The sequence below is a fragment of the Enterococcus sp. LJL51 genome, assembly GCF_054871795.1.
Map to the genome: position 1 here is coordinate 1 of NZ_JBTXLW010000013.1, position 57,671 is coordinate 57,671.

Sequence of the window (57,671 nt, forward strand, 5' to 3'; positions counted from 1 at the left end):
AATTACATTAAGAATTATAATACCCATAGAATTCAACGGAAGTTGGGTTATCTATCACCGATAGCCTATCGAAAACAGACCGTTTAATCGCCTCTCTTTTGCCCTCTCACTTTTGGGGGTCAGTGCCCTTCTGTCACAACCTCATTTCCTACGATTAGTCAAGAGGAAAATAGAAAAATAATTTTTGTAGATCATCGTTAAACGAGAACTAGTCCAATGAAGAGTAAACTAAATAACCTAGGTGAATCGCTAAAATTTTTACCTAGGCTGTGATATAATTATGGTATAAGGATTCGTCCTTATTGGTCGTTGGAGACCGTATACGCATACGCGTATCTTGTATGGTTCCTAACCATGGAATGCATACACTTCAGGAGCTTGTTTATACAGGCAACTGTGGCAACCTTTTCCTTTTTTAGGAGGGGTTGTTTTTTAGTTTGTAATAATAATCAACGATGTGATTGGAGGCTGCGTGCTGCTGACGAATCATGTTTCGAATGGTGAAGTAGAGAATCTTGCGTCCCTTTGGGTTTCCTCTTTTATTAATGTGATCCTTCCCCCTATACTTTCCAGACTGAAAACGCCGAATATCAATCCCGACAAATGCATTCAGTTTGTTGGAAGTAGAGAACCGTCGAATATCTCCTAGCTCTCCAAGTAGAAGAGCCGCCGTTGGCGCGCCGATACCCGGAATACTCTGAAATAATTCAAACGCTTCAAGAGACTGAGCGACTTCAATCATCTGCGCCATTATTTGTTCCTTTTGTTCTAATAGGTCTTGAAGAAGTTTGGCATAGTAAGCAACTTTCTGACAATGGATACTGTCCGCTTCTACGGCAGGATAAGAGTTGGTCGCATAGTCTAAAATCTGGTCGGCTTTCTGCCAAGCCCTGTTTTCGGAGATTCGTTTTCTGGTCGTTTTCATTAAACGGTTCTTGATTTTCGTTCGACTGGAAGCGAGAACGAACACCGGATGAGGAAACAGTTCAATCAACGATAGAGCGTAAGGTGTGATACGACTAGAAAAAAACAGCTCCAGTTCAGGGAATGTCGATTGAAGTCCGTTGTGAAGATCCATACGAACTTGGCTGATTTTTCCTTCTATCTCTTGATAAAAGCGTGAAAGATCACGTAGTTTAAGATAAGGCACCTGCTGGTGCTGTTTTACTTCTCGTTGATTTTTTTGGTGTGTTTGAGCGAGTTTGTGTGCATCGATTTTATCGGTTTTCCAGCTACGTAGGGAACCTTCCTCCATCTGTTTTTTTGCTTCCAAAGGATTCAAGAGGCAGTAGGACAACTGATTGTCCTGACAGAATTTTTCTAAAGGACGAGAGTAGACACCCGTCGCTTCAAAAACAATTTCGGGTGTTTCGGACAGCGCATTGATTTCTTGAAGCAACTGTTGGAAACCAACTTGATTATGTTGGATTTTCCCTTCCGATAAACAACGAGTCCCATGATAGAGCACTTTGTAGCTTTCTCCTTTTGATACATCAAGAGCTAGAATAACTGTCATTGTTTTCTTCTCCTTTTCTTTTTTATTGAAAGACCTTCACTGATTCCTTCCGATTCTACTTTCCTTTACACGGACTCGAAGTCCCAACATACTTAAACCTGATTCTAAAAGGATAGTGAAGGAGCTCGGTTTATATTTCGGACTCGTGGTCCTTGAGGTTTTGTTCGAGCTTCCTTTCACCCTCACTATACGCTATAAATAGAAAATAGTGGGTAAGATATTCCGTCGAATACCTTACCCACTAATCTTAGTATGTTTTTCAGTTTAATAATTCAGAAAGTCCAGGTCGTATGAGATTCCAAACATTTTCAAATCGTTCGTGTAGATTTATGTCCCATGTATTTGCAAAGGAAGGTGCGGAGAAGACCGCAAAAACTTCTAAAACACTTTTGAGGACTTCTATATTGGAATAACCCAGTAACTCTGAGACCGTAGCTACTAATTCAGAAGTATGTTCACTTAAAGTAGCCGGATTGTTGTCAATATAGGTCGTATAAAGAGTAAACATTTTTTTATTGGAATCATATGCTCGTTTTTTACTAATTGTTAGTATCCAGAGCCAATCATGTAATAAATCTAATTTTGATTCGTAGCCATTAGAATCAAATTGGAGTACGTCTGCCAAAATATCACGTAACCATCCAAAAGCTAAGGAAGTCCATAAATCTTCTTTGTTTTCAAAATATTTATATAGTGCTGCGTGGCTAACTCCTAACTGTTTAGCTACTTGAGAGAGAGATGTTTTCTTCATCCCATGTTTTTCAATCAACTGCTCAGCAGTCTTTAGTATGAGTGCTTGATTAATTGTTTTCATAAGAACAGTATAACATATGAGTTACATAATTTGATTTATATAACTTTTTTGTTTATTCTTAAATAGTTACAAAAAATAAAAAGTGTAACTGGAAGGATCTGTGTTTCATGAATATGACCCAAAATAGTATCTTGATTACCGGTGGGACATCTGGTATAGGATTAGCATTAGCAAAAAAATTAACAGAAAAGGGAAACAATGTAGCAGTCCTAGGTCGAAGCGAAGAAAAATTAACAATGGTACAAGAAAAATATCCTGATATTTTGACGTTTAAAGGAGATGTAACAAACCTCTCATCATTGATTAAGCTAAAAGAATGGTTAATGAACTATTTACCAAACTTAAACATTATAATCAATTCTGCTGGAGTTATGAACAGTCATAACTTATTAAATCCTGATTTGCCATTAGAGAATTTGCTAAGCGATATTGAAATCAATCTTATTGGAACAATCGCTGTTAACCAACTTTTTTTATCTCAATTAATGAAGCAAGAAGAGGCAATGATTGTAAACATATCATCTGGGTTAGCATATTTAAGTTCAGCGGCGCACCCCACTTATTCTGCTTCCAAGTCAGGGGTTCAAATGTATACGAGTGCTTTACGTAATCAGTTGAATTACGCAAAAAAAGAGTTTATACATGTAATGGAACTTGTTCCACCATTGGTTGCGGAAATAGGTTTACAGGACGGAAATCTTTCAGGGACATTTGGGAATATGAGCTTAGATGCATTAGTCAAAGCTGCCCTTAAAGGGATGGAAAAAAATAAGAAACGAGTCAATGCCGGTGCAGCAAAACAACTACATCTAATGGGACAGGTTAGTCAAAATAAAATGGAGACAATAATGGCGAAAGAATCACTTAAGCAAGCATTTCCAAAAGGCTTGTGAAAAGAACTCATAGAAAAATCCAAGAAATAGCCATTATACAGATATGCTCTGTTCACTGAACGTGATACTGTTAAAATGGGTATACTGACAACAAAAGACTTAAAATCTTATGTAATCGAATATAAAGAATACACCAATTTAAAAGATATTAATTATTTTGCAAAAGGATACTTTGATGGAAAGTTAATAATAAAAGGTGGAGCAAGAGAATGAGGAAATTAGGGAGGTATTTGTAAGTCAAATACTAATTCGTGGCATAACACAGATGGAAAAATAACTATTCATGACATTCGTCTAGTTGAAGAACAAGTTAAAGTGATATTTCCAAAAGACTATGTTGAAGTAGTTCTAGACAATAATGGAGGTTATCCCGACTTACATATATTCACATGAAATGCTGGAAAAAATGTTTAACAAACTTTTTTGTTTTAATCCAGATCCCTAGAATAACATTGTAGATAACTTAGTGGATGTTTCGGATAGACTTGTTCCAGGTATTTTACCATTTGGAAGAGATCCAGGCGGAAATATGATTTGTTTTGATTATCGTTCTGGAGATAATCAAATCGTCGTTTTTGGGGATTATGAAGTGGCAGGTGGAGGAGAGCTTGAAAGAGCTATTTCCCCTATCTGTAATACTTTTACTAATTTATTTGAGTAGATATCATATTATAAAAGAATGCCGATGATTCCAGAAAAGAAAGGTGTCGATTCTTGAATGAAGATAAAGGATTTGCTGAAGAATGCTCCAAAAAATAACTTTATCAATGTACTGTAAACATATCTTTATGTGATGTGATGGCTAGGTAGAAAAGTTTGTGGCGGTGGCTGCTTCTGAAGGAGGTGGTGCTTATGAATGTAAGTACTAAATCTATGAAAGGAGAAAGCCGTTTTGTCAGCGCTTGAGACAATTCAGCTACTAATTAGCTTTAGTATGTTTACTATTGCATTAGTACGTTTGGTTGTTGATTTGCTTAAAAAGACAAAAAGAAAAACCGCAGACAGACTTTAGCGAGTTCTGCGGTTTCTTTAACCCAAATATCTTGCTGCCGCCTTAAGCGGTTCTACTAAAGAGAGAGATGTTAGCGCATATCTCTCTTTTCATTTGTATTATAGCATAGATAATCATTGGTTGTACAAATTTTTATACAGCTGTTAAAGAGATTCTTTCTTTAAAACCTGCTCTTTGTCCTATTATTGCCGATGAAGACTGTGGTTAAAAAGTGATGCATCAAAAAAGCTAACTACTAAAAAGGTTAACGATGGTTTAGAACAATTAGCTCTTATAAAAGTTTGTTGATAGATAGTCTGCTCGTTATCCCTTGCAGGTATCAGCTAACATTGTTAATGATTTGTGGTTAATCAAACGCAATTATCACAGATTATTCTTTTTCCCGCTTAACCTGTAGCGAAACCGTAGTCTCTGATATGTTTTTTCAGTGTATCAAGATAGTGTTCGCCTAAGGTTGACAGTTGACTGCGCTGGCTTTTAATCCAGCCGATTTCAATGCGGTCGGGAATATCCAGTGGGATAGCAACGATACTATCATCGTTGAGCTCCCAACTGATGATTCCAGAGCTGAAGGTATAGCCGTTTAGCCCGACCATTAGATTGAAAATCGTAGCCCGGTCGCTGACTTTAATGTGCTTTTTATAGGAGCGGGTGCTCAGGATTTCTTCCGCAAAATAAAAGGAATTGCTGTTGCCCTGTTCAAAGGAGAGGTAGGGCAGATCATCCAGTTCTTCCAAAGCAACCGAGGTTTTCGAGGCCAATGGATTGTCTTTGCTGATAAAGATATGAGGTTTAGCATAAAACAGTGAAGAAAAAACCAGATTTTTTTCTTCAAATAGATTTTCCAGCACGCGCCGGTTAAAATCAGTCAAAAATAATATGCCAATCTCGCTGCGAAAACCGGCGACATCCTCAAGAATATTTTGTGTTTCTGTTTCCCGTAATGTAAATTGATAGCTGTTGTCTTCGTAAGCTTGAATGAATTCAACAAAAGCATGAACTGAAAAGGCGTAATGCTGAGAGGAAATCGACAGGCGAGAAACCCGTTTAGCTGTCTGCTTGTATCGTTTTTCCAATAAGTCCACCTGATCAATAATCTGCTTGGCATAAGAAAGGAATTCTCGTCCTTCTTCAGTTAAAGAGACACCCAGTTTGCTACGATGAAGGAGACAAATACCCATCTCGCTTTCCAACTCCTTGATTGCATTTGACAGCGTTGGCTGTGATAAAAATAAGCTTTTCGCTGCTTCGTTGATTGATCCTGTTTCAGCAATTTTTTCCAGATATTCTAGTTGTTGTATGCGCATGGTCTGCTCCTTTCTTGGGGAATTGACTGAATACTTTGGTAAAATCTGATGCATTCAGCCCTCTCTTTAAGTAAATAAAAAACACCCTTTTTCTATAGAGAAAAAGGACGAATAATTTCGTGTTACCACCTTTGATTATCATTACCTCACAATAATGACCTTAGCCAGTACAAGCATGAATGCAGATACTGCGTTGCGATAACGGGCACCACCGTCAGCTGCTTGCACTTAGGCTCACTACTGAATGCTCAAAGACCATCTTCCAATCGAATCCCGCACCCCTTTTCACCTGCCGGAGCTCTCTGCCGCTGTTCTTCTGATTGTACTTTTCTTTTCTGCGCATTGTATATTGTTCTATACTATAACCAAGATTTTTCCTTCTGTCAAACGATTTCCTAATAATTTTCTCATTATTTTGTTATAGTTTAATTTTATAAGCTCTTATAGAAATTAACAGTTAGTCAATTCCTTTTATTCTGTGGTAAAGTTTCTCTCATAACTACTTAGGAGGCGATTCCATGAAAACAACGGTCGTTGGATTTCCAAGAATTGGAGAGAACCGTGAATTAAAAGCTGCAACAGAAAGCTATTTCCGAGGAGACAGCACACAGGAAGCATTAGTGGGAAAAGGAAAGCAGCTGAAGCGAATGCATTGGAATCTGCTGAAAGAAACAGGAATACACTTGATTCCGAGTAATGATTTTTCTTTTTATGATACAACGCTGGACACTGCTGTTCTGTTGAATATTATTCCCAAGAGATATCAGGAGTTAAAGCTTTCTCCATTAGATACGTATTTCGCATTGGCTAGAGGTTATCAGGGAGACGCAGGAGATGTGACTGCTCTGCCAATGAAAAAATGGTTTAACACCAACTATCATTATTTGACGCCGGAATTTGAAAAAGATACCGAAGTTAAGCTTGCCGGAACAAAGATTTTTGATGAATATACAGAAGCCAAGGAGCTTGGTATTGAAACAAGACCTGTTATTTTAGGGCCATTCACCTTAATTAAACTGGCAGAATTTAAAGATACAACAGAACAGGAGCATCTGGCAGCGCTGATTGCCGCATACAAAGAGATAATTAGGACACTGAATGAGCATACTGCACAATGGCTGCAGCTGGATGAACCTTATCTAGTAAAAGATTTATCTGAAGCAGACCGTGAGCTATTCTTGCATATCTACCATGAGTTAACCTTAGAGCCAAGGACTATCAAGCTTTTACTGCAAACTTATTTTGGTGATGTCCGTGATATTTATGGAGATATATTAGCTTTGAATGTTGAAGGGATTGGACTGGATTTTGTGGAAGGAAAACAGACAGCTGATTTAATTGCAGCTTTAGGGTTTCCGCAGAATAAGCAGTTGTTTGCCGGGGTTGTGAACGGAAAAAATATTTGGCGAAATGACTATCAGCAAACAGCTGATTTACTGAACGTTTTGCCGAAGGAGCAAGTTGTTCTTTCGACTTCCTGTTCCTTGCTTCATGTGCCTTTTTCAGTGGAGCAGGAAGAATTTCCGCTTGAAGTAGCCCAGCATTTTTCATTTGCCAAGGAAAAACTGACCGAGCTAACTGATTTGGCAGTGATTTCTAGTCTATCAGCGGATGCTTCTGCGAATGAACGTTATAAAAATAATCAAGTGCTTTTCCAAAAGAAGAGAGTGATAGAAAACCAGCTGCTGACACATAAAATAGCTGGCTTGGCAGCGGAGGATTTTCAGCGACAGCCGTTATTTGAGGAGCGGGCAGTTGTTCAGAAACAGGCGTTGAGCTTACCTGTTTTACCAACAACAACAATCGGCTCTTTTCCCCAGACTAGAGAGGTTAAAGCAACACGGGCACGATTTAAGAAAAATCAAATTAGTCAGTCGGATTATCGTGAGTTCTTGAAGGAAAAAATTGCCGACTGTGTGGCTTTTCAAGAAGAGATTGGACTGGACGTTTTGGTTCATGGAGAATTTGAACGAAATGACATGGTAGAATACTTTGGTGAAAATTTGGAAGGCTTTCTCTTTTCTAAAAATGCCTGGGTACAATCCTATGGTACTCGTTGTGTGAAACCGCCGATTATCTGGGGAGATGTTTCCCGTAAACGTCCGATTACTGTTGACTGGTCTGTGTTCGCTCAGGGTTTGACAACTAAGCCTGTGAAGGGAATGCTGACAGGACCTGTGACGATTCTGAATTGGTCGTTTCCAAGAGAAGATATTTCCATCAAAGAATCCACGCTGCAGATTGCTTTGGCGATTCAAGAGGAAGTGCTGGATTTAGAGGCTAATGGCATTAAGATTATTCAGATTGATGAAGCTGCTTTGAGAGAAAAGCTGCCCCTTAGAAAAAGCGACTGGTATCAGGAATATTTGGATTGGGCCATACCAGCATTTCGACTGGTTCATAGCAAGGTTGCCCCGCAGACGCAGATTCATACGCATATGTGCTATAGCGAATTTGCAGATATTTTACCTGCCATCGATCAGATGGATGCCGATGTAATTTCCTTTGAAGCTTCTCGTTCAAATTTATCATTATTAGATGCCTTGAATGCTCATCATTTTCAGACAGCTGTCGGACCAGGGGTTTATGATATTCATTCACCAAGAGTTCCGTCTGTAGCTGAGTTGGAAAAGACAATTAAAATCCTGTTGGAAAAGATTTCTGTAGAGAAGCTATGGATTAATCCCGACTGCGGACTAAAGACAAGAGGAGAAAAAGAAACTTTTGCAAGCTTGGAAAATCTGACTCGTGCAGCAGTTCAAGTGAGGGAGGCTCTTGTCTATGAAACGGTTAGAGAATAAAAAAGCCAGCCTATCCTTTGAAGTGTTTCCGCCGTCGTCTAAAGCAACGATGGCGGGATTATATACTTCCCTGAGCCAGATGGAGGATTTGCGTCCCGATTTTATTAGTGTAACCTGTAGCAATAAACAGCTTTCTTTAAAGGAAAGCACCGTGAAAATAGCTACTCATATTCAAAAAAAGCATCAAGTACCTAGTATTGTACATTTAAGTGCAGCCTATTCGAGTAAAGCAGAAGTCAATCAGATTTTAGGGGATCTTCATCAAAAAGGGATTCAGAGTATCTTAGCCTTGCGTGGGGATCTTTATCCGGAAATTCCCAGAAGTACTGATTTTCGTTATGCTGGGGATTTGATTGCTTATATCAAAGAGTGGGATCAGAGCTTCTCTATATCGGCTGCTTGTTACCCGGAAAGGCATCCGGAATCGTCAAATACCCTTGAAGACATCCAGCATTTGAGAGAAAAAGTAAATGCGGGTGCAGACCAACTGATTACGCAACTGTTTTTTGACAATGAGCTGTTTTATCAGTTTCAGGAGAAGTGTTGGCTGGCGGGGATTGAGGTACCAATCTTGGCAGGGATTATGCCTGTGGTCAATAAGCGTCAGGCAGAACGTATCGTACGGACTGCAAGCGTTCAGCTGCCCCAAAAATTTCTGGCGATTTTAGAAAAATATGCAGATAATCCAGTGGCTTTGAGAGATGCTGGTCTAGCCTATGCGATTGATCAGATTGTTGACTTGGTCACTCAGGGAGTGTCGGGCATTCATCTTTATACAATGAATCAGGCTGGAATTGCCCGCAGTATTTATACGGCTACCCATTCCTTATTTGAGTCAACAACAAATCAGGAAAAGGTGTCTATCTTATAACTAGCAATTTGATTGCTGGACATTACTAAAGCTGGCTTCTTTCAGCTTTAGTAATGTTTTTTATGCTGGCGTTGTATAATTGAATTAGTTATTCCGTAAAATGAATAAATCATTGATAAAGAGCCATCTAAAAAGACAGGGGTGTTGATTGTGGTCAAGGAGCTTTCAGAAATGAGCTTAGAGGAATTGTGGCAGTTGTTCCCAATTTCGCTGGTCGAACAAAATACAGCATGGTCAAAGTGGTATACCGAGATTGAAGAAGAGCTGTTACAGCTGATTCCCAGTCAAAATCTTTATGCGATTACCCACATAGGGAGCACTGCAATAAAAAATATTCAGGCGAAGAACATTATAGATGTGGTAGTAGAATTAACGCCGGAAAGCGATATTAAAGAAATTGCAGAAGGGTTGGCGGAGAATAATTTTATTATTATGTCAGAAGCTGAACGTAGGATTTCCTTAAATAGAGGCTATACAAATAAGGGGGTTGAGGAAAAGGCTTATCATGTCCATTTGCGCTATCAGGGAGATAACGATGAAGTTTTCTTCAGGGATTATCTAAACAACCATCAAAAGATTGCTCTAGAGTATGAAAGGTTAAAAACGGAATTAAGTAAAAAATATAAATACGACCGGAATACCTATTCCGATAAAAAGGGCGAGTTTGTCAAAAAATGGACTGAGATTGCTAAAGCTGAAAAAAACGATGAGGTTTCTGATTAAATAGAGGATAACATCGGGAAATACCCATGTTTAATCAGGATTGTCTGAAAACGTGTCTCTTCGATAGTTTTCAAATAGTTTCTAGTGAAAGAAGCCGTTTTTTTATAAAATGAGATTTTTTTCATTTTTCGACGGCTACTTATAGTATAATTTTAAGAAATGATGGTTAGGAGTGAATAGGAATGATTAGAGTGGCGATTATTGGTTATGGGAATTTGGGACGGGGAGTTGAACGTTCGTTAAAACAAAATCCGGATATGAAACTAGTCGGGATTTTTACTAGAAGAGCACCTGAAGCTGTTCCGGCGGAAGGGGCAGCAGTTTATCCGATGGATGAGCTGCAGAAGAAAAAAGATGAAATAGATGTTTGTATTCTATGCGGCGGTTCAGCTACTGATTTGCCTGAGCAAACGCCGGAAATTACTAAGCGCTTCAATACAGTGGACAGCTTTGACACACATGCTAAAATTCCTGAGCACTTTGAAAAAGTGAATCAGGCAGCAAAAGAGAATCAGACTGTTTCAGTTATTTCCACCGGTTGGGACCCAGGATTATTTAGTCTGAATCGGCTTTACGCCCAAAGTATCCTACCTGTTGGTCAGACCTATACATTTTGGGGAAAAGGTGTTAGTCAGGGGCATTCTGATGCATTAAGAAGAATCTCAGGTGTTGTAGATGCGACACAGTATACGATTCCCAATAGTGAAGTTATTGAAAAATTAAAGGCTGGAGAAACGCTGGAGCTGACGACCAGAGACAAGCATTTTAGAGAATGCTTTGTTGTGCTGGAGGAAGGGGCGGATAGTGAAGGGATTCGAGCTGAAATTGTAGCAATGCCAAACTATTTTGCTGATTATAATACAGAGGTTCATTTCGTTTCTCAGGAAGAGCTAAACCAAAACCATAAAGCAATGCCTCACGGTGGTACGGTGCTTCATACAGGAAGCACTCACGAGGGAACCAAGCAAGTCGTTGAGTATAATCTGCATTTAGATAGTAATCCTGAATTTACAGCCAGTGTTCTTGTTGCGTATGCCAGAGCCTGCGTTCGTTTAGCCAAAGAGCAGCAGTTTGGTGCCTTTACGGTACTGGATATTGCACCGAAATATCTTTCGCCGATTGCCGCTGATATTTTGCGGAAAGAGCTGTTGTAGACTAGGGGTAAAAAAGTTTAATTATGAATTAGAACAAATACTTGAAGTGTTCATTTCTTCGAGTATTTGTTTTTTTTATCCAAAGCAAGTCATTGAACGCTTATCAATGATACTTATTGAGGTAAGGCTTTAAAAAATTTTGAAAAAGATTTTTTTCAAAACCAGTTACTCGCTTAAGCAACAAAAATATGATAAATTGCAGATGAATTTTAAGAGATAGTACAGACCCTTTCCAAGAGGAACCCTGTCTTTTCTTTTAAATGATTAGTGTATCAAAACTAGCTTGGAGGAGGGATTGAGATGGAAGCTTCTCAAGAAGAGCTAATCAGTGATATCTACAATCTCATAGTGAACCCGGGGACACGGGAGTGGGAACGTTCGCTGCTGGTTGCTGCTAAAAATTCGATAGAAGATACAGCTAATTTAAAAAATCAATTAGACAAGCTGGAGGGAGAGCTGCGCCCTCTTGCGCTCAGAAATAATCTGACGCCGGATGTCGCGGATTTCTATTTGAAAATTACTGGTGAATCAGTAATCCACGAGAATGGGATACCTTTAAAACATTTGGAAGTAGATCAAGCGTATCAGGAACGGGCAATTTTTGCAGGAGGCTGTTTCTGGTGTATGGTAGAGCCATTTGAAAAGAAACCTGGCGTTATATCTATTTTGTCTGGCTATACAGGCGGAACGGTTTCCCACCCTACTTACGATCAAGTTCACGGCGGCTACACTGGACATGTTGAAGCCGTGGAAATTATTTTTGATACACGGCTAATCAGCTATCAAAGTTTAATTGATTTATATTGGCAAATTACAGACCCAACCGATGCGCTGGGACAGTTTCAGGATCGGGGAAGTCAGTATCGGCCAGTTATTTTTGTGCAAGATGAAGCGCAAAGAAAAATTGCAGAGCAATCAAAGCAATCATTGAGCGATTCTGGCAGGTACCAAAAACCAATTATTACTGAAATTAAGCCAGCCGCTACCTTTTGGCCAGCGGAAAATTATCATCAGGAATTCTATAAGAAACAACCGAAGAGGTATAAACGAATCAAGCGTGCCCGGAATCAGTTTTTACGCTATCAGCAGTTGAAGAGTAGGCTTCGAATAAGGAGAGAAGCAAAAAATAAAACAGGTCATGACTGAGGAAAATCTATTTGCAAAGCTGATTTGATGGCAAGGTAGACGATCAGTAATGACTTAATAATAGATTGGACTTAAAGAATATTGCGGACAGAAAGAAACTGTTAATAGTGAGGTTGGAAAGTTGAATACGCCAAACTTGCTTATTTTTCATTCATTTATGAACAGCAGGATAATTGTTTAAGCATTAAAATGATGAGATAAAAATATAAGTCGTTAAAGTTATTTTAGGGGGAACAAGGATTGAGGCATTTTCTTTTAAACAGATTAGAATTGAATATTGTGTAAGACGTATGAATTGATGAAACAGCCTCGCAATGCTTATAATGAAGCTAAGAATAGCTTTTAGTATGGGGGAGATTACAATGAAAAAAATACTTCATGGTTTGATGGTACTGAGTCTGATGGTGCCTTTTTTCGTGCCGGTTGCAAGCTTAGCCGTAGAATCTAGTGAAGAGGTTGCCGTGGAATCGTCACAGACAGCTGTTTCCACAAGCTCTGATGAGGAACCGCCAGTTTCAACCTCAGCTACAACAGCTATTAGTTCGGAAAGTGAAAGCTCTACATCAAGCAGCAGTTCAGAGCCTGCTAAAGCAAATGAATTACGTGTTATTGCAAAAACATCTATCAACAAGAGCTTAGAACAGTCTGAGAATAAAACGCAGCAGCTTCTAACATTGAAAATAGCTGGTGAGTTATTGATTAACGACCTTGACGGCAGGATTCCAACTATAACTGTAGCTGCGGATTTTATCCCGCAGCCTTTTGAAAATGGACTGCTGCGAGGTGCTGTACACAATGCTGCTGGCGAAGTAATCGGCACGTATCAGCTGCAGAAAGACGAACAAAATCAGGAGTCTGTTATCCAGCTGATAATAACGAATCCCACTCTAGGAGAAACAGGATTTTACTTGGAGTTCACGGGAGTATACACTGAAAATGAGAATCAGGTATTATCGATTATTAGTGAAGGACAAGAACCGTTTCAGTTGAACATTCCTGAAAATTTATTGGAACAGCCTGAAGCGTCCACGACAACCAGTTCTTCAGAGGCAAATTCTTCTGTGGCAGAAGAGACAAAGACAGAAACAACAGAAGATACCAGTGTTAATCAGTTACCCAATGAGATGAAAGCCAAGGATACTCGTCGTGCAGCGGTCAATGTCGCAGAGCTGTTCAGTCAGCTGGCACCGGGTGAAAACTTTGTTCGTTCCATCGATACAGCCTTTGAGCCGGATCCGGCAACGATTGACTCGGATATTCATTTTCAGCTAAACTTTCAGCTGCCGCCGATTATTCAGGATGAGCTTCAGGCCGGTGATTATTATGAACTGCCGTTGCCGGCAGGCATTGATGTAACTAGTTTGCAGTCAGGAGATTTAACGGATCCGGATAATGGAAATGAAAAGTATGGCGAGTATCAAATTGATCCAGTAACCAATACACTAAAGATTACTTTTACACAAAATACGAATGGTGATTTTTTACCAGCATCAGCTGGTCAAGTGAATTATACAGCTCATTTTGATTCCCAGGTTATCACTACACCGGGGACAAAGACATTCCATTATCCAATTGAAAGTCAAATCCCACCTTTTACAGTGGTCATCCATCCAAAGAATACTGATTCTATCAGTAAAAGCGGAAATAGTGACCGGGCGAAAAACCCTTCAAAAATCACTTGGAATGTAGACATTAACAAAGACCTTTCAGCTTTAAAAAATGCCTCAGTTACGGAAGCATTTCCTAGTCAGGTTACTTATCAATCTGTAGCAATCTATCCAATTCAGCTGAACTTTGACGGCACAGTGGCTTCTGTAGGAACAATGCCTTTAAGCAGCTCTGATTATTCTGTAGATTCGGCTGGAAATGTAACTTTTCTATCAGATATCAGCAGTGCTTACCGACTGGTATACGAAACGACTATTAACGATGCTGCCAAGCCTGTGAATGGCGGTAGTCTGACAGTGACCAACAAAGCGACATTGAAGGCAGAAGGATTGGCTGATACACCAGCATCGGCTTCTGTGAGCTTGAATTATGGAAAATTTCTTGAGAAAAAAATGACTGCTTATCATAATGTCGGACAGACTTATGATTGGACAGTTCAATACAATTATGGTCAAAAGGATATTCCTATAGGGGTACCGATAACAGATACCTATTCTGGAAATATGGTGCTAACATCCGGAAACCCTAACAATTTAACGAGTGGTTCCAGTGATCCTGTCCTTTATTATGTGAACTTTGATAAAAACGGCAATCCTCAGAAAGGCAATCCAGTGCCGGAAAATGCGTATACGATTGCTAGAGATGAAGCAAACCATACGTTTTCCATTACTTTTAATGATAATGTTCAAAAAAATCAGGCAGTCAATATTTACTATACAACAAAGGTAACAGATGTTGTGTCAGATAATGGAAGCACCAAGATAACGAATAATATTTCATCAAATGGCATCACTCCCCCAGCACCCATTACTGAGACTCCTAAACAACAGACAATTATCAAGAATAAACCGGTTGTTGATAGAGGACCAAAGGTTGCCCATTGGACAATAGATATTAACAAAAATAGGTATCAAATTGAGAACGCGGTAATCCGGGATACCGTTAACGGGGCAACCGAAGGCTATATTTCGTTGCCGTATACAACTGTAGGCGTGCCGACAAGCTATGGCGTAAGACTGGTAAATCAAAATGGGGAAGTTCTGGTGAGCGGCGTTGATTATGATTTCACGACACACTCATCTGGGGCGAACTATGATTACTTTACAGTGACACTGAAAGGAAAGTATGCCTCCACCACAGATTCCTTTAAAATGAGCTACTATACTTGGTATGACGTTTCAAAAGGGGTTGAAACCCCTACCTATACGTTCTCCAATAGAGTAGGCATTGACTGGACAACTGACGGTAAAAACTATCACAGCGACAGCACGAATGGTTTTACAGCTAGTACGGAAGAGGCCAATCAGGGCACGAAGTCCGGCAGCTATAATCCGCTGACTAAAGAGATTACTTGGACGGTTGTAGCTAATTACAACAATGTGGGTGTTGCCGCGTTTGGCTTTTTGGATTCAATCACGGGGAATCAGCAGTTTGTTGATGGTTCATTGTCGATTGTTCGAGGAAATATTAATCCTCAAGGCAGATTTTCAGCTACAACAAATCCTCTTTATTCTGGAGAGCAGGTTGAAAAGCCATATATTTCGTATACATCGCCGAGTGCGAATGTCCCATTAACAGTTGATTTTGGCAAAAGCATCCCAATTCCAGGCTGGGATCAAAGCCAGCTGCCGGGAGATACACCTATGGTTTTTCAGCTGACGTTTAAAACTAGTCTAAAAGGGCAAATTGTTAATAATGCGGCAACTTACCATAATATTGGGAAAGTATTTATTGGTGATAAAGAAGAGAATCTGCCAGCGGATGTCTCTATTGCATACGCAGGAGAAGAAGTAAATAAATCCGCTGCGTATGATGCAGCGTCCGGGCTGATAACCTGGGATATCTGGGTCAATAGAAGCCAGTCAGCCTTGCTGCGTCCAACATTAGTTGATAACCCCTCTTCTAATCAGACTGTTAATGAACAATCTGTTCGGGTCTACAGAGGAAACGTTGCAGCGAATGGTTCGATAACTAAAGGGGCTTTGGTGCCAAGCAGTCAATATACAATCAGGCTTGAAACAGATAATACGACTGGGAGTGAAGAACTGGCAGTTGTTTTTGATAATATCGAGGAAGGAAATGGAGCCGCTGCGGGTGTCATCGAGCAGCCCTATCTTGTAGAATACACCACTACGCCTAATTTTTCTGCTCAAACTGAAACAGTATCTAATACAGCGAAATTAGTTAGTGAAGGGGGAGAAACGGTCGGACCTCCTTCAACCTCGAATAAACAGGTCAAGATTGAAACCAGTACCGGTGTTGCCTGGGGAGTGAAAGGCAGCTTGACCATTCAGAAAACAGACACTTTCGGTAGTGTTTTACCAGGAGCCAAATTACAATTAATTCGACACTATTTAACAAGTAATGGGCCGGCAGATAAAGTTCTTTATGAGGTAACAACCGATGAGAGCGGAAAAGCAGTATTTTCCAATCTGGTTTATACACAGAAAACCGGAAATAATCCATTTGTTTATTTATTAAAAGAAGTGGAAGCACCAGACGGCTATACTATTAGTGAGGAGCTTCTCAATGGACAAGAAATTACAGTAGATGCTGCTACATCTGCTTTGGGTGCTGTTACACCAGTTCTTAATGAGCGGGTAACGCTTCATGTAAATAAGAAGAATGAACTTGGGTTACCAGTTGTCGGCGCTCTTTTCCGCTTGAATCATGAAGTTAATGGACAAATGGTTCCTTTTAATGAATATCCCCCAGTACGTTCAACAGATGCCGGATTTTTCCTGTCCGGATTGAAAGACGGGAATTATGAGTTGGCTGAAGTAGTACCAGGAGATAACTATTTACTAAATAATAAACCCCTGCCATTTACAGTGGCTAAAAAAGCCAATGGACAGCGGGGCGTATTTATTAATAACGGTATGACTGAGGTTAACTCACTTGATTTTGTTAACTACCAAGCCTCAGCTCAGCTGCTGAAAACAAATGAAGATGGTCAAGGATTAAATGGTGCTGAATTTAAGCTGCAGCGTGCTGATTACGGCAGCTCCGAATATAGCGATGTTCGTTCAGCTATCGTGAGTACGACTCGTAACGGGCAAGATGGCGTTGTTTTTGTAGACTATTTAGGTCCAGGCTTATATCGGTTGATTGAGACAGCTCCTGCTGAAGGTTATTATCTAAATACAACCCCTGTTGATTTTACTGTAGGGCTTTTTGCTAGTGAGCGGCCTGAAACGATTCAGACATCAGTAAATGGAGCTTCAGGATTAGTAAACTATAAGGGAACTGCTTCCTTTATGAAAACTGATAATAAAGATACGCCGCTGCCAAATGCCGAATTTGAATTACTGGATGGGCAAAATCAGCCTGTTTTGGATGATTCAGATTCTCCAATCACTATTATTTCTGGAGCCGACGGGAAGCTTATTGTTGAAAATCTTTCCCCTGGAACACAATATGGACTAAAAGAAATTGAGGCGCCTCAGGGATATGTTTTGAACGATACAATTCTAAAATTCACCATGCCGGTGAGTACCGCTGGATCTTCTAACGACAACGCAGTAATTAACCAGCCGGAAGATAAGCTGGTTTATGAAGAGGCAGTTCCGTTTAAAAACTATAAAGGGATTGTGCGCTTCACTAAACTTGGTCAGGATAAACTTTCGGACAGTAGCGATCAGGTGCCTTTAGCTAATGCACGTTATCATTTGTTCGAGGTTGAAAACGGAGTTGAGCAGCAGATTACTTCTCCTGATTACGGTGCAGATGAAGAAGGCTATTTCAGCTCGAATGAAGAGGGCTATATTCAGGCAGGAGATTTAGAGCCAGGCAGTTATTATTTTAAGGAGGCTGTTGCACCCGCTGGCTACATTTTGGACACAAAGACAATCCCATTCACGATTCCAGCTGAAGGGATTGGCGATCCGGGAATCATGGAGCTTAATCAGAATGGCATTAATTACAAAGGAGCTGCTTTTTTCGTCAAGCATAATGAAAAAGGAGCAGCAGTAGCAGATGCCGAATTTGATGTTCTGCTGAAAAAGCAAAATGGTACAGAAGTTGTTAATCATGTGGTTAGCGATGAACAGGGTAGGGTCTATGTCGAAGGACTGGCTCCCGGAGATTATGAGTTTTTAGAAACTGGAACGAAGAACAGCGAATATATTACCAACACGGAAGCAATATCCTTTAGTATCTCTCAAGAATCAGACGGCCAGCCTCAAGTAGTATCGGCTCGTGAAAATGATGAACCATTTATCAACTATCTGGGCAGTGCGCAATTAATAAAAACCAATAATACTGGCCAACCGTTAGCAGGTGCGCAATTTAAGGTGATTAAATCCGGTGACAATCCTGACACTGGAAGTCCTGTGGGAGGGAATGAGGCTCTGGAATCTGATGAGCAGGGCCGGGTAACCGCAATAAATCTAGCGCCGGGAAGCTACGAATTTGTCGAAACTAAAGCGCCGTCAGGCTATCTTTTAAACAGCACATCGGTACCTTTTGTTATCAGCAGTTCAGCAGCTGGTCATCCGGAAACAGTAACTGAAAATCAATCTGGTCTGTTAACGCAAATTAATTACAAAGGGACAGCTAAACTGCTTAAAACCGACAGCAACGAGCAACCGCTTGGCGGAGCTCATTTCAAACTAATAGATGGACTGAGCGGAGAAACGGTGCAAACTGACTTAGTTAGTCAGCCAGACGGCTTCGTCACAGCAGAGAACTTAGCACCAGGAACCTATCGCTTTGTTGAAACCCAAGCGCCAGACGGCTACTTGTTGAATACGCAGGAATTAAAAAACTTCGTTATTCCTGAGACTGCTCAAGGTCAGCCGGAAGCTATAACATTGGATGTGAATGAAGATACTTTGACAGCTGTCAATTATCAGGGCAGTGCCAGGATTACCAAGATGGATGAAGCGGGTAAACCGATAGCAGGAGCCTTCTTCAAGGTAGTGAATCAAGAAGGAAAGACTATTTCTGGTCAGGAAGCTATCAAATCGGATAGCTTGGGACAAGCAACTGCAAAAAATCTGGCGCCGGGTATGTACCGATTTGTTGAAACTAAAGCACCTTCCGGTTATGTCCTAAATACAAACCCGTCGGATACATTTGAAATACCTGATGAAGCAGAAGGACAGCCGTTGATAATAGTTGTTGGCAGCAATGGCAAACAATTAGAGCTGACTAATTTTAAAGGAACGGTTCAGTTTAAAAAAGTAGACGAACAAGGGCAGCCGTTGAAAGATGCGGTTTTCGAAATTCGAAACGAACAGACAAACAGTGTTGTGCCTGGCTATGATTTTCTAGTTTCGGATCAAGATGGAATGGTCAAAGCGACTGGCTTGAGTCCTGGTGAATATCGATTGGTTGAAACAAAGGCACCAAACGGTTTTGCAATTAATACAGAGGCTTTGTCCTTTACAATTGAATCAGAGGCTGATAAACAGCCAGTGAAAAATTTAGGTAGTTTTATCAATTATGAGGGATCAGTTGTACTGACAAAACGCGAACGTGAAAATGAAAAAAATGTTTTGTCAGGAGCAGTTTTTGAACTGAGAGACGGAACTGGCAAGGTTCTTCAAGAAGGATTAGTGTCTAATGCTGCTGGTCAGATTATGGTGGCAAACTTGGCACCAGGAAGCTACACATTTGTAGAAACCCATGCACCAAACGGCTATCTTAAAGATAGTTCACCGGTTGGCTTTACAATTGCGGCTGCTTCTCAAGGAAAACCTAAAGCAGTTCAAGTAAGTAAGAAGAACAGCGTGTCGCCATTGCCTCATGCTGGTGACAGTCAGAGCTTTACGCTTATCTTTATGGGATTAAGTGTGATTGTTGGAGCGCTGTACTTGTTCTTTCGCAGAAAAAGAGCATAAATAGGAAATGCAGGTCATCGTTCTATAAGGGAATCCATGACCTGCATTTTCTATTTTTCATGGTATAAAAACAGCAGGTATGGCTTGAATGTGAATTAGTACTCCCATAGGATTGTTAGAACAACTTCTGCATTACTTCTGGAGTGATGAATGAAAACATTCTTAACGGAGATAGAAGATTCACTGGTATAATAGGCAGGTGTAAGAGTATAGTGTTTGGGTTTATTGAGGAAAGCCGCTATACGGGAATTATATTGCTAAATGAAGAGGAGAGATATAAAAATGAATGCTTTTATCCTAATGCTTCCGTTGTTAATCATCCGCTTCGCTATTTTAGGTGTTCTAAATCCTAAAGCAGTCAAAGAAGCAGCTTATTTTGCGCCTCTATCAGGTAATGAAAGAATAGCCTACTATATTTATCAGGTAGCCAATCTGGTATTATTAATTTTCCCATTGTTCTTGAAACTGACATTCAAGTTTCCTAACAGCTTGCTAGGGCTAGTCGTTTATCTGCTGGGGATTCTACTTTTGCTGATTACTACAATTAATTTTGCCCGACCTAAAAATTCGGGACTTAGAACACACGGACTGTATCATTATTCGAGAAATCCTATGTATGTTGGCTACTTTTTTTCTATTTAGGCTGTGCCACCCTAACCGAGTCACTGGTGCTGCTTATTAGCCTAGTTTGCTTTCAGATATCCGCCCATTGGATTATTTTGTCTGAGGAACGATGGTGCAAAAAAGAGTTTGGTGAGGCGTATTTGAATTATTGTCAGCAGGTTCGACGTTATTTATAGATTGTCTATATCGAAATAATTTATACATATTTCTCAATTCTATGAGTAATAGAGGTGGAAAGAAAAATAACGGAGTGCGCTTTTTTTTGTAAATAAAACCATTGCTTTAGTTTTATGTAATAGCTACCTTTATTCTTTTTAGTTAAATTATTAATTTTTGTGGTATTATTTTTATATCTATAAGAAATATAAAAGCCTGCTTATTTTATCTATTCTTTTACGAAAATGCTGCTAACTTGAAGAATATAATAATTTAAAAGGATGGGATTTTAATGAAAACGATATTTATTGGAAACTACAAAGGTGGCGTAGGAAAAACTACGAGCGTACTTCTATTAGGAAAACATTTGGAATCGAAAGGAAAGAAAGTACTACTCATGGATTTAGATCCACAAAGCTCATTAAGTGAAATTTGTGTTAGGAAATGCGGGCGTTCCTTAACTGATTTAAACCCAAATCAAACATTAAATTATGTATTTGATTTATCAATAGAAAATATTCGTAAAGGATATAATCTAGATATTGAGTTTAATTTAACACATCTGATTAATGAATATGAGCCAAATTTAGATTATATTGCATCCAGTCTATATTATGAACATGATTTGGGCTTAGATGAGATTAATATGAACATGGAAAAGGATATAAGGTTTTTTTCTATATTGGCAAAATTGATAGATAAAATAAAAAGAGTTAAGGATTATGATTATATTTTAATTGACTGTCCTCCAAATAGTAGTATTATTACTCAAAGTGCTTTTATGCTGTCTGATTATTATTTAATACCTACAATCGTTGACTCGATTAGTTCTCAAGGTATCATGCACTACATTGGAACTATTTCAAAAGTTTATAGCAGGTACTGTGAAAAACATGAAGATCGTTTATTATTTCAACATTGCTTTGGAAACGAACCACAATTACTGGGTATTTTTTATACTCTTATTAGAGGGCAGGTTGATTATGGGGATATTGTTCAAAAAATGCAGACTGAACTTCAAGCTATGGATAGAGTGCAGGATATTTACATATTCGAAAACTTTACAAATAACTATGTAGATATTACGAGAGGAATTGCGGCAGATGACCCAGATAGTATTCCAGCATCGAAAGATACGTATGATGAAATAGCTGGAGAGTTGTTAGCTAGAATTGCCGAGTTGTAAAATTGTTGTTTTTTGTGTAAAATGGATAATCAAATAGAAATAGGAGGAAGGATCTCATGATTGAAAAAAATCAAAGGATGGTTGAAGAGTTGATTTCTGAAATAGCTACTCTAAAAACAGATGAATCGATAACTGAACAGATTATTGAAATTCAAAAGAAGTTTGATTTAGATGATATCATCCAGATACTAACTCTGTTAAATAAAGTGAATAAAACTACATTGAAAAAAATTGTATCAATACAGGAACCAAAAGAAAGCTCAAAAACAAAGTCAAAAAAAAGTCTACCACAAAAGTTATATACAGTGGATGAAGTTCGCTATTTATTTAAAAATAAGTCTATTAATGAGATACTTCAAAGCTATACAAAAAAAGAATTAGAAAATATGTACGTAACAGTAGCTGAAAGAAACCCTCTGAGCAGTGATTCGAAAGCAAGAATCGCTAAAAGCGTGGAGCAGCATTTTAGAGCTGAAGCCAGAGGTCAGGCAATTTATAAAAATTATATTGCCCATTAGTCCTGACAATTAGCGAGAAAATATTCAGTATTAAAATGATGAAACAGCCGTCAAGCCTATACCAGGCTTGACGGCTGTTTTGTCTAAAATATAGTCACAAGACAGTCTCTGCTCTTTGATCCAGCAGCTTTCTAAACTTTAGCGGAGAGCAGCCCACACGCTGCTTAAAAACATGATGAAAGGTTTTAGGGCTGGTGAAGCCTGCTTTATCCGCGACCTCATTCATCGACAAGCTTTCTGTTGCCAGTATGTATTTTGCTTGGTTTAAGCGGTAATCGGTTAGATAGCTGGAAAATGATTGGCCAACGCTTTTCTTAAAAAAGCGGGAAAAGTAGCTGGGACTAAAGCCAATCTCTCCAGCAATCGATTCCAATGTTAATTCGCGGCTGTAATTTTTCTCAATATATTCAAACGCCAAATTTAATTGCTCCAAGGTCTCTTTACTGCGAAGTGATTTTTTTGATGTTGTCTTTTGTGCATGAACGATAGGCAAACTAAAAAAGAGACGATTGATTTGATAAAGTGCACCAACGATACCGTGCTGCCAGCCTTCTTCTGTTTTATTGAATTCCTCGAAAACCTGTAAAAACAGCTGAATAATTTCTTTGCGGGTTGCTGTCGGCCACTCATTGCTATGATTAGCAACTTGTTCATAGAGCTGAAAAAGAGAGCGTTCATTTGTTTGGCGGCTGGTATTTTCCTGAAAGATTTTCAAATCATACTGAAAAACAATACGCTCACTGTCAGGAGAAGCTAGAAAAAAATGAGGCTGGGCACTGGGGAAAAAGTAAAGCTCTCCTTCTTGTAATGTGATGATTTTTTCATCGGCGCCAAGGTTAACTGTTCCCTTGAGGCAATAGATAAATTCTATTTCTTTATGCCAATGGGGGTAGGTAATTTCCCAGCCGTAATTAATAAAGGTACGGAATAAAAGAGTGGAATCAAATTCCGGGATTTCTAAATATAGGCTCATAAGCACCTCCTGTTCTTAGTATAAACTAAATAAATTTAAATAGAACAAAATTCGGGAATTTTTTGACGGTTAAGAGGGAAGAATCTTTAAAATAGTTTGTTTATACTAGGTATATAAAAACAATAAAAGCGGTTACAGGAGGACTGGTTATGACTTTAAAAGTTGGAATTATTGGCTGTGGCGGAATTGCCAATGGCAAGCATATGCCTGCATTAGCGGAGATTGAGAGCGTAGAGATGACAGCATTTTGTGATCTTCAATTTGAGCGTGCTGAACAAGCAAAAACTGGATTTGGCTCCCCTTCAGCAGGTGTCTATACTGATTATAAAGAAATGCTGGAGAAAGAAGAACTGGATGTAGTTCATGTGTGTACTCCAAACAGCTCTCATGAAGAAATCACAATTGCTGCTCTGAAAGCGGACAATCATGTGATGTGTGAAAAACCGATGGCAAAGACTTCCGAGCAAGCACGTAATATGCTGGAAGCAGCTAAAAAAACAGGAAAAAAATTAACGATTGGTTATCAAAACCGCTTCCGTACGGATTCACGCTATCTTCAGGAAGTTTGTCGGGAAGGAGCTTTGGGAGATATTTATTTTGGGAAGGCTCACGCTATTCGCCGCAGGGCTGTTCCCACATGGGGCGTATTTCTTGATGAAGAAGCACAGGGGGGTGGACCATTGATTGATATCGGTACCCATGCGTTGGATTTGACCCTCTGGATGATGAATAACTACCAACCCAAATATGTAGTTGGTAAAGCCTACCATAAATTGGCTGAGACTAGAGATGCCGCTAATGCTTGGGGCGCATGGGATCCAGAGCAATTTTCAGTAGAAGATTCTGCTTTTGGCTTCATAACGATGGAAAACGGTGCAACAATCTTTTTAGAAGCCAGCTGGGCATTGAACTCTTTAGATGTAAAAGAAGCAAAAACGACACTTTGTGGTACTAAAGCTGGCGCAGATATGAATGACGGATTGACCATTAACGGAGAAGATCACAGCCTTTTGTATGAGAAGAAAATTGAGCTGCAGACCGGTGGCGTCGACTTTTATGACGGGACAGAGGATCGGCCGGAGGTCGCCGAGGCACGCTCGTGGATTGAAGCAATTCTGAATGATACGGAACCTGTGGTGAAACCAGAGGAAGCACTTGTGGTAACTGAAATTTTGGAAGCTATCTACGAATCATCGAAAACGGGTCAGCCTGTTTATTTATAGACATGCGGTTCAGCTGATTCTCGTACTATATTTGTTGGATTAAGGAAAACATTTACCCGTAAGGCGATGAAATAACCAACTAAGTTAACAAAGAAAGGAATGTACAACTATGAAATTAGGTGTTTTTACTCCGTTGTTTAATCAATTAAGCTTTGAGGAAATGATTAAAAAGGTGGCTGACTATGGGTTAGAAACGGTAGAAATAGGAACAGGCGGCTCACCGGGAGCTGCTCATCTGGACATAGATAAACTGTTGGCCAGCAGTCAGGAGCGGAAAGAATATTTAACTAAACTAAAGGACAAAGGCTTAGAAATTTCTGCGTTGAGCTGTCATCATAACCCTATATCACCAGTAAAAGCAGTGGCAGTAGAAGCTGATGAGCTGTTGAGAAAAACCATCAAATTGGCTAGTCTAATGAACGTTCCAGTAGTAAACGGATTTTCCGGTGTCTCTGGGGGGAATCCGACAGATACGCAGGTAAACTGGCCTGTTTTGCCTTGGCCAACGGAATATGACGATAATTATAATTATCAATGGGAAAAAAAACTGATCCCTTACTGGAAAGACATTAATCAGGAAGCGGAAACAGCTGGTATTAAAATCGGAATTGAGCTTCATGGAGGCTTTCTAGCTCATACTCCGTATACAATGCTGAAACTGCGTGATGCTGCTGGAAAAGCCATTGGCTGTAATTTAGATCCTAGTCATTTGTGGTGGCAGGGGATTGATCCAGTAGCAGCCATCAAGATTTTGGGTAAAGAAAAGGCAATTCATCATTTCCATGCAAAAGATACCTATTTGGATCAAGACAATATTAACATGTATGGCTTAACAGATATGCAGCCGTATAGTAGTGTGGCAACCCGTGCGTGGACGTTTCGTTCCGTAGGCTGTGGACACGATTTAAAAGTTTGGTCCGATATTATTTCAGCATTGCGGATTTATGGCTATGACTATGTATTGAGTATTGAACATGAAGATCCAATCATGTCTATCGATGAAGGATTGAGCCGGGCCGTAACAAATTTGAAATCGATTATGATTAAAGAACAGCCAACCGATTTGTGGTGGGCGTAAGGAGGGAGAAAATGACTGGGATAAAATTAGCAGTAATCGGTTATGGCGGTATGGGTTCCTATCATGTTGAAACAATTCTTAAAAATGAAACAGCAATTGAGGTTGTCGGCATATACGACATTTTAACGGATCGGAAAGAAGCTGCAGCAGAAAAAGGCTGGTACTGCTTTTCAGATCTCGAAGAATTGCTGGCTGATGAAGCTGTTGAAGCTGTCTTGATTGCTACACCGAATGACAGTCATAAAGATTTAGCGGTTACGGCTTTGAGGGCAGGAAAACATGTGGTTTGTGAAAAGCCGGTAACATTAAATGTTGCAGAGCTTGACGAGATATTATCTGTTGCTGAAGAAACTGGGAATATCTTTATGGTTCATCAAAATCGACGGTGGGACCCGGATTTTTTGATTATTCGTGAATTGTACAAAAAACAGCAGATTGGCGAGCTATTTCAAATTGAATCACGGGTTCATGGCGGAAACGGGATTCCAGGTGATTGGCGCCATTTAAAGAAACATGGAGGAGGCATGGTTTTAGATTGGGGTGTCCATTTGTTTGACCAGCTTCTTTGGCTGATTGATAGTCCGATTAAAGCCTGCTACAGCGATTTGAGTTATATTCTTGGGGATGAGGTAGATGACGGGTTTATGGTGCATCTAATCTTTGAGAACGGTGTGCGGGCTCTTATAGAGGTAGGTACAACAAATTACGTGAATTTACCTCGCTGGTACGTTAAAGGAACCGCAGGAACAGCGAAAATCGAGGACTGGGATTTGTCTGGTGAGGTGATTCGGGCAACCGGTAAGGAGCAGCAGACGCCGAAGCCGATACAAGCTGGCGTGGGGCTGACTAAAACGATGGCCCCGCCTTCAAAAGAGGCAACTGAAGCTTTAACGATGCCGGAAGTTTTGGAGACATTCCCATCTTTTTATCAAAATTTTTATGAAGTAGTTCGCCAGGGGGCAGAGCCAATTGTAAAAAATGAAGAGGTACGCTATGTACTGGAATTAATTGAAAGTATTTTGTCCAAGGGTGAGCAGAGTAGCGTTGACAATTGTCAGGAAAAGCTGCTTAGAGACATAGACGCAGCGGAAATGAAACGAGAGACTTCGAAAGCGCTAGTATAAGTAAAAAGGAATGCTAGAGCGTGTCAAAAGTAAATTGAAAAGCACGATGCAGTCGTGGAACAAGTAGTTCTTTAAAAAGAGGAACAACTGAAGGGGAAAAATAAAGAAGCTGCACGAAACTATTGTTTTTTCGGATACAATGGTTTCGTGCAGCTTTATTTTATAGAGGAGTCATTATTTATACAAAGGGCTATAAAGAATCGATGTAGCTGTTAATGCGTTCACCGAATAGTGCCCAAATTATAATACTAAACATCGCCTTCATTCCTTTCTATAAAAATTTTTGGAAGTGTTTATTCCTCGCCGTCAACAGGGGCATCTGGGAAGCCCTCAAAAGGCCGGCGATGATCGCCGTGCTGATGGAATGAGCCGTGAGCAGGTCCAAACCCTGGAAAGCCTTTACCGCCAGGTCTGAAATCTTCCATCCCGTTTGGACCAAAACCACCGCGGTGGCCTCTAAAGCCACCGAAACCGCGCATATCTGGACGACGTCCTGCGTCTTCCGGCATCTCTGCTTCAACAGCAGCTGTCAGCTTGTCAATAATCGCTGTGAACTGCTCCTGTTCTTCTTCTGTTAGCACATCAAAAATAGTTTCTTCCTCAGCAGCATTCATTTTTTCTGCTTCCTCAGCACCGGCATCGGTGAGTTTCACTACCATTACCCGGCGATCCTCCGCAGCAGGTTCCCGAGTAACGAAGCCGGCTTTTTCCAGCTTATTCAGTAATTCTCCCAAGGATTGTGGGCGCATATCCAATAAAAAAGTCATTTCTTTTTGGGTAATTTCCGGTTGAAGCTTTAGAATGCTCAAAATCCGTCCCTGTCCTTTATGCGGATTGGCATGAGGTCCTTGTTCTCTACGTTTCCATCCAAAGTAGCGGTGCAGTAATCCTTCTAAGTATAGATATTTTTCTAAAAAATTCGATTCGTATTCAGTCATCGAGAATTCCTCCTAGTAGTATAAGTTATGTGTTTTAAGATACCTGTCAGGTACCTTATGAATTATATTATAAAGGTACCTTCGATAAAAGTCAAGTACCTTACTAATTTTAACTATGTGTTTCCAAGTGTATTAAGCAGCTCCTTGATACTGACTGTTGTAGATATCGCCATAAACACCATCTAATGCCAGGAGCTCTGCATGCGTGCCGGTTTCTACTACGTCTCCGTGATCCATGACAATAATTTCATCTGCATCATAAATCGTAGATAGTCGATGAGCGATAACAAAGCTGGTTCTTCCTTTCAACAGCTTGCGCATGGCTTTTTGAATCAACAGCTCTGTACGTGTATCGACATTTGATGTTGCCTCGTCGAGAATCAGAATCTCAGGATTAGAAAGGAAGGCACGGGCGATGGTAATCAGCTGCCGCTGGCCCTGAGAAATATTGCTGATTTCTTCATTCAAAACGGTTTGGTAGCCTTCCGGCAGCTTGCGGACAAAATCATCAACAAAAGCCGCTTGGGCTGCTTCATAAATTTGTTCGTCAGTTGCTCCCGGATTGCCGTAACGGATATTGTCATAAATCGTACCAGAAAACAGCCAGGTTTCCTGCAGCACCATACCGATTTTTTTATGCAGCTCTTCATGGCTCAGATTGCGGATATCTTTACCCTTGATGCGGATACTACCGTTGGATATTTCATAAAAGCGCTGCAGCAGATGAACGAGTGTTGTTTTTCCTGCACCCGTATGTCCGACAATGGCAACCATTTCACCCTTATCGACGGCTAGAGAGAAGTCCTTCATAACTAAGTGATCCGGAGTATAGCCGAACTGTACATGTTCAAAATGAACTTCTGCAGTATCCATTGGCTGATCTGGAAAAGCTTGCTGGTCATAAATAGCCCGTTCTTCTGCATCCATCACGGCGAAAACCCGTTCAGCGGAGGCAACGGTAGACAATAGTCCATTCCAAATTTGCGAAAACTGACTGATTGGCTGTGAGAATTGTGAAGAATATTGTAAGAATGCCTGCAAATTCCCGATTAAAATAGCACCAGCAGCGACCTGCCAGGCACCGGCCGAAGCGATGATAACATAAACAAAATTTTTCAAGAAAATCATCGCCGGCATCATGGAACCGCCGAAAAATTTAGATTTCCAGCCGGTTTCGTACATAGAATCATTTAATTTTTTGAAGTCTGCAATTGATTCCTGCTGATTACTGAAGCTTTTGATGACTTCGTGACCGTTAAAGGCTTCTTCAATCTGACCATTGAGTGAACCTTGTGTTTTGAGATAGGCCCGGAAATTTTTCTGTGTTCGAGGGGTTAGCACCTTAGCAACTAGGATGCTCGCCGGTAAAGTCAGACAAGCAACCAACGTTAGCTGCCAACTGATTGTTAACATCATCCAAATGGTCCCCGCGACTAAAATTACGCTGGCAATCAACTGTGTGATGCTTTGTTGAAGCATTGTAGCAATATTATCCATATCATTAGTCGCAATTGACATTAGATTGCCGTTGGAATGCTTGTCAAAGTAGCCGCTGGATAGTGTATTGATTTTCCTTTTTAAATCGTTCCGCAAGCGCTGTGTTGTTTTTTGGGAAACAACGGTCATAGCTGTTGACTGCAGAAAATCTATGATGAATTTCCCAATATATAATGCAGTGACAGTTAATAAAATCTGGCTTAATCGTATAAATTGAATCTGGTTTCCAGCACTGACATTTGCAAAAATCAAAGTTGTCGCTTGTCCCAAAATTTGAGGACTAAGCACCTGCATAATGGTTCCGCTGACTGCAAGAACGACAACTAGCAGTAAGAGCCAGGTACTGCCTTTAACATAGCTCATGAGGCGTTTAATTGTCTGCCAGGGTTTCTTTGGCTTCTCAATTAACCCTCCGTGTCTCATTCCGCCTCTACCCATTTCTTTTTTTGTCATTAGGCTGCCGCCCCTTTCTCTTCTGTTTGTGACTGCATAATTTCCTGATAAACAGGATTTCCAGCAGCTAGCTCCTCATGACTGCCATAGCCGACAACCTGACCTTCATTTAAAACCAAAATTCGAGTAGCGTGTTTAGCTGTTGCAATCCGCTGAGCAACAATTATTTTGACTGACTGCTGGAAGTTTTCTTTAAGCTTCTGCTGAATCAAAGCATCCGTCTTGAAATCCAGAGCAGAAAAAGAATCATCGAAGATATAAATGGCTGCTTCCTTTAGAAAAGCGCGTGCTAGACAAAGCCGCTGCTTTTGTCCGCCGGAGAAGTTGTCGCCGTTTTTTTCTACAGGGGTATCTAATCCGCTTCCGGCACGAACAAAATCCGCTGCCTGTGCCTGTTCCAAAGCCTGCCACATCTGTTCATCTGTTGCATCATTTTTGGCAATCCGCAGATTTTCACGAATCGATCCAAAAAATAAGGTATTTCGTTGAGGGACCAAGCTGATTTTCTCTCGAAGCTGTTCTTCTTTTAAGTCTTTCAAGTCTTGTCCGGATAAACGAATTTGACCATTGTCTATTGGATAAAAACGGGAAAGTAAATTTACTAGGGTTGTTTTTCCAGAGCCAGTGCTGCCGATAATTGCCAAACTTTCTCCTTGATCTACTGTTAAAGAAAGATGGTGGAAAACTTCTTTTTCGGCACCGCTATATTTGAATGAAACCTGGTCAAATACAAGGGTAGGTTCTTTAACTGCTGCTTGGATATTTTCTGTTCCATCTTTGATTGTTAACGGCAAATCCAAAATTTCATTAATGCGCCTAGCTGAAACCTGTCCTCGTGGAATAGAAGAAACGATATTTGTCAGTAAAGCAACACCCATCAAAATTTGAGTTGTATAAGCAGTTACACCAATCAATGTCCCGATTTCCATTGAGCCGCCATCAATAAGACCTGCACCCAGCCAGGTAATTGCAAGAGTCACAAGACTCATGATTAGTGACATGAACGGCATTAAGAAATTCAACACACTATTTGATTGAATCGAGACTTTTGTATAGCTGTTGTTCTCTGCTTCATAACGCTCATACTCTGCTTCCTCTTTATTGAAGGCATGGATAACCTTAATTCCGGTGACTCCTTCTTTAAAAATCCGGTTCAGATTATCAATACTTTTCTGCATTTTTTCAAAGAGTGGATTTGTAAAATGAAAAATTAGAAAAGCAATTCCCAAAAGAATTGGCACGACTAGCAGATAGGGAGCAGTTAGCGCTGCACTCAACCGAAAAGAAAGGTAAAGCCCGCCAACTAGATAAATGGGTGTTAAAATCAAAAACTTTAAGCCCATTTCCACCAAGTTTTGTACCTGAGTTACATCGTTGGTATTTCTGGTAATTAGGGAGGAGGCGCTAAAACGATCAAATTCTACATTGGAGAAAGCGATGATCTTTTTATAAATTGCCTCCCTTAAATCATTCCCTAATCGATAAGATACTTGTGCAGAAAGATAGGTATTTAAAAGTGCTGCAGCAAAGCTGGCTAGAGAAAAGCTCAGCATAATTCCGCCGATACGCAAGATGGCGTTCATATCTGAAGCAACCACGCCTTGGTTGATCATATTGGCAGTCAGTGTAGGGATGTACAAGTCGCAGCCAGCCTGGATTAATAAAAAGACAATAGCTACAACGGCCTTACTGATTGACATTTTTTTAATTATTTTAAGCATTGTTCTTCCTCCGTCATTTTCTATAAAACTTGAATTACTACAAATTTTCTTCTTTATTCGAATTTGATAAGGTACCTTACTCAAAATAATATACAGGTACCTTCGGAAAAAGTCAAGTACCTTACTAAAAATATTTAGGTACCTTTCTAAAATTAGAGAAAGATTTAAAAATTAGAGCATTTTTTTTAAAATCATTTATGTATCTCTTCTGGCAGAGGATGTGATATTCTAATGGAGAAATAAAAAGGAAATTATCTAATTGAAAAAGGAATGAAGTCATGAAAGAAGTAGATGCGTACTTATTGAATGTAGATGATAAACGGCGTGAGGATTTTCTGCACTTGTTTAACGTTGTTAAAGAAAATATCCCTGAAGGATTTGAACTGGGATTCAGCTATGGAATGATTGGCTATGATGTTCCCTTGTCTGTGTATCCTGATGGTTATCTGAACAGAAAAGATGAACCAGTTCCTTTTATTGGTCTTGCCGCTCAGAAACGGCATATTGCCCTTTATCACATGGGAATCATGGGGAATAAACCACTGCTGGAATGGTTTCAAAAACGGTACGCAGAGGAAATGCCGACAAAACTGAATATGGGGAAAAGCTGTATTCGATTTACTAATTCAAAAAAAATCCCCTATGATTTAATCGGTGAACTAGTCACTAAAATGTCAATGGAGGAATGGATTGCTTCCTACGAAAAGTTTGTGACTAATAGAAATGGCTAAGGGAATAAATGCGTTTTTTCGATTGGCGGATTAATCCGCCAATCCAATATAGTAAAAGGAGATTCAGTGCAGATAAAACTGTATTAGCTAATTGACTCTATCAATTTTCCTTGCCTGAAATTATATGCGAGTAGAATCCACAGACATAATAGTATAATTATTGCCTCCAACTTGGACTGAATGATAGAAAGTCTGATATGGAGGTATTTGTGGTTCCTAGACCTGAAAAGCTGCTTTTATTTTGTCAGTAAAGACTTGCTTTCCTTTTTATTTGGGCTATGATAGTAGTGAACTATTTATTTTTTAGAAATCGTAATTTCTTATTAGGAAATAATGCAAATGGAGCTATTATCTGAAAAGTAAGTTATTCGAAAAAATATCATAGGATTAGGCAGGGTTTGTTAGTATGTTAAAAAATTCATTTTATCAGGAGTTAAGCGAAACAAACAAGTATATAATTAAATGTTGTTTTTTTATCTTTTTTATTAATGGTCTATATGCGATGATTTTCGGTTCAATTTTACCGCTGCTAAGTGATGCGTATGATTTAAGCGATACGGTCAGCGGGATGCTGATTTCCAGCCATCAGGCGGGAAATTTGTTGGCAGGGCTTGTAGCTGGAATATTGCCTGTTTATCTAGGGCGTAAAAATGCGATTCTCTTTTTAAGCAGCTTTGTGGTTGTCGGTTTTTTACTGATTATTTTGACAGATCAATCATGGCTGTTGTTGCTGGCGTTCTTTTTTACAGGGATTAGCCGCGGCAGTATCTCTAATTTTAATAATAAGACAGTGAATGATGTTTCCAATAGTAGTCCGGCCGCCTTGAATTTTCTACACAGCTTGTTTGCGATAGGCGCATTACTGGCACCGTTTCTGGTGATTCTAACGACATCTTTGTTTGGGACCAAGGGCTGGCAGATTAGCTGTCTGATTATTATTCTACTGATTTTAGTTTCTCAGTGGATGTTTTCAAGGATGCCGCTTGAAAATGATAAGCCGCAGGCTAAGACGGCTTCAAAAGCAAAAGGGTATGGTTTTTTCAAAGATAAATTATTTTGGAATACCGTTCTGATTCTTTTCTTTTATTTATGTGCAGAAGCCGCAATTACCGGCTGGCTGGTTAAATATTTTGTAGATGCTAATATCATGAATGTTCAACAGGGACAAATGCTGGCCTCTTTACTCTGGTTGGCTATTTTAGTTGGACGCTTGTTCTGTACCTTTTACGGAGACCGTTTGAAGCGCAGTCGTCTACTGTTGATGATTAGTATTGGCGCCAGCGTGTTTTATTTTCTATTGCTGTCCACACAAAATTATTATGTAATCATCTTGGCAATATTTGGTTTAGGGGCTTCTATGGGCGGAATCTATCCAACCGCAATGACCATTGCTGGTCCAGCGATACGCAAGTATCCAATGGCGATGGGCTGGCTGTTGATTATTGGCGGAGTCGGCGGCATTACAATGCCAATCGTTACGGGAATTTTATCAACAAACTATGGAATATTCGCTGGCATGGCGGCGATTATTGTAGCAATTGTCATTATGCTGGCAGGAGTTATTTTATATATTTTTCTCGGCGGTAAAGAAAAAATCTAGTTGAATATGATCTGAAGAAGAGTTATATATGTTATAAAAAGAGGTGAAATGATGTCTGAACGCTTTGATTTTAGTAAAAGAAAAATAAGAGGGTGGAAAAGAAAGGTTAAAGAGATTGAGACTTGGAAAAACTATTATATCCAGTTGGATTTAGCTGTTTTAGAGAAGAATCATAGGGAGTATGTAAAAACTTGGATTCATCCGTTCTACTCTTTAAGGCGTTACTCAATACCCTTTTGGTATAAACGGTTAATTATTGAAGCCCTGCTGGAAATTTATGATTCATGGCAGCAGACAATGGAAACCTACAAGACACCTTATTATTTAAAGGTATGGCTATTTGAAAAGGATTTTATTCGTTCACAGATTGTGGTTAGTTTTAAAGAAATGTATCACTCCTATGATGAGACATTTGAAGAATTGAAGAACAGACAGACGCTCCCGGAGACATTGTTTGTTGAAAAGGCGGCTGAGTTCTCATGGGAAGAAGGTATCCGTGCAGATGTTTGGTATGGGAGCGAATTGCTGGAAGACGTAGCTAGCGGACTTTATTCTGAAGCAGAAGTAGAGTCAATTAAACAGTCAGCGTATCGAATTGAACAAAGAAAAGATGATCGATTGTATCTAGTGAATGGTGATACTGTTTGGGTTGGTACAAAGAAGTGGAAGAAAAAATGAACCAATGTGGTGTAGTAGCGTAAAGATTTATAAATAAGAGCGGCTATAAAAATTAGGGTGTCAGTCAAGTCTCTCCATAAATAAAAGAAACGTCCAAGAGCATAAAAATGTCGGACGTTTCTTTTATTTTAAAGTTTAATTCTGCGGTTCTTTGTAATATTTTAAACCCTGCTTGAAGCAAAAATATGCAACGGCTGAAGTTAACAGCAGCATGGGTACAGTTGAAATCAACTCTCTAAAAATATCTTCATTGGTCCTATAGCTGTCCGGTGATGGCACAATCAGGTATGAGATACTGCTCCAAAAAGATTGGAAGCTAAATAAAAAAGCAATAAAAGAAATTAGAACCACTACCAAAAAAAATACAACAACAAAATTTGCCTTTTTCATTTTTCGTACTCCTTTCTAAAAAATATAAGTTATTCTATCATACTCTGTGAGTGATAGAAAGGATAATTTGACGTGTTGATTCAAATGAGCTGTATAGAAGAAACGGGCTAGAAAAAGAATTAATCCGGCAACGGGGTAAAGATTCGTTCTTTTCCTTGGAAGACCACCAGCTGTTCCACATTGTGTTTTTTCAATAGTGCAGACATTGGGTCAAAGCCTAAACGATAGTCTTCTGCAACATGGGCATCAGACCCCAATGTGAAAAGTTCTCCGCCTAAGGAACGATACAAAGGAATGGCATATTCGTAAAGGTGAGCATTGTTGTATTTAACAAAGCTTTTTGCATTCAGCTCGACAGCCATCTCCAAATCGATAACCTTTTTGAAAATTTCGCTTAGCAAAGTCTCAAACTGCATCAATTCTTCGACAGAAAAGTCAAATTTCCTCAAGCCGTACTCAAAATGGGTGAGAATATCCCCTTCATGGAACCGATCCAGAACCTGATTCATCTGAGTAAAATATTCTTCAGCAACGATAAATTTGTCCTTTGTCAAAACCACATCATCCATATAGTCAAACTGACCATTTTGATGAATACTCATCAATTTTAAATCGTGAGAATGCTGGTTTAGATAGTTCTTAATCGTTTCTTCCTGTCCTGGAACTACACCAATTTCGATTCCCTTTAAAAATACAGTTTCAACCTGATTGCTTAATTCAGCAATTTTTTTTGTATAGGCAGGGTAATCAGGAATGTCGTCTTTGAATTGGGAACAGGGGTTTTTAAGATCAAAATGATCGGTAGAAACGAAAAACTCCGGCTGGTAGGTCAAATAGTTTTCGAAGTGCTCCTCAGAATCAAAAGAAAAGTATGTGTGTAAATGCTGATCATAATAGTTCATAGCTGCTCCTCCTTTTTTTTCTACCTTATCACAGATGAGGCAAAAGGGCGATTTTTTTCTAATGGATGTTTAGAAAAGCCAAAATCTGTCTAGGCTATCAAATGGAGCTTAACATAAACCTTTCAAACTCAATACGATTTTTACAATGTTTACTGGAAATTTTCTTAAAGTTGAATTTCTTTTAACAGTGCTTTGTTAAAGTGAAGTCACTGAGGCTGAATCAAACAGGAATAGCCTCATAGTAAATATCATTGGTTGGCTTTTTTCAAACAAAACAGCAAAAAGAAATGGAGCGAGCAAAAAAATGAAAAACAACAAGAGAAAAGTAATTGGACTGGTTGCTTTAGCTGGGCTAGGGATTGCATTGTCGGGCTGTGGGTCAAAGGACAGTAGTGCGGCAAATCTTTCCTCAGAAGAGGACACTTTGGAAACGATTATTGAAAAGGCAAAAAAAGAAGGTGAGGTTGCCAGTGTGGGGATGCCGGATACTTGGGCAAACTGGATTGGTACCTGGCAGGATATAGAAAAGGCATACGGCTTAACCCATGTAGATACGGATATGTCCAGTGCAGAAGAACTGGCTAAGTTTGAATCTGAAGGGACTAGCGGTACAGCCGATATTGGCGACGTGGGTATTAGCTTTGGCCCGTTGGCAGAAAGCAAAGAACTGACATTACCCTACAAAACCAGCTATTGGGATGAGATTCCCGATTGGGCGAAAGATGATAATGGCGATTGGCTGCTAAGCTATACTGGAACGATTTCCTTTCTAACCGACACGAACAATGTAAAAAAAGCGCCTGAAAGCTGGGCTGATTTACTGAGTGGAGACTATAAAGTTAGTGTTGGCGATGTGACAACTGCCAATCAAGCTCAGTTTGCGGTTTTAGCAGCAGCCGTCGCGAACAATGGCGATGAAAAGAAAATAGAGCCTGGTTTGGCTTATTTTAAAAAGCTTGCGGAGCAGGGCAGACTCTCATCTGTAGACGCAAGTGTAGCAAATTTGGAGAAGGGTGAAGTAGATGTTGCGATTGTCTGGGACTTTAACGGCTTGAATTACCGAGATCAAATTGATGCTAAAAGATTTACGGTAAATGTTCCCAACGATGGTTCTGTAACTAGCGGCTATACAACTATCATCAATAAAAATGCACCCCATCCTAATGCTGCTAAGCTGACTAGAGAGTATATTCTTTCTGATGAAGGCCAAATCAATCTGGCGAGAGGGTATGCCCGGCCAATACGAGAGGTAGAGCTGCCTGCAGAGGTTGCTGAAAAGCTGCTGCCGGATTCTGCGTATCAAGCAGCAGTGCCAGTCAAAGATAATGCAGCATGGGATAAAACATCTGTTGATTTACCTGAGCTGTGGCAATCAGAGGTGTTGGCCTATGCCAAATAAAGACAAACTGATTCTGATTATTCTGGATGGCTGCCGGTATGATACCGCAGCCGCCCAGTGCGGTTTTCTGAATCATTTAGTAGAACACAACCAAGCTGTATTAACGAAGGTACAGGCGGAAATGCCCAGCAATTCCCGACCCCTGTATGAAGTATTAATGACCGGTGTGCCTACCTATAAAAATGGTATCTATACAAATGCCTATAGTCAGCGGTCAACACAGACCTCCATTTTCCAGTTGGTAAAAAACAGTGGTGGAACAACTGGAGCTGCGGCCTATTATTGGTACAGTGAGCTGTATAATCGAGCGCCGTATAATATTCGGGAAGACCGAATTCAACAGGATGCAGACCAGCAGATACAGCACGGGATTTTTTATAGCGAGGATACCTATCCAGATTCTCATTTATTTGCTGACGCCAATTATATTATTAACAGTGATTCACCTGATTTTTTACTCGTTCATTCAATGAATATTGATGATATCGGTCATAAGTACACGGCTGCTTCAAAAGAGTATCAGTGGGCGGTTAATCAGGCAGATAATCTTTTAGGTGAATTTATACCAGCCTGGCTTGAGAAGGGGTATCAGATTATTGTCACTGCCGATCATGGCATGGATGAGTTCGGACTGCATGGCGGCAATCTAGCTGCTCATCGCGAGGTTCCGCTGTATATCTATTCGAAAAAAATCAGCAGAGAGCTACCAGAAATTGTGAAGCAGCTGGAAATAGCGCCGTTAATCTGTTCTTTGTTAGGGATTAAACCTTCTGCTGAAATGGTTGGTTTAGAAATAGCTGTGGAGGGATAAGAATGAATAAGAAGCTGGTTTTACTACCGATGGGTTTTATCTTTGCCGCCTTTCTGATTATCCCATTGTTTTCCATGATTATCGGCAGCTTCCATTCGGACCTGACAGGGCAATGGACACTGTCCAACTACACCACCATTTTCGCAAACGCCTACTATACACAGGCCTTTTGGAACAGCCTGCTTATTGCTTGCCTCTCTAGTGTACTGGGAATTATTGGTGCAGTCATTTTGTGTTTATGTTTAATTAACCTATCCGCAAAGACACAGGAAAAAATCACCTTTGTTTCTAATCTGGCGGCAAACTTTGCCGGAATCCCTTTAGCTTTTTCTTTTATTATTTTACTGGGAAATGTTGGTGTGCTGAAATTGCTGCTGCCGATTTTAGCTGATTTTGAGTTGTACTCATGGTGGGGCTTAACGATTACGTATGTTTATTTTCAGATTCCTTTAGGACTTTTGTTTCTATATCCAAGTATACGGGAAGTAAAAAGAGAATGGCTGGAATCTGTCGAGCTTTTAGGCGCCTCTAAGCTTTACGCCTGGCGAAAGGTAGCTGTGCCTTTTCTGCGTCCGTCCCTTGCCAGCACCTTTGTCATATTGTTTGCCAATGGTATGGGGACTTACGAGACAGCTTATGCCCTGACCAGCAGCAATGTAAACCTCTTAACGATTCGTATCGCTGCTCTGGTGCCCGGCGATGTATTTGCCAAACCAAATCTCGGTAGCGCATTAGCAGTGCTATTTGGATTAATTTTAGTTGGCGGGATGATTCTGATTCAACGAAAAGGGCGGGTGCTGTGGTAATGAAAAAAAGACTTTCAACCGGTATTCTAGTATTGTTTGCCATCTACTATTTCCTGCCGTTGATTGGTACAATTCTTTACGCCAGTTCAACAACTTGGACTAAAACGGTTTTGCCTGATGATTTTACCCTTCACTGGTTTGGACAGCTGTTTTCTGATCAGAAGTTTATTGAAGCAGCAGGCCGTTCACTGCTGTTGGCAGGCTTAGTCTTGGCTGCAATTCTTTTGATTATGATTCCAACCATTATCTGGATTCATTTGTTTTTTCCAAAAATCAGCCGCATGATGGAAAAGTTTGTGCTGCTGCCTTATGCAATTCCCGGGGTTATTCTTATTACAGCTTTGTTAAGAACCTATGCCAAAACCAGTGTGCCGATGTTCATCATCTTGATTGGTGCCCTTTTTATCAGCGCTCTGCCAGTTGTCTTTCTCGGGATTAACAATCAGCTGCGTTTAATTAATATGAAAGAGCTAGTTGATGCTGCGGCAACTTTGGGCGCACCGATGTCGACTATTATTTTTAAAGTTCTATTCCCTAATCTGCGAATCGGCACTACATTAGTATCTTTAATGGTTTTTTCTTCCGTTTTTGGCGAGTACATGCTGACCAATCTTTTGATTGGCGGACGTTTCGAAACTATCCGCATTTATATGATACGGCGAATGAATGAAAACGGTCATTTGGCTAGTGCGGTCATGGTGCTGTATTTAGGCTTTCTTGTAGGGATTGCCCTGTTGACCTTTACGATTACTAATCGTCAGAAAAAGCTGGTAAGACAGCGGCAGACAGCAGCGAAAGAAGAAAAAGCAGTGATGAGAGGAGCCGTGGAAAATGTACTTGAGCATTCGTAATTTGACTTTATTTTTTGGAGAAAAGCAGATTTTGGCAGTTGATGAGATGACTATTGAACAAGGTGAATTAGTCACTCTATTGGGACCCAGCGGTTGTGGAAAATCTACACTGCTGCGTTGTATCACAGGATTAGAGCAGCCAAAAACCGGTACGATTCATTTAGATGGGGAAGAGCTTCAAACAAAGCCGACCAAAGATCGGAATATCGGATTTGTTTTCCAGAATTATGCGTTGTTCCCAACGATGAGTGTGTTTGAAAATGTAGCGTTTGGTTTAAGGGTGAAGAAGCTAAGTAAGGAGGAAATTGACGAACGGGTTTTCAAAATTCTTGATTTGGTAGATATGACAGAGTTTGCTGAAAAGAATGTTCAGCTGCTTTCCGGAGGTCAAAAACAGCGGGTGGCGCTAGCCCGCTCTTTAGTGACGGAGCCCAAGGTTTTATTGTTGGATGAACCGTTAAGTGCTTTGGACGCCCGTATCAGAAAGCAGCTACAACAGGATTTGCGAAGAATTCAACAGGAGCTTCAAATCACCATGATTTTTGTGACCCATGATCAGGAAGAGGCCATGCGGATTAGTGACCGTGTGTTTGTTCTTGATGCTGGAAAGATTGCTCAAAGCTCTTCAGCCGAAGCACTTTATCAGGAACCGGAAAAACCATTTGTCGCCGAATTTATCGGTAACTATAATCGGTTTGAATGGTTTGAACTGACCCGCTATGAAGAAGAACAGGGCAGCTTTGATAATCAGTTTATCTATTATCTGCGTCCGGAACTAATTCAGTTTGAACAGCAAAAAGACTGTTTAAAAATTCCCGTTAAGTTAAAAGAAACATTTATTTTAGGGAACATTCAACGCTATATCTTTGTGACAAAGGATCAAAAAGAAGTCGTGGTCGATCGGCTGAATGACAAATCAGAGAGAAGCATTTCAAAAGCACTCTATGTAAAGCGGGATGATATTCTTAGTGTGCCTATTGAGTTTCAGCCGGAAAGCTTGGCAGAATACAGTTGATTTTCTAGTCAAATACTACAAGCACATCTTCCCCAGTTGTGTGGATTCCCCTAAACATATAAAAGCAAAGTTCAGAAAATCTCTGTATTGTAGAGTTCCTAAAACGATAGAATGTTTTGGATAACTATGAATAAAAGAGGATTCTGACCTGTTTTTTTATCAGAATAGTCGGTGAGTAGTGATAGGCTGCAAAAATAAAATACATAAAAAGGCTTGACCTATAGTCAACTTCAGGGTGTAGGATAAACAATAAGAGCTGAACCCTTAAATCGACTGCAATTGCGTTTATTAAGTAAAAAAATAGGAGGCTTTATTATGGAATATGTAAAATTTGGTAATACAGGTATGGATGTTTCAAAGCTTTGTTTAGGTACGATGGGATTTGGTGATCCAGCCAGTGGCTTTCATGAGTGGGTACTGGAAGAAAAAGAAAGTCTGCCGGTCATAAAAAAAGCATTGGATTTGGGGATTAACTTTTTCGATACAGCGAATATTTATTCCTACGGAGCTAGTGAAGAAATTCTTGGGAAAGGGTTAAAAGATTATGCGAACCGAGATGAAATCGTAGTAGCAACGAAGGCTTACATGAAAATGAAGCAAACACCAAACAGCGGAGGACTTTCCAGAAAAGCACTGTTTCATCAGATTGATCAAAGCTTAAAACGACTGGGTATGGATTATGTAGATTTGTATATCATTCATCGCTGGGATTACCATACACCGATTGAAGAAACGATGGAGGCTCTTCACGACCTTGTGAAATCTGGTAAAGTACGTTATATCGGAGCCTCAGCAATGTATGCTTGGCAATTCGCTAAGGCACAGGCAACAGCAGAGAGAAACGGTTGGACAAAATTTGTTTCCATGCAAAACCATTTGAATTTATTGTATCGGGAAGAAGAAAGAGAAATGCTGCCGCTGTGTGCAGATCAAAAAATCGCAGTAACACCTTACAGCCCGCTGGCAGCCGGACGCTTGACCAGAGACTGGGAAGCGACGACTAAACGCTTTCTAACAGATGAAACGGCGAAATCGAAATACGATACGACTGAAGCTCAGGATAAAGTGATTGTGAAGCGGGTAGCTGAACTTGCTGAAAATCGCGGAGTACTTCGAGCACAGCTTGCATTAGCTTGGCTGCTTCAAAAAGAAGCAGTCGTTGCACCGATTATCGGCGCAACTAAGGAAAGTCATTTGCTGGATGCGTTGCCGGCAATTGACTTGACACTCACTGCGGATGAGGTTGCTTATCTGGAAGAAGCCTATATTCCTCACAGAGTTGTTGGTGCTATCTAACCAGGAAAGAAGTTTTTAGAGATAAAGCTAGCTAAAGCATGTTTCGTGTGTTTTAGCTAGCTTTATTTTTTTACACATTATCTAGTGGAAACAACGTAATAAGCTCTACACCCAAAATCATTTGTGAACACTGATTTTGGTGTAGCGCTTAGAAATTTCAATCATATCTGTACTCACTCTTGGTAAGAAACAACTGTTTTATGTTGAAGGTAAAAAAATTATTAGGAGAAGCATCTGGAAGATACAGAATCTGTAGTAGGATTAACGATAATTTTAGCTCTATCTTTAAAGATTGTGGTCTTTACTCAAACAGGTATCTGCCATAGGTAACATCATCAGGTTCTACATTTTCTAATGGGATGCCTTTTAAGGGAATCCTTAAGTCATCTGGATTGACTCTATCAAATTTTTCATCAAGACATAGTAAAAGATTTTCAAATTTTTCTTCCATACGATTATTTTTAAATTGATCGAGAAGGGTAATTTTTAATTTTTTTCCTTCTGGTACATACACTGCTTTATCAGTGTAAAAGAAAGAATCTATTGCATAAATTTTTAGGCTGATAGAGAGGCTTTTAAATAATTCAATTTCATCGTTTATTTTTTGTCTGATTTTTAAAGATATTCTTTATCCAGTTAGAGAGCATATGTTCATCAGAATTATTAGTAGTTGTCATAATAATTAATCGTCATTATTTCTTAAAATATGTTCCCGGATCTGCATATATTCTGAATAAGCTTCCGCAATCTTTTTTTGACTAATACGTGTCCACTCATCAAGGAGCTTTTTTCTGAGTGCTTCGTAATTTTTATTATCTAAGTCAACATCCATCTCTCCTCCGAAGCCAACGAAATCCTCTAACTTCTCAACAATGCCGTCTTTTCCTGCGTAGGCTAGTTCGTAATCTGCTACAGTAAATGATACCCCTTTGGCAACTAACTCTTCCCAGCCGGTTTCATCACTGAATAGTTTGTTTAAATCTAATCCATCTTGATAATAAATTTCTAATAAAACATGTTTAATTCTAGTTTCCATAGTTAAGTTCCTCTCATTTCAACGGCATTGGAGATAATGAACTAGTTGTATTAAAAAAGAAGAGTAACACTGTAAATATTCGTTTAATCGTAAATAACCTCATTATCCCAGGGTTCATCAACAAACTGGAAATGTTTGGCTTCCTTCAGGCTTATTTCATTTGCTTCTTCAAAGGGGATTGTGAGTAAATTTTTATGTTTTTTCTGAAACTCCTCTAAAGTTAACCAAGTCTTCATTCCATCCTCACTTATCAATCCTTCGACTGTCTTTGCCAATTCTTGAACCATGATGTATAATGCTCGTTTATCTACAGTCAGTATATCAATATGATCTGTTTCAAAATATAAATATTTTTTATCTCTTATTGGGTTTAAAGAAATGTGTTCATCTGGAGTACCTTTTAAGTTTTCTTCACTTGCCCATCTACTATCATTATCCCATTTGTCCCATTTTAAACTAAGAGTATAATTATCCTTCAACCATTCAGAATTTCCTTCGTGGGATAGTTCTAATTCTTTACCAAGAAAGCTATGAAACCACATTTTTTCAGCTAACTCTCTGTAGTCCAAATCAATAACTGGTTGATGTATTTTAATCCATACACGCATTTATCCACACCTTTATTTCTCAGTTTTAGCTTTAAGAATTTGTCTCTTCACTTGCATGTATTCTTCATAGGCTTCATCAATCTTTTTTTGGCTGATTTTATGCCATTCATTAATAAGAATTTTGTTCATCTCTTCATAATCTGTTAAGCTTGATTCAGCATCCATATCTCCCCCAAAGCCGATAGAGTCTTCAATATCCCAAACAATGCCATTCTTGCCTGCGTAGGATAATTCATGTTCAGCAATGGCATATTTTACTGTCCCTTCATGTAATTCATCAATTAGCTTGTGAGATGCCACTAGTTCTTCAACATCTATTTCATCATTAGTAAATAGCTCCAAAAGGACATGTTCTATTTTCATTTTCACTCATCCTTCATTTTTAACGTTTCAAAGTTCTTTTATTAATTAGAGGTGAAGAAAACAAAATTAAACGATTAATAATAAGTGGAAGATTCTTCAAATATTTCCATGCCACTGTTCATTACCTGTCTAATTTTTTCAAGTTCTTCCTTATCCCATTATGGAGTATATTTTTTCCCAGAAGTATTAAAAGCTGGCAGATTATTACCATGAAAAAGTTTGGAATAACAACTACTGTCTTAAGTTATTGGGTATGAAGTATTCAGCTATTTAAAATTTTGAACCTGTGACGATAATGCTACACCTAAATGATTATTAATAAATGCGGTTCTACCTTTTTCGGAAAATTCAATTGTTTCATCTTTTAAAAGGTTGTTCCATGAGAGGGCTGGAATGATTTCAATATAATCAAAGTCTTTAGATGGTTGCTTATAAACAGCAAAGACAAAATGATTATTCAATAAGAACTGTATCATCTTTCTTAGAGTCGTCTTGCTATAAATAGCAAGCCAGTCACTTAAATAAATATCTCCTTGCGCAATCTCTCCTAAAAAGTGTTGAATCTCAGGGTTTACTTGCCTTGTTAAATAAACTGCTTTTGACATAATTGTTAATTTGGCCTCATCTTCACTTGAGTAGCTGGCTACCAAGTTTTCTGATAACGAAGGAATATTAAGTAATCGATTATTTTTATCAGTAAAGCAAATTAGCTGAGAACCAATTTCTATTCTTGGAATTTCCCATTCAGTATCTATTTCTAGAGCAAGAAAGTTATCTAAGTTAGTTGTATCCATCTCTATTTCAGAGCTTATAGAACATTTTAAAAATAACGTATCATCTAATTCTATTTCTATAGCATTAATTAGGGTTAGAATGTCTTTATATGTGTATCTTTGTGTTTGAAGGAGGTCAGAGACAGGAACAGTTAAAGAAAAATCATTATTTAGATTTTTAAGGAAATCTTTATTATAAAGCATATTCGTGCTCTCCTTCCATTATTAGAAGATAACGGCTGAATCTATTTTCATCTGGGATAACTACTGAATAATTTTGCCAGTCGCTCGACATAGGATGATCCAATTTTTCGATAAAATCATAGGGTGAAAGGTTAGGTCTTCTACCAATAACGATTAATGGAGGTTCGATACTTACATCAACCAGTCTCCAAAATTCTTGGTTCCAAACCTGCTTCCTTTCAGAGGTTCCACAGTTAATTCTTCCGATTATTTTTATATCATCTAACTGCTTTTCTGTTATATATTTTTTGATTTTATTCATAGTTACTATTGTATCTAAATAGTTAAAAGTCTCTTTATCGATAAAAAAATCTAGGTGTTCCGTTGCAATAGTAGAATTACTTTGAAAAAAAGATACAATGAATTCTTCAATTTTATCCATTTCTTTCCTCGCTTTATAAGTTATTTAGGAATTCCCCAACCAATTTTTTGTAACCATTTCAATATTTTTTTTGTTATCTGAGGTGGCTGTCCACTGGAGTTATGCCCCCATGACCCATCCTTATTTAAAGTCCATCTAGAATCATCAAAGTGAATATGATCTTGTGCGTCTTCAACATCGCTAAAACCTTTGTCAACACGTTTGATACCATTAGGAGATTTACCCAATTTTATTTGTTCATTTATTTGATTCACCGATATATAACTAATCTCTATTTCAAGTAACCCAGTGTCTTGGTTAATAGCTATAATAGTGCCTAAACCAATTCCTGTAGCAATTGAAGTGACAGCTTCTATACTTTCTAATGATAAACCATTGGAAAGTGAAATTGAACCAAAGTTATTACCATCAAATAAAACAAATAATTGGTTTCCTAACATTCCGATTACATCTTTAATAGTAAAAGCTTTTCCTCCCATTGTGAAGGTTTTACCAATTAATAAGAAAAACTGGTATAATTTATCATTATCAATTTTTTCTCGTAATAAATTCAGCGCTTGTTTTTTTGCTGAGTCATTATAAATTTTAGTTAATTTTTCATCATAAATTCCATTGTTGTAAACTTCATACGTTGTACCGCCCAATGCATTTTTACCTATTCTTACTTCTAACTGAGCTTTTTTTTCATAATTCTGCTCCCGTTCCTGCCACTTCTCCTGAATTGGCTTGACCCAGGTCATATCCAGCTTGGTGATATCAAACGTACCAGAAGCCGCATGCCAAGCACCGCCTTTTTCTAAAGCGTCTACGCCTCGGTTTAGGTTTTCTATATTGGTGAGTGCCTCGTTAAAGATATCGGCAGAGACACTGTTGAACTCATAGAGCTTCTGGAGACGTTCCTCCAGGACGGCAATGCCTTCCTGCATCCGCATGTAGGCTCGCTCCATCCGTATATTCTGCTTTTCTTCTTTGTTCAGGACATCAGCGTAGGCTCTCAAAATATTTTGTCCTTCTTGAATCTGTTCTCTTAGCCGGTCTTCCTCGATATCTCCGCCGCCGACTATTTCCTGAAACTTCGCAGGAAACTTAGTATGAGCCTCAATCATTGATTCGGCCACTAAAATCATCCCGCTGGCGATAGGCGGATAAACTGCCCCAAAATAATTGCGGGCAGAGTCATAGGTTTTTCCAGATAATGGCGCCCGAAGATAGGCGTTAATGGCATCCTTGAGGATACCGGCGTTTTGTCGGTGTTCGTTGGCTATCTGAATCGCTTCATTGGTCTGTGCTTCAATTTCTCCCACAAAAAAACTAAGTCCCATGTTCATCCTCCCTTTTTTCTCCTATAAATAGCTGTCGCCTTGCCGCTAACAGGTCTTCTTCTTGCTTGGCTAAGTCCTTGACAGTCTGCTGCAGCGTTTCGCTATCTGTTTCGATGGTCAATAGATTGGCTCGATGAGACTGAAACAGGTCATCCTCCAGCTCTGAGAAAAACTGTTGGGTCTGTTCGGTATGGCTGTAGAGAACATCCAACAGAAAGGTTTCCTGATGGGTAGCTAGCCGGCGATAATCTTGTTCCAGCTCTTCCAGCCGCCATTGCTTCTTTCGTATGTCTGCCTGTGTTTGGGTAACGATGGTTAGCTGTTGGGCAATGTTTTCTTCTGTTTGTGCCATTTTAGAACCTGCCTTTTCTTGGACCAGGCAGAATGCTCAAACCATCAAAGCCTTTGCTTTGCTGCTGATCGATGGCCGCAAATTCCTGAGAGACAGAATGAATGCTGTTGCCGTCTCTGGCTAAGCCATTAGACACCCGTTGACCGATGCTGGAAGACAGTTGGATTGTTTGCTGGGCCTGCCGATTGCCTGCAATCATGGTTTTACTTGCCAGTGCCCCAGGCGATGAGGTACTGTTCAGCGCACTGGCCGCCTGGCTCATCTGTTGAGAAACAGCTCCCGCAACACCTAAATTATTCGTCATTTGACTCATTTTGCTCACTCCTTAATGATAAAATATTTCGTATTATTATTTTAGTTTATCATAGGTAAAGTAGTGAATATTATCAGATTTTTAGGGAAAATCGGATATTTTAGATAATCTCTTTGACCATTAAAAAGAAAATAAAAGAAATTTTGTCATTTTTTGAAACGTTTTGCCTCTTACTGCGTCATAGTGATGTGGACATAAAAAGGAGGTAAAAAAATGACAAAAAAAGATATTGAAATAAATTGTATCTGTAAGAGTCATAAAGCAAGAAAAATACTAAAAAACATTTCGTTTACTGCGGAAGCTGGAAAAATCACTGCGTTTCTTGGTGAAAATGGCGCTGGAAAAAGTTCAACATTACGAATCTTGCTGGGACTGGATCGTCAGCAGTCAGGATCCGCAACGTTTTCAGGTAGAAAATATGCTGAAATGACTATGCCGCTAAAAACGGTAGGGGCAGTTTTTGACGGTATCGGGGGTATTCCTTCTCGTAAGGTGAGAACTCATCTAAAAATCATTGCCCAAAGCAACAGTATTCCAAAAGAGAAAATAGCAGAGGTACTGAAGCAGGTTGGTTTGTCTGACAAAAAGCAGGCAAGACTGGAGACTTTATCTTTGGGAGAGGGACAGCGGCTAGGCTTGGCAGCTGCTCTGCTGGGCGACCCGCAATACTTGGTGCTGGATGAGCCGCTGAATGGGCTGGATCCAAGCGGTATTCGCTGGCTGAGAAAGCTGCTTCGAAGACTGGCTAAAGAAGGAAAGACCATTTTACTTTCTTCGCACATTTTGTCAGAGGTGGAGGAGCTAGCAGATAAGGCAGTGATTATTCATCAGGGAGAGCTTGCAGCTTCGTGGGAACTGACCGCAATGAGACAAGAAGAGAAATCACTAGAAGAAATCTTTTTCTCGCTAACGGAGCAGGAGGAAACAGAATGAGGGGATTAAAAACAGAAATTTACCGAATCGTAACTAGTAGAAGCTGTAAAAGAGCATTTTTCTTTTTGCTGGCTATGCAGCTGCTGCTGGCAAAAATTGATGCTGGAAACATAATAGCACTTGGCAGACATGACACACCTGAGACGAATCCTGAATTAGCTTCAGTGATGCCTACTGTTGAATACTATGGCTTTGACGCATTGGCCTATGGCATCATTGTTTTACTTGTTTTTGGCGCTGTCAGCGGAGCGGAAAATTTTAAGCATCATGAACTGCGGACCGCTTTTCTGTATCAGGGCAATCGCCGGCTACTGACTTTGTACAAGCTGGCTGCCTTTCTGTTTGTTGCAACAGGTATCTCTTTTTGTGCAATTTTTACAACCGTCTCTATCACCCATTTTTTTCTAGGGAACGAAGGTTTGCACCCCGTACTGTTAAGTAGTATTAGCTGGCAATTCATTCTTTACGGCGTATTGGCATGGACGCTACTCGCTTTTCTGGCTTTTCTTTTAGGTCTGTTATTTAAAAATGTGGCAGCGCCTTTATTACTGCTGATTCCTCAGGTTGTAGGTCTGGGAGTTGTCCTGCTGCATTACTGGAACTTTGGGAAATATTTACCGGTTGCCGCAAGCTATGCAATCTATTCCACACCAACTGGAATGATGGCACATAGCCCTTTAATGGGGACCGTTACGTTGCTGCTGTGGATTTTACTCCTGTTCCCTAGTGGCTTTCGTTCTTTGTCTAGACAAGAAATTGGAGGGCGTTACTGATGGGCCCTATTATAAAAAGTGAATGGACAAAATTTTCCTCTGCTCACTGGTGTTTATTTGGTCTATTGTTGACGTTGAGCCTGCCTGCCGTAATTCTGCTTTTTAAGAACAGCAGTTTGACAGCAGAGGACAGCTGGTCAGCATCAGAGCTCATGGTCCAAAGCAGGCAGGTGTTATTTCAAGGACAGGCTGGATTGATTGTATCTGCCGCTTATTTCTTCGGTCAAGAGTATAGCTTTCATAGTTTACGGACCACCTTGCTAACAGAACCCTCCCGAAAAAAGGTTCTGCTTGCAAAGTACCTGCTTCTTTCTGTGGTGGGAATAGGTGCATCGCTTTTATCAGGAATCATTTGTGTCCTCTTGCTGTCTACTCTGAATGAATTGCCTTTCTCAACAGCTTTTCTACTTCACAGCTTATTGGAATTTTTCCCTGTGTTACTAAGTGCCTTGCTGCTTACCTGGCTGACTGGGGCTTTAGCAATTACCTTTAAATCATTTATGCTGCCCTTTGTTTTGCTGATTTCTCTGCTTTTAGGCTTTAGCCAAATGCTGCTGGCAATGACTGAATGGGCAAAATTTTTACCGGATATAGCTGTTATGAACTTATTTCTTGATGAGTCTTCTCCATTTTTTCTGGAGGTAGAAACAGGTGTCATTTGTCAATTTCTCTGGGTCTTTGTTTTTGGCTTTTATTCCAGCTGGCAGTGGCTGGTGAGAGATGTCCGTTAAATAAAGGTTGCGATTGGATTTATAAGAAGGGGAATGCGGATGGACCTCGTTTATTCAATAGGATTTATATATAATAAAAGATAGGTGTGATGGAGGTGAGAAAAATAAAGGACTTTGAAACAGTGTATATGGAACATTTTGCCGATGTGTATCGGTTTATCTTATCCTTATGCCGAGATGAACAACTAGCTGAGGAAATCACCCAGGAAACATTTTTTAAAGCGCTAAAAAAAATCGACGAGTTTAAAGGGAATTGTAAGCTGTCTGTCTGGTTGTGTCAGATTGCTAAAAATACTTATTTTTCTCATCAGAGAAAAAAGCAGCCGGAGCCATTGGAAAGAGCTGTTGAGGTGTTAGGTGCTTCGTCGGCTTTGCAGGAAAGCATGGTCGCAAAGGAATCCTCGGAACAGCTTCACTATCATCTCCATCATTTAAAAGAGCCCTATAAAGAAGTCTTTACACTGCGTGTGTTTGGGGAGCTATCCCATGGGCAAATCGCAGCACTATTTGGAAAAAATGAAAGCTGGGCACGGGTGATTTTTTACCGGGCAAAAAAACAATTGCAGGAGGCGATGAAATGAAGGTATCATGTGAAGTAATCAGAGATTTACTGCCGCTATATGCTGAAAATGTCTGCAGTGAAGAAAGCCGCAGCATAGTTGAAGAGCATTTGGCGGATTGTGCTCAGTGTCGGATAGAACTGGAGCAGATGGAAGCACAGACGCCCTTTTTGTTTCAGGAAGAAAACCTGAATGAAGCGCAGGCTGTAAAAGATATATCAAAAAAATGGCAGCGGGGCATGCTTGCTTCGTTAATCAGAGGTAGTCTAGTGACATTGATTGTTGTAGCGGTTCTGGCACTGCTGATTTTACTGTTTGTAGATGTTAGTTTTGTGAATAAGTGATGCTCTTTTTGATACAGCTAGTGAGCTTGAGAAAGATATAAAAGACAAAGATACTCGGCTTAAATGATGTTGAGCCAATGATTAGATAAAAAATGGCGCACGAAATATGTTGCTGGAGGTTGAATGAAATGTTATATCTTATACGTCAAGGAGAAACAGAGTGGAATGCACTAAAAAGATTTAATGGGCGGACGGAAACAGAGTTAAATCAAAAGGGGGTTGCTCAAGCCAGAGAACAAGCTGAAAAGCTCAGGGATGTCGCTTTCGATTGCTGCTTTTGCAGTCCGCAAAAACGGGCACGTCAAGCAGGGGAAATCATTTGTGGAGATAAGCTCATATTTGACGAACGGTTAATGGAAATTGATTGTGGCGAGTTTGAGGGGACTGAGGAAACAAGTGAGAGACTCAAGCAGTTTTGGCAGGCTGTAATGACTGGTAAGCAGAAAACAGAGAATTATAAGGATTTCATGCAGAGGAACAGTGAATTTTGTACAATGATTATGGAAAAGTATCGAGAGCAAACAGTCTTAGTGGTCACTCATGCGGCAAATGCCCGCGTAATTAATTACTATTTTAGCGGACAACCTAAGAATTATGATTTCAAAACAGGAGTGGCACGTTCGGGAGAAATTCTTGTATTCGACTATTAAGAAAACTGCTGAAACAGGATGATATTTCCTAATAGTGACCAACTAGACACGAGAGTAACAGCTCCTGTTTCAGCGAATACGGTAATAGCTTGTATTAACTTTTTTCACTTGGACAGGAAATCTTTCACCTTCCAATAAACCTAACCAACGGGAAAAATCTTTTTGTGGCATATTCAACTGATTAAGGAGTTCATCAGTGGGAATTTCTTCCCCTTGTTCATAGTTTTGAAGTAGAAGAATTAAATCTTTCAAGGCATTGCCGGAAGACTTTGCTGTTGTCGGTGCCCCTATCGCTTCAAGCTTAAATCCGGATTTTTTCAGGGCATCAATCAGCTTCTGATTGTCCTCTTCATACAATGGAAGATCAGCTTTTGAAAAGGCAGCCAGACGTTTTAGAAAACTGCTGCTGCATTGCTTTTTCAATCCCCGGTTAATAAAAAGATTATAGTAGCGTCTGGGAAAACGAATGCCTTTTTCAACACTGGCCAGGATTAAATCAACCCCTCGGTCCAGCTGATGAATACCAGCTTGTACCTGTTGCGCAATGTGAGGTGCTATCCCTAAATGCTGAGCAAAATGTGTTGAGCCTAATGCTAATGTTTCGCCAGTTTTTTCAGAGGTAAGGAGAAATTGATATTTCAGCTCACGACCGCAACGACAAAAAAGCCGTCCTTCTTCTCCATGAGGATACAGCGGATTTTCTTTAAAATCGACAAAGAGCCACTCTTCATCCTTCAAAAAATTTTCAGTCAGGAATAAGGACTGCATTTGATACTTCTTAAACTGCTGAAGGGTTTCCTGCTGAAGAGTAGTCAAATTTTGCCAAAGCTGCTGCCGCTGCTCACGAGTCAAGTCGATAGCCATAAATACACCTCCTATGATAATAATAGGATAACGCGAAAAAAGACCAATGTAAATTGCCATTTCGACTTATATAGGAACAACTAGTCGAATGGTACGCGTACGAAGCTAGAACTGAATTTTGAAGAAATTCACTACCATATATTTGAGCTAGCTGCCAGTTCGACTTGTGCAGGAACCTCTAGTCGAATGGTACACGTACGAAAATAAAACTGATTGCGCCGAGCAATCCATTCAGAAACATCCCCTTCATTCTTGGGGAGAATAAAAAAACAAATACATAAACTGTTTAAACTTATTAAAGTTATCAGCTATTTTAACTAAAAGAGAGGCACGATATGTCATACAAACGAGTAAAAATGATTGGGGCTTACTGTCCTAACTGTCAGCGGAAATTGGATATTCTATTAAGTGAATATGAGCAAAATAAAGTATGTATTTGTTTTCGCTGCCGTACTCTTTATGAGTTTGATGGTGAGAAGCTACAGAAGCTTGGCCTAAGTAAGCAAATAACCCTACAGGAAAAATTAGTATTGGAGCCTTTGGTTAAAGCGCTGCCTGAGCAACATCGGTACAAGGGACGGGGGAGCCAGCTTCGGCAAAAAGATCAGAGCTTTGAACGGGCATGGCTAAGTTTGGCAGAATATGAAAGACAATTCGGTGAACCTTTAGGCTTTGGTAAATGTGATCTTCGTGCAGATGCTGCGAGTTGTAAATGGTGTGGGAAAGAGCTGCCGAAAGGGCGCCGTTCTTTTTGTAAAGACAGTTGTTCCCGAAATTACTCTCAGGCGACATTCACTAAAAGACATATGGCAAGTGTTCCTTACAGAATTGCCTGCCGTGACCGTTTCTATTGTCAAATCAGCGGTGCTGATTTAGCGCAATACAATCGCCACGGGATTCGTATTCCGGCAAGTAATGGCGAGCTGGCTATTCATCATCTGATTTTTGTTTCCCGCAAAGGTACCGATTATGAACAGAACCTACTTACTGTTTCAATCGATGTTCATAAAGCATATCATGCCGGAGAGGCTGAGATTGTAAAACAGGTACACCGAATTCTTGAGCAGCGCAGGGCAATTCATAGTGAAAAAATGCAGTTTGAATGATTCTTTTTATTGTTTATAAATGTCAATTTTTTTGTTATTTTTTTCAAATGAGAATTCTAAATTTTGAAAGATATTTTTCGAGTTTCATCATGAAGAATTTAGCATTTTACATCGCTTTATGGTATCTATTTTAGGTTGATGAAAAAAATAAATATAACTGCTGTTTTTTTATTAGGTTTGTGTTTTTTATTTCAGCTCTTTTTACAAAAATATTAGCTATCCAATTAGTTAGCTATTGACAAAAAAATGGGAATGTGAAAAAATACGGTCATAATAAAATACGACTTAAGCTTTGTTCGCCGGAACAGAGCTTGTAGAAAGTCAGCCAGACGAACCTTAGGCTTTATGGTTCGTCTGACTGACTTTTTTTGTTTGGGAGGTTTTAGGCATGATGAAGGAACAAGAAAAAATATTAACTAACTGGGAGACAGACGGAACCTTAGGACTTACCGAAGCGCAGGCTAAGGAAAGACTGCTGCAGTATGGAGCGAACACCATTAGCCAAGAGCAAAGCAAGCATTTTTTTACATATTTGCTTGCGGCACTGAAGGATATCACGATAATTATTTTGTTAATTGCGACTGTCTTGTCCAGTTATGTTGCTTTTACAGCCCATCCGGATGATTTTACTGAGCCCATCGTTATTTTCGGTATTGTTTTATTAAATATATTTCTGTCTGTCCGTCAGCAGAAAAAAGCGGAAAAATCGATGGAGGAATTGAAGAGTTATAATCTTCCAAAAAGCAGAGTCATACGGGAGGGCAGGAGTATTGAAGTAGAGAGTACAGACATTGTTCCCGGTGATATTCTGGATTTAACTTTGGGAGACCGGGTGCCTGCTGATGCTCAGTTGTTGGAAAGTGTTCAGTTGAGTGTGGAAGAATCATTTCTAACAGGGGAAAGTGAGCCTAGTGAGAAGGACGAGCACTATCAATCGACAGAAAAGGACAGTATTGGAGATCAGAAAAATCGACTGTTTTCCGGCTCTTTGATTGTTAACGGCCGAGGTAAAGCAGTTGTGACAGCGACTGGACGGCAATCAGAAATCGGCAAAATATCGAGCTTACTTTCTGAAGAAAAAGCTGTATTAGCACCTTTGCAGATAAAAATGCAAAAATTAGGCAAGGTACTGGGATTGGTCGCTATTGGTTCGGGGCTATTAGCTATCTTGATTGGTCTTTTAAGAGGATACCCATTAGAAGTGACGATTATGACCGCTATATCAATGTCGGTAGCTGCCATTCCAGAGGTTTTGCCTGTAGTTGTTACTATTTCTCTATCTTACGGTATCAGCAACATGGCAAAGCATAATACTGTTGTGCGAACACCGACGGCTGTAGAAACAATCGGAAATGTCTCAGTTATTTGTTCGGATAAAACAGGCACGATTACTGAAAACAAAATGACAGTTAAAAAGCTTTGGGCGTTTGGAGAAGCGTCTGCTGCTATCGAAAATACGCTGACGCAGAAACAGAAGGAACTATTAATTCTTTTCTATTTATCTAGTAATATCAGCGGAGATCCTGAAGCTGTGGGCAATCCAACCGAGCGTGCAATTGCCAAGCTAGTGGAAAAGCGTCTTGAACAAAAAGAGCTGGAGCGGCTGGCGGAGACCTATCAGCGTGTACATGAAATTCCCTTCGATTCAAAAAATAAACGAATGACTACCGTTTATAAAATAGCTCACCGCTATATTTCAATCACCAAAGGAGCAGTAGACCGACTGCCGTTGTCTAAAGAATCAGAGAAAGCCTCTAAAGATATTCAAGCCTATCATGATGAACTAGCTGGTCAGGCATACCGAGTGCTGGGGGTGGCATATAAAGAATTTGCCGTAGCTCCAAGTACCTTTACGCCAGAGTATCTAGAAAAAGATTTAACCTTTGCTGGTCTTGTAGGGATTATTGATCCGCCGAGAAAAGAAAGCTATCAGGCAGTAGCGGTTGCCAGAAAAGCTGATATTCGAACAATCATGATTACAGGCGATCATTTGCTAACTGCTAAAAAAATTGCTGCAGATGTCGGTATTCTAACTGATGGTACCAAGGCAATGACTGGAGCTGAACTAGGAGGCTATACAGAACAGGAATTAGCTGAGATTATTCATGAGTATCGAGTATTTGCGAGAACCTCGCCGGAAGATAAGATTCGAATTGTCAAAGCGCTGCAAGGAAATAATGAAATTGTCGGAATGACTGGAGACGGTGTGAATGATGCGCCGGCACTAAAAGCCGCAGATGTAGGGATTGCAATGGGCAGCGGAACCGAAGTAGCCAAGGAAGCAGCAGATATGATTCTTCTGGATGACAACTTTGCTACGATTGTAGAAGCTGTTAAAGAAGGACGGCGGGTTTACAGCAATATTCGTAAATCGCTTTATGCGATGCTGGGCTGTAATATTTCAGCCTTAACCATTGTTCTGATTTCCATGCTGTTGGGCTGGGGTGCGCCGGTTACGGCGATTCAGCTACTGATTATCAAGGTAGTAGCGGATGGGATTCCCGGTTTTAGCTTATGTGTGGAGCCTTCAGAAAAGAATAGTATGAAACAACAGCCGGTTTCTAAGGGCAGCAGTATTTTTGCTGATGGCTTATTGAAAAAAATTATTGATATTTCCATAGTTTTTACTATTTTGACGTTGCTATCTATTTATGCCGGCCGCTATCCTATTTTTGGAATATCTGATGACCATCTGACAGCTAATACCATGACCTTTTTGGTTTTGGGACTAACTACGATTATTCATATGTATAATTGTCGAAGCAAAGATTCAATTTTTACAATTGGCTTGTTGACGAATAAGCTGCTGCTTGGAACGACAGCAGCAGGGGCGTTACTGCTTATCCTATTAGTAGCACTTCCTCAGACAGCGAGTGTGCTACATTTTGCTCCGTTGAATTTTTATCAATGGCTGATTGTGCTGGGCTTATCCGTCATGCCTCTTGTGTACGTAGAGGTAAAGAAATTAGGGCGTAGTAGATATGAGCGAAGTCTAGAAACACTATAACTATTTGTCTTAAACTTCAGTATTCTGGTTTGAAGCTCTACTTATAAGCTATAGATTGGCTTCTGTATAGCTGATAAACAGCTGCTTTTACGCTGCAGCGACAGGAGATAGCTGACCAATTTTTGGGCGGAAGGAGGTTCTCAGAAGACGAAAGCTTTGTTATACTAGAGAGGTAAAAAATAAATAGTAAAGGAGAAAAAAATGAAAAAAAGGTTTGGTGTTATTGTTGCAGTATTGTCGTTATTTCTAATCACTGGCTGTGGGGGCAGCAAGGGTGCGAAAACGACGAAGGAAAGTAAAGAATCGGTTGAACAAACAGAAACAAAAGAGACAACAGAAGAAACAGAAGAGGATAAAAGAGAAAGTATCATCGATGAATCAAAATATGAGATAAAAGATGAAAGCGCAGAGACTATTTTGAAGGAAGCGGGCTATACTGTTAAAATTGGAACGCCTGCAACTGATGAATATACAGCAATTGTCTTAGAAAACTTAGAAGACAGAACTGTAATTACTGGAATAATAAACGTTTATGGGCAATTGTTGGATATCGAATATTCCAATCAGGAACAGGGTTTTAAAGATAGAAAAGTTTATTATAATGGCACGTATGAGCATTCATTTATGAGCATTAGCTCGGAAGATGATATGAACGCGATAGAGTCTTATGTGGATAAGGTTCGTTCATTAGGGATGACACTGCCGACCTTTGTAGAATTTGTTCAAAATTTTGGCATGGAAAACAATCCCGAAGCAGCTCCGAAAAGATTTGTTGGGGAAATTCCAGTCTTAAAAGATAAAGTTGGTTCTGCATTCCAAAAAAATAATTATGTGTTTTATACTATTCCTAATGATAAATACTTATTTTTGGACTTAACAAAACGAGAAGAAGGAATTCGACTGAAACTAACAGCGACAGAAAAAGGTCTTTATGAGATAAACTATACAAATTTAGACGAATCTGTAATTGATAACAGACTTTATTATAATGCGCAGCATGAAGGCAGTGATGAAGCCTTAGATGCGTATTTAGGAACATTAAAAGATTTAGGAATCACGGAAAGTGATTTGGAAGAGTTTATTATCGAGTATCGTAAACAAGTAATGGCTTTGAGAGCTGGCGGCACCGCACCAGCAGAAGATGCTACTACAGAAAGCAGTACGCCTAGTGCAGCAGCAGAGCAAAATAATGACAGCACCACTGCAGATAATAGCGGAGTTGTCGCTGCGATAAAGAGAATAGATGCGAAGTATGACGAAATGATTACGAAAGCACAGGGCTATGTAGATAATCCAAGCACGTATAACGATACAGCAAGCTTGACCTTTCTAACAGACTATACCAAGCTGATGGCGGAATATGCAGAATTAGGAAAAGAGATCAATGACGCTGGCGGTACAATATCAGATGCGGACGGCATGACGATGTACACAAACATGTTGACAAAATCAGCAACCTTGGCTGAACTATACGGGAAGCTAGGTACGCAATAAACGAATCAGCTAAACTAAAAATAAGTGGTAGGACGGCCAATTTTTTGGTCGTCCTCCCACTTATTTTTGCAGAAATGAACATCTGCAAGAAAATGATTA

Annotated in this window: 53 protein-coding genes, 1 pseudogene and 1 other annotated feature; of the genes and pseudogenes, 35 read left to right on the forward strand and 19 right to left on the reverse strand. The window is 39.7% G+C overall.

What is annotated here, in order from left to right; all coding sequences use genetic code 11:
* Positions 1-6 precede the first annotated feature (6 nt).
* Positions 7-87, forward strand: coding sequence for an IS3 family transposase (locus ACYSNQ_RS12105; protein ID WP_426081163.1), 81 nt, complete (start codon positions 7-9; stop codon positions 85-87).
* Positions 88-299: 212 nt separating this feature from the next.
* On the opposite strand, the pseudogene ACYSNQ_RS12110 reads toward ACYSNQ_RS12105, so the two are convergent.
* Together ACYSNQ_RS12110 and ACYSNQ_RS12115 are read right to left on the reverse strand one after the other, a co-directional pair.
* A pseudogene (locus ACYSNQ_RS12110) lies at positions 300-1,516 on the reverse strand (IS110 family RNA-guided transposase).
* A 259-nt stretch (positions 1,517-1,775) separates the two neighbouring features.
* Complete coding sequence (locus tag ACYSNQ_RS12115; protein WP_426083695.1) at positions 1,776-2,330, reverse strand: TetR/AcrR family transcriptional regulator; 555 nt, start codon at positions 2,328-2,330, stop codon at positions 1,776-1,778.
* 107 nt (positions 2,331-2,437) lie between these two features.
* Between ACYSNQ_RS12115 and ACYSNQ_RS12120 the strand changes: the two genes are divergently transcribed.
* From ACYSNQ_RS12120 to ACYSNQ_RS12135, 4 genes are all read left to right on the forward strand, one after another.
* A complete protein-coding gene (locus tag ACYSNQ_RS12120) occupies positions 2,438-3,223 on the forward strand; it encodes an SDR family oxidoreductase (protein WP_426083697.1) in 786 nt (261 codons plus the stop codon).
* 288 nt (positions 3,224-3,511) lie between these two features.
* A complete protein-coding gene (locus ACYSNQ_RS12125; protein ID WP_426083898.1) occupies positions 3,512-3,616 on the forward strand; it encodes an SMI1/KNR4 family protein in 105 nt (34 codons plus the stop codon).
* A 73-nt stretch (positions 3,617-3,689) separates the two neighbouring features.
* On the forward strand, positions 3,690-3,884 hold the full coding sequence (locus ACYSNQ_RS12130; protein WP_426083700.1) for an SMI1/KNR4 family protein: 195 nt from the start codon (positions 3,690-3,692) through the stop codon (positions 3,882-3,884).
* A gap of 231 nt (positions 3,885-4,115) precedes the next feature.
* Positions 4,116-4,235, forward strand: coding sequence for a putative holin-like toxin (locus ACYSNQ_RS12135; RefSeq protein WP_426083702.1), 120 nt, complete (start codon positions 4,116-4,118; stop codon positions 4,233-4,235).
* A gap of 386 nt (positions 4,236-4,621) precedes the next feature.
* Here the strand turns inward: ACYSNQ_RS12135 and ACYSNQ_RS12140 are convergent, their stop codons facing one another.
* Positions 4,622-5,542 (reverse strand): LysR family transcriptional regulator, encoded by a 921-nt coding sequence (locus ACYSNQ_RS12140; protein WP_426083900.1) that lies wholly within the window; start codon positions 5,540-5,542, stop codon positions 4,622-4,624.
* 100 nt (positions 5,543-5,642) lie between these two features.
* Positions 5,643-5,889, reverse strand: a binding site (T-box leader).
* 171 nt (positions 5,890-6,060) lie between these two features.
* On the opposite strand from ACYSNQ_RS12140, the gene metE reads away from it, so the two are divergent.
* The 9 genes from metE (at position 6,061) to ACYSNQ_RS12185 (ending at position 22,232) form a co-directional block, all read left to right on the forward strand.
* Entirely contained in the window at positions 6,061-8,343 is a 2,283-nt protein-coding gene (gene metE, locus ACYSNQ_RS12145; protein WP_426083704.1) for a 5-methyltetrahydropteroyltriglutamate--homocysteine S-methyltransferase, read from the forward strand.
* Entirely contained in the window at positions 8,324-9,214 is an 891-nt protein-coding gene (metF, locus tag ACYSNQ_RS12150) for a methylenetetrahydrofolate reductase [NAD(P)H] (protein WP_426083706.1), read from the forward strand. The genes metE and metF overlap by 20 nt, the downstream gene beginning before the upstream one ends.
* Positions 9,215-9,364: 150 nt before the next feature.
* Positions 9,365-9,937 (forward strand): GrpB family protein, encoded by a 573-nt coding sequence (locus ACYSNQ_RS12155; RefSeq protein WP_426083708.1) that lies wholly within the window; start codon positions 9,365-9,367, stop codon positions 9,935-9,937.
* 182 nt (positions 9,938-10,119) lie between these two features.
* Positions 10,120-11,091, forward strand: a complete 972-nt coding sequence (locus tag ACYSNQ_RS12160) for a diaminopimelate dehydrogenase (protein ID WP_426083710.1) — start codon at positions 10,120-10,122, stop codon at positions 11,089-11,091.
* Positions 11,092-11,391: 300 nt separating this feature from the next.
* Positions 11,392-12,237, forward strand: a complete 846-nt coding sequence (gene msrA / locus ACYSNQ_RS12165) for a peptide-methionine (S)-S-oxide reductase MsrA (RefSeq protein WP_426083712.1) — start codon at positions 11,392-11,394, stop codon at positions 12,235-12,237.
* Positions 12,238-12,599: 362 nt separating this feature from the next.
* Complete coding sequence (locus ACYSNQ_RS12170; protein WP_426083714.1) at positions 12,600-19,748, forward strand: SpaA isopeptide-forming pilin-related protein; 7,149 nt, start codon at positions 12,600-12,602, stop codon at positions 19,746-19,748.
* Between the two features lie 282 nt (positions 19,749-20,030).
* Positions 20,031-20,390: a hypothetical protein gene (locus ACYSNQ_RS12175; RefSeq protein ID WP_426083716.1), complete on the forward strand. Its 360-nt coding sequence runs from the start codon at positions 20,031-20,033 to the stop codon at positions 20,388-20,390.
* A gap of 430 nt (positions 20,391-20,820) precedes the next feature.
* Positions 20,821-21,714: a ParA family protein gene (locus tag ACYSNQ_RS12180; RefSeq protein WP_426083718.1), complete on the forward strand. Its 894-nt coding sequence runs from the start codon at positions 20,821-20,823 to the stop codon at positions 21,712-21,714.
* A 56-nt stretch (positions 21,715-21,770) separates the two neighbouring features.
* Positions 21,771-22,232: a hypothetical protein gene (locus ACYSNQ_RS12185; protein WP_426083720.1), complete on the forward strand. Its 462-nt coding sequence runs from the start codon at positions 21,771-21,773 to the stop codon at positions 22,230-22,232.
* Positions 22,233-22,326: 94 nt separating this feature from the next.
* Here ACYSNQ_RS12185 and ACYSNQ_RS12190 read toward each other — a convergent pair whose 3' ends face one another.
* Positions 22,327-23,205: an AraC family transcriptional regulator gene (locus tag ACYSNQ_RS12190; protein ID WP_426083722.1), complete on the reverse strand. Its 879-nt coding sequence runs from the start codon at positions 23,203-23,205 to the stop codon at positions 22,327-22,329.
* Between the two features lie 149 nt (positions 23,206-23,354).
* On the opposite strand from ACYSNQ_RS12190, the gene ACYSNQ_RS12195 reads away from it, so the two are divergent.
* From ACYSNQ_RS12195 to ACYSNQ_RS12205, 3 genes are all read left to right on the forward strand, one after another.
* Positions 23,355-24,428 carry a Gfo/Idh/MocA family protein gene (locus tag ACYSNQ_RS12195; RefSeq protein WP_426083724.1) on the forward strand — a complete coding sequence of 358 codons (1,074 nt, stop codon included), beginning with the start codon at positions 23,355-23,357 and terminating at the stop codon, positions 24,426-24,428.
* 109 nt (positions 24,429-24,537) lie between these two features.
* The gene (locus tag ACYSNQ_RS12200) at positions 24,538-25,506 is read left to right on the forward strand and encodes a sugar phosphate isomerase/epimerase family protein (RefSeq protein ID WP_426083726.1); all 969 of its coding nucleotides are present in this window, start codon (positions 24,538-24,540) and stop codon (positions 25,504-25,506) included.
* Positions 25,507-25,517: 11 nt separating this feature from the next.
* Entirely contained in the window at positions 25,518-26,630 is a 1,113-nt protein-coding gene (locus tag ACYSNQ_RS12205) for a Gfo/Idh/MocA family protein (protein WP_426083727.1), read from the forward strand.
* A 293-nt stretch (positions 26,631-26,923) separates the two neighbouring features.
* Here the strand turns inward: ACYSNQ_RS12205 and ACYSNQ_RS12210 are convergent, their stop codons facing one another.
* The 3 genes from ACYSNQ_RS12210 to ACYSNQ_RS12220 all read right to left on the reverse strand — a co-directional run bounded on the left by ACYSNQ_RS12210 (position 26,924) and on the right by ACYSNQ_RS12220 (position 31,239).
* Entirely contained in the window at positions 26,924-27,568 is a 645-nt protein-coding gene (locus ACYSNQ_RS12210; RefSeq protein WP_426083729.1) for a MarR family winged helix-turn-helix transcriptional regulator, read from the reverse strand.
* Positions 27,569-27,700: 132 nt separating this feature from the next.
* Complete coding sequence (locus ACYSNQ_RS12215; protein ID WP_426083731.1) at positions 27,701-29,518, reverse strand: ABC transporter ATP-binding protein; 1,818 nt, start codon at positions 29,516-29,518, stop codon at positions 27,701-27,703.
* A complete protein-coding gene (locus ACYSNQ_RS12220; RefSeq protein WP_426083733.1) occupies positions 29,518-31,239 on the reverse strand; it encodes an ABC transporter ATP-binding protein in 1,722 nt (573 codons plus the stop codon). Before ACYSNQ_RS12220 ends, ACYSNQ_RS12215 begins: the two co-directional genes overlap by 1 nt.
* Positions 31,240-31,517: 278 nt before the next feature.
* Here ACYSNQ_RS12220 and ACYSNQ_RS12225 point away from each other — a divergent pair, with 278 nt between their 5' ends.
* The 3 genes from ACYSNQ_RS12225 (at position 31,518) to ACYSNQ_RS12235 (ending at position 34,248) form a co-directional block, all read left to right on the forward strand.
* On the forward strand, positions 31,518-31,970 hold the full coding sequence (locus tag ACYSNQ_RS12225) for a DUF1801 domain-containing protein (protein WP_426083735.1): 453 nt from the start codon (positions 31,518-31,520) through the stop codon (positions 31,968-31,970).
* Between the two features lie 406 nt (positions 31,971-32,376).
* Positions 32,377-33,570, forward strand: coding sequence for an MFS transporter (locus ACYSNQ_RS12230; RefSeq protein WP_426083737.1), 1,194 nt, complete (start codon positions 32,377-32,379; stop codon positions 33,568-33,570).
* Between the two features lie 51 nt (positions 33,571-33,621).
* A complete protein-coding gene (locus tag ACYSNQ_RS12235; RefSeq protein WP_426083739.1) occupies positions 33,622-34,248 on the forward strand; it encodes a hypothetical protein in 627 nt (208 codons plus the stop codon).
* Positions 34,249-34,383: 135 nt separating this feature from the next.
* Here the strand turns inward: ACYSNQ_RS12235 and ACYSNQ_RS12240 are convergent, their stop codons facing one another.
* Both ACYSNQ_RS12240 and ACYSNQ_RS12245 read right to left on the reverse strand, forming a co-directional pair.
* Entirely contained in the window at positions 34,384-34,638 is a 255-nt protein-coding gene (locus tag ACYSNQ_RS12240; protein ID WP_426083741.1) for a hypothetical protein, read from the reverse strand.
* A gap of 119 nt (positions 34,639-34,757) precedes the next feature.
* A complete protein-coding gene (locus ACYSNQ_RS12245) occupies positions 34,758-35,540 on the reverse strand; it encodes a PHP domain-containing protein (protein ID WP_426083743.1) in 783 nt (260 codons plus the stop codon).
* 304 nt (positions 35,541-35,844) lie between these two features.
* On the opposite strand from ACYSNQ_RS12245, the gene ACYSNQ_RS12250 reads away from it, so the two are divergent.
* From ACYSNQ_RS12250 to ACYSNQ_RS12275, 6 genes are all read left to right on the forward strand, one after another.
* On the forward strand, positions 35,845-36,939 hold the full coding sequence (locus ACYSNQ_RS12250; protein WP_426083745.1) for an ABC transporter substrate-binding protein: 1,095 nt from the start codon (positions 35,845-35,847) through the stop codon (positions 36,937-36,939).
* Entirely contained in the window at positions 36,929-37,750 is an 822-nt protein-coding gene (locus ACYSNQ_RS12255; protein ID WP_426083747.1) for an alkaline phosphatase family protein, read from the forward strand. Before ACYSNQ_RS12250 ends, ACYSNQ_RS12255 begins: the two co-directional genes overlap by 11 nt.
* Positions 37,751-37,752: 2 nt before the next feature.
* Positions 37,753-38,556 (forward strand): ABC transporter permease, encoded by an 804-nt coding sequence (locus ACYSNQ_RS12260; protein ID WP_426083750.1) that lies wholly within the window; start codon positions 37,753-37,755, stop codon positions 38,554-38,556.
* Positions 38,556-39,407: an ABC transporter permease gene (locus tag ACYSNQ_RS12265; RefSeq protein ID WP_426083752.1), complete on the forward strand. Its 852-nt coding sequence runs from the start codon at positions 38,556-38,558 to the stop codon at positions 39,405-39,407. Before ACYSNQ_RS12260 ends, ACYSNQ_RS12265 begins: the two co-directional genes overlap by 1 nt.
* Positions 39,388-40,422, forward strand: a complete 1,035-nt coding sequence (locus ACYSNQ_RS12270; protein ID WP_426083754.1) for an ABC transporter ATP-binding protein — start codon at positions 39,388-39,390, stop codon at positions 40,420-40,422. The genes ACYSNQ_RS12265 and ACYSNQ_RS12270 overlap by 20 nt, the downstream gene beginning before the upstream one ends.
* Before the next feature lie 315 nt (positions 40,423-40,737).
* On the forward strand, positions 40,738-41,718 hold the full coding sequence (locus ACYSNQ_RS12275) for an aldo/keto reductase (RefSeq protein ID WP_426083756.1): 981 nt from the start codon (positions 40,738-40,740) through the stop codon (positions 41,716-41,718).
* Between the two features lie 301 nt (positions 41,719-42,019).
* On the opposite strand, the gene ACYSNQ_RS12280 is transcribed toward ACYSNQ_RS12275, so the two are convergent.
* The 9 genes from ACYSNQ_RS12280 to ACYSNQ_RS12320 form a co-directional block, all read right to left on the reverse strand.
* Positions 42,020-42,232 (reverse strand): hypothetical protein, encoded by a 213-nt coding sequence (locus ACYSNQ_RS12280; RefSeq protein WP_426083758.1) that lies wholly within the window; start codon positions 42,230-42,232, stop codon positions 42,020-42,022.
* 168 nt (positions 42,233-42,400) lie between these two features.
* Positions 42,401-42,754 (reverse strand): hypothetical protein, encoded by a 354-nt coding sequence (locus ACYSNQ_RS12285; RefSeq protein ID WP_426083760.1) that lies wholly within the window; start codon positions 42,752-42,754, stop codon positions 42,401-42,403.
* A gap of 83 nt (positions 42,755-42,837) precedes the next feature.
* Positions 42,838-43,362 (reverse strand): hypothetical protein, encoded by a 525-nt coding sequence (locus ACYSNQ_RS12290; protein WP_426083762.1) that lies wholly within the window; start codon positions 43,360-43,362, stop codon positions 42,838-42,840.
* Positions 43,363-43,374: 12 nt separating this feature from the next.
* Positions 43,375-43,725, reverse strand: a complete 351-nt coding sequence (locus ACYSNQ_RS12295; protein WP_426083764.1) for a hypothetical protein — start codon at positions 43,723-43,725, stop codon at positions 43,375-43,377.
* Positions 43,726-43,991: 266 nt separating this feature from the next.
* Entirely contained in the window at positions 43,992-44,702 is a 711-nt protein-coding gene (locus ACYSNQ_RS12300) for a hypothetical protein (RefSeq protein WP_426083765.1), read from the reverse strand.
* Complete coding sequence (locus ACYSNQ_RS12305) at positions 44,692-45,123, reverse strand: hypothetical protein (RefSeq protein WP_426083767.1); 432 nt, start codon at positions 45,121-45,123, stop codon at positions 44,692-44,694. Before ACYSNQ_RS12305 ends, ACYSNQ_RS12300 begins: the two co-directional genes overlap by 11 nt.
* A 20-nt stretch (positions 45,124-45,143) precedes the next feature.
* Complete coding sequence (locus tag ACYSNQ_RS12310) at positions 45,144-46,445, reverse strand: T7SS effector LXG polymorphic toxin (RefSeq protein ID WP_426083769.1); 1,302 nt, start codon at positions 46,443-46,445, stop codon at positions 45,144-45,146.
* Positions 46,435-46,797, reverse strand: a complete 363-nt coding sequence (locus ACYSNQ_RS12315; RefSeq protein ID WP_426083771.1) for a hypothetical protein — start codon at positions 46,795-46,797, stop codon at positions 46,435-46,437. Before ACYSNQ_RS12315 ends, ACYSNQ_RS12310 begins: the two co-directional genes overlap by 11 nt.
* A 1-nt stretch (position 46,798) precedes the next feature.
* The gene (locus tag ACYSNQ_RS12320) at positions 46,799-47,110 is read right to left on the reverse strand and encodes a TIGR04197 family type VII secretion effector (protein WP_426083773.1); all 312 of its coding nucleotides are present in this window, start codon (positions 47,108-47,110) and stop codon (positions 46,799-46,801) included.
* A 213-nt stretch (positions 47,111-47,323) separates the two neighbouring features.
* On the opposite strand from ACYSNQ_RS12320, the gene ACYSNQ_RS12325 reads away from it, so the two are divergent.
* The 6 genes from ACYSNQ_RS12325 to ACYSNQ_RS12350 all read left to right on the forward strand — a co-directional run bounded on the left by ACYSNQ_RS12325 (position 47,324) and on the right by ACYSNQ_RS12350 (position 51,101).
* On the forward strand, positions 47,324-48,043 hold the full coding sequence (locus tag ACYSNQ_RS12325) for an ABC transporter ATP-binding protein (RefSeq protein WP_426083775.1): 720 nt from the start codon (positions 47,324-47,326) through the stop codon (positions 48,041-48,043).
* Entirely contained in the window at positions 48,040-48,816 is a 777-nt protein-coding gene (locus tag ACYSNQ_RS12330; protein ID WP_426083777.1) for an ABC transporter permease, read from the forward strand. Before ACYSNQ_RS12325 ends, ACYSNQ_RS12330 begins: the two co-directional genes overlap by 4 nt.
* A complete protein-coding gene (locus tag ACYSNQ_RS12335; protein ID WP_426083779.1) occupies positions 48,816-49,547 on the forward strand; it encodes an ABC transporter permease in 732 nt (243 codons plus the stop codon). Before ACYSNQ_RS12330 ends, ACYSNQ_RS12335 begins: the two co-directional genes overlap by 1 nt.
* A gap of 95 nt (positions 49,548-49,642) precedes the next feature.
* Positions 49,643-50,128, forward strand: a complete 486-nt coding sequence (locus tag ACYSNQ_RS12340; RefSeq protein ID WP_426083781.1) for an RNA polymerase sigma factor — start codon at positions 49,643-49,645, stop codon at positions 50,126-50,128.
* Positions 50,125-50,451 carry a zf-HC2 domain-containing protein gene (locus ACYSNQ_RS12345; protein WP_426083783.1) on the forward strand — a complete coding sequence of 109 codons (327 nt, stop codon included), beginning with the start codon at positions 50,125-50,127 and terminating at the stop codon, positions 50,449-50,451. Before ACYSNQ_RS12340 ends, ACYSNQ_RS12345 begins: the two co-directional genes overlap by 4 nt.
* Before the next feature lie 128 nt (positions 50,452-50,579).
* Entirely contained in the window at positions 50,580-51,101 is a 522-nt protein-coding gene (locus tag ACYSNQ_RS12350) for a histidine phosphatase family protein (RefSeq protein WP_426083785.1), read from the forward strand.
* Positions 51,102-51,170: 69 nt separating this feature from the next.
* Here the strand turns inward: ACYSNQ_RS12350 and ACYSNQ_RS12355 are convergent, their stop codons facing one another.
* Positions 51,171-51,965, reverse strand: a complete 795-nt coding sequence (locus ACYSNQ_RS12355) for a hypothetical protein (RefSeq protein WP_426083787.1) — start codon at positions 51,963-51,965, stop codon at positions 51,171-51,173.
* Between the two features lie 335 nt (positions 51,966-52,300).
* On the opposite strand from ACYSNQ_RS12355, the gene ACYSNQ_RS12360 reads away from it, so the two are divergent.
* The 3 genes from ACYSNQ_RS12360 (at position 52,301) to ACYSNQ_RS12370 (ending at position 57,572) form a co-directional block, all read left to right on the forward strand.
* Entirely contained in the window at positions 52,301-53,071 is a 771-nt protein-coding gene (locus ACYSNQ_RS12360; protein WP_426083789.1) for a hypothetical protein, read from the forward strand.
* A 388-nt stretch (positions 53,072-53,459) separates the two neighbouring features.
* Positions 53,460-56,078 (forward strand): cation-translocating P-type ATPase, encoded by a 2,619-nt coding sequence (locus ACYSNQ_RS12365; RefSeq protein WP_426083791.1) that lies wholly within the window; start codon positions 53,460-53,462, stop codon positions 56,076-56,078.
* Between the two features lie 201 nt (positions 56,079-56,279).
* The gene (locus ACYSNQ_RS12370) at positions 56,280-57,572 is read left to right on the forward strand and encodes a hypothetical protein (protein WP_426083793.1); all 1,293 of its coding nucleotides are present in this window, start codon (positions 56,280-56,282) and stop codon (positions 57,570-57,572) included.
* Positions 57,573-57,671 lie beyond the last annotated feature (99 nt).

Bases quoted from the DNA above. Each gene is read 5' to 3' on its own strand.
- ACYSNQ_RS12235 (WP_426083739.1), top strand. From the start codon at position 33,622: ATGTCTGAACGCTTTGATTTTAGTAAAAGAAAAATAAGAGGGTGGAAA.
- ACYSNQ_RS12270 (WP_426083754.1), top strand. From the start codon at position 39,388: ATGTACTTGAGCATTCGTAATTTGACTTTATTTTTTGGAGAAAAGCAG.
- ACYSNQ_RS12180 (WP_426083718.1), top strand. From the start codon at position 20,821: ATGAAAACGATATTTATTGGAAACTACAAAGGTGGCGTAGGAAAAACT.
- ACYSNQ_RS12255 (WP_426083747.1), top strand. From the start codon at position 36,929: ATGCCAAATAAAGACAAACTGATTCTGATTATTCTGGATGGCTGCCGG.
- ACYSNQ_RS12140 (WP_426083900.1), bottom strand. From the start codon at position 5,542: ATGCGCATACAACAACTAGAATATCTGGAAAAAATTGCTGAAACAGGA.
- ACYSNQ_RS12335 (WP_426083779.1), top strand. From the start codon at position 48,816: ATGGGCCCTATTATAAAAAGTGAATGGACAAAATTTTCCTCTGCTCAC.
- ACYSNQ_RS12190 (WP_426083722.1), bottom strand. From the start codon at position 23,205: ATGAGCCTATATTTAGAAATCCCGGAATTTGATTCCACTCTTTTATTC.
- ACYSNQ_RS12200 (WP_426083726.1), top strand. From the start codon at position 24,538: ATGAAATTAGGTGTTTTTACTCCGTTGTTTAATCAATTAAGCTTTGAG.
- ACYSNQ_RS12120 (WP_426083697.1), top strand. From the start codon at position 2,438: ATGAATATGACCCAAAATAGTATCTTGATTACCGGTGGGACATCTGGT.
- ACYSNQ_RS12185 (WP_426083720.1), top strand. From the start codon at position 21,771: ATGATTGAAAAAAATCAAAGGATGGTTGAAGAGTTGATTTCTGAAATA.
- ACYSNQ_RS12250 (WP_426083745.1), top strand. From the start codon at position 35,845: ATGAAAAACAACAAGAGAAAAGTAATTGGACTGGTTGCTTTAGCTGGG.
- ACYSNQ_RS12290 (WP_426083762.1), bottom strand. From the start codon at position 43,362: ATGCGTGTATGGATTAAAATACATCAACCAGTTATTGATTTGGACTAC.
- ACYSNQ_RS12295 (WP_426083764.1), bottom strand. From the start codon at position 43,725: ATGAAAATAGAACATGTCCTTTTGGAGCTATTTACTAATGATGAAATA.
- ACYSNQ_RS12305 (WP_426083767.1), bottom strand. From the start codon at position 45,123: ATGGATAAAATTGAAGAATTCATTGTATCTTTTTTTCAAAGTAATTCT.
- ACYSNQ_RS12265 (WP_426083752.1), top strand. From the start codon at position 38,556: ATGAAAAAAAGACTTTCAACCGGTATTCTAGTATTGTTTGCCATCTAC.
- ACYSNQ_RS12275 (WP_426083756.1), top strand. From the start codon at position 40,738: ATGGAATATGTAAAATTTGGTAATACAGGTATGGATGTTTCAAAGCTT.
- ACYSNQ_RS12325 (WP_426083775.1), top strand. From the start codon at position 47,324: ATGACAAAAAAAGATATTGAAATAAATTGTATCTGTAAGAGTCATAAA.
- ACYSNQ_RS12240 (WP_426083741.1), bottom strand. From the start codon at position 34,638: ATGAAAAAGGCAAATTTTGTTGTTGTATTTTTTTTGGTAGTGGTTCTA.
- ACYSNQ_RS12285 (WP_426083760.1), bottom strand. From the start codon at position 42,754: ATGGAAACTAGAATTAAACATGTTTTATTAGAAATTTATTATCAAGAT.
- ACYSNQ_RS12215 (WP_426083731.1), bottom strand. From the start codon at position 29,518: ATGACAAAAAAAGAAATGGGTAGAGGCGGAATGAGACACGGAGGGTTA.
- ACYSNQ_RS12345 (WP_426083783.1), top strand. From the start codon at position 50,125: ATGAAGGTATCATGTGAAGTAATCAGAGATTTACTGCCGCTATATGCT.
- ACYSNQ_RS12115 (WP_426083695.1), bottom strand. From the start codon at position 2,330: ATGAAAACAATTAATCAAGCACTCATACTAAAGACTGCTGAGCAGTTG.
- ACYSNQ_RS12370 (WP_426083793.1), top strand. From the start codon at position 56,280: ATGAAAAAAAGGTTTGGTGTTATTGTTGCAGTATTGTCGTTATTTCTA.
- ACYSNQ_RS12195 (WP_426083724.1), top strand. From the start codon at position 23,355: ATGACTTTAAAAGTTGGAATTATTGGCTGTGGCGGAATTGCCAATGGC.
- ACYSNQ_RS12315 (WP_426083771.1), bottom strand. From the start codon at position 46,797: ATGGCACAAACAGAAGAAAACATTGCCCAACAGCTAACCATCGTTACC.
- ACYSNQ_RS12330 (WP_426083777.1), top strand. From the start codon at position 48,040: ATGAGGGGATTAAAAACAGAAATTTACCGAATCGTAACTAGTAGAAGC.
- ACYSNQ_RS12220 (WP_426083733.1), bottom strand. From the start codon at position 31,239: ATGCTTAAAATAATTAAAAAAATGTCAATCAGTAAGGCCGTTGTAGCT.
- ACYSNQ_RS12300 (WP_426083765.1), bottom strand. From the start codon at position 44,702: ATGCTTTATAATAAAGATTTCCTTAAAAATCTAAATAATGATTTTTCT.
- ACYSNQ_RS12205 (WP_426083727.1), top strand. From the start codon at position 25,518: ATGACTGGGATAAAATTAGCAGTAATCGGTTATGGCGGTATGGGTTCC.
- ACYSNQ_RS12225 (WP_426083735.1), top strand. From the start codon at position 31,518: ATGAAAGAAGTAGATGCGTACTTATTGAATGTAGATGATAAACGGCGT.
- ACYSNQ_RS12210 (WP_426083729.1), bottom strand. From the start codon at position 27,568: ATGACTGAATACGAATCGAATTTTTTAGAAAAATATCTATACTTAGAA.
- metF (WP_426083706.1), top strand. From the start codon at position 8,324: ATGAAACGGTTAGAGAATAAAAAAGCCAGCCTATCCTTTGAAGTGTTT.
- ACYSNQ_RS12310 (WP_426083769.1), bottom strand. From the start codon at position 46,445: ATGGGACTTAGTTTTTTTGTGGGAGAAATTGAAGCACAGACCAATGAA.
- ACYSNQ_RS12175 (WP_426083716.1), top strand. From the start codon at position 20,031: ATGAATGCTTTTATCCTAATGCTTCCGTTGTTAATCATCCGCTTCGCT.
- ACYSNQ_RS12355 (WP_426083787.1), bottom strand. From the start codon at position 51,965: ATGGCTATCGACTTGACTCGTGAGCAGCGGCAGCAGCTTTGGCAAAAT.
- ACYSNQ_RS12365 (WP_426083791.1), top strand. From the start codon at position 53,460: ATGATGAAGGAACAAGAAAAAATATTAACTAACTGGGAGACAGACGGA.
- ACYSNQ_RS12245 (WP_426083743.1), bottom strand. From the start codon at position 35,540: ATGAACTATTATGATCAGCATTTACACACATACTTTTCTTTTGATTCT.
- ACYSNQ_RS12230 (WP_426083737.1), top strand. From the start codon at position 32,377: ATGTTAAAAAATTCATTTTATCAGGAGTTAAGCGAAACAAACAAGTAT.
- msrA (WP_426083712.1), top strand. From the start codon at position 11,392: ATGGAAGCTTCTCAAGAAGAGCTAATCAGTGATATCTACAATCTCATA.
- ACYSNQ_RS12360 (WP_426083789.1), top strand. From the start codon at position 52,301: ATGTCATACAAACGAGTAAAAATGATTGGGGCTTACTGTCCTAACTGT.
- ACYSNQ_RS12260 (WP_426083750.1), top strand. From the start codon at position 37,753: ATGAATAAGAAGCTGGTTTTACTACCGATGGGTTTTATCTTTGCCGCC.
- ACYSNQ_RS12170 (WP_426083714.1), top strand. From the start codon at position 12,600: ATGAAAAAAATACTTCATGGTTTGATGGTACTGAGTCTGATGGTGCCT.
- ACYSNQ_RS12160 (WP_426083710.1), top strand. From the start codon at position 10,120: ATGATTAGAGTGGCGATTATTGGTTATGGGAATTTGGGACGGGGAGTT.
- ACYSNQ_RS12350 (WP_426083785.1), top strand. From the start codon at position 50,580: ATGTTATATCTTATACGTCAAGGAGAAACAGAGTGGAATGCACTAAAA.
- metE (WP_426083704.1), top strand. From the start codon at position 6,061: ATGAAAACAACGGTCGTTGGATTTCCAAGAATTGGAGAGAACCGTGAA.
- ACYSNQ_RS12320 (WP_426083773.1), bottom strand. From the start codon at position 47,110: ATGAGTCAAATGACGAATAATTTAGGTGTTGCGGGAGCTGTTTCTCAA.